44 protein-coding genes are annotated in these 52,973 nt (G+C 39.4%); 15 read left to right on the top strand and 29 right to left on the bottom strand.

Annotated elements, in window-relative coordinates; all coding sequences use genetic code 11:
- The 9 genes from PHO71_RS19250 to PHO71_RS19210 form a co-directional block, all read right to left on the bottom strand.
- Positions 1-997 (bottom strand): TonB-dependent receptor plug domain-containing protein (locus PHO71_RS19250; RefSeq protein ID WP_300206450.1); only part of this gene is annotated, 997 nt, incomplete at its 3' end.
- Positions 998-1,025: 28 nt separating this feature from the next.
- Complete coding sequence (locus tag PHO71_RS19245; protein WP_300206448.1) at positions 1,026-2,549, bottom strand: BACON domain-containing protein; 1,524 nt, start codon at positions 2,547-2,549, stop codon at positions 1,026-1,028.
- Between the two features lie 29 nt (positions 2,550-2,578).
- Positions 2,579-3,574, bottom strand: a complete 996-nt coding sequence (locus PHO71_RS19240; protein WP_300206446.1) for a BACON domain-containing protein — start codon at positions 3,572-3,574, stop codon at positions 2,579-2,581.
- A gap of 26 nt (positions 3,575-3,600) precedes the next feature.
- A complete protein-coding gene (locus PHO71_RS19235) occupies positions 3,601-5,862 on the bottom strand; it encodes a TIM-barrel domain-containing protein (protein WP_300206444.1) in 2,262 nt (753 codons plus the stop codon).
- A gap of 381 nt (positions 5,863-6,243) precedes the next feature.
- Positions 6,244-7,800 (bottom strand): DUF6377 domain-containing protein, encoded by a 1,557-nt coding sequence (locus PHO71_RS19230; RefSeq protein ID WP_300206442.1) that lies wholly within the window; start codon positions 7,798-7,800, stop codon positions 6,244-6,246.
- A gap of 296 nt (positions 7,801-8,096) precedes the next feature.
- On the bottom strand, positions 8,097-9,410 hold the full coding sequence (locus PHO71_RS19225; protein WP_300206440.1) for an MATE family efflux transporter: 1,314 nt from the start codon (positions 9,408-9,410) through the stop codon (positions 8,097-8,099).
- 82 nt (positions 9,411-9,492) lie between these two features.
- Positions 9,493-10,254 carry a glycerophosphodiester phosphodiesterase family protein gene (locus PHO71_RS19220; protein ID WP_300206438.1) on the bottom strand — a complete coding sequence of 254 codons (762 nt, stop codon included), beginning with the start codon at positions 10,252-10,254 and terminating at the stop codon, positions 9,493-9,495.
- 27 nt (positions 10,255-10,281) lie between these two features.
- Positions 10,282-11,568 carry an MFS transporter gene (locus PHO71_RS19215; RefSeq protein WP_300206436.1) on the bottom strand — a complete coding sequence of 429 codons (1,287 nt, stop codon included), beginning with the start codon at positions 11,566-11,568 and terminating at the stop codon, positions 10,282-10,284.
- Positions 11,569-11,934: 366 nt separating this feature from the next.
- A complete protein-coding gene (locus tag PHO71_RS19210) occupies positions 11,935-13,377 on the bottom strand; it encodes a sn-glycerol-1-phosphate dehydrogenase (protein WP_300206434.1) in 1,443 nt (480 codons plus the stop codon).
- A gap of 340 nt (positions 13,378-13,717) precedes the next feature.
- Here PHO71_RS19210 and glpA point away from each other — a divergent pair, with 340 nt between their 5' ends.
- The 5 genes from glpA to PHO71_RS19185 all read left to right on the top strand — a co-directional run bounded on the left by glpA (position 13,718) and on the right by PHO71_RS19185 (position 20,178).
- Positions 13,718-15,346: an anaerobic glycerol-3-phosphate dehydrogenase subunit A gene (glpA, locus tag PHO71_RS19205; RefSeq protein ID WP_300206432.1), complete on the top strand. Its 1,629-nt coding sequence runs from the start codon at positions 13,718-13,720 to the stop codon at positions 15,344-15,346.
- A gap of 9 nt (positions 15,347-15,355) precedes the next feature.
- The gene (glpB, locus tag PHO71_RS19200) at positions 15,356-16,600 is read left to right on the top strand and encodes a glycerol-3-phosphate dehydrogenase subunit GlpB (RefSeq protein ID WP_300206430.1); all 1,245 of its coding nucleotides are present in this window, start codon (positions 15,356-15,358) and stop codon (positions 16,598-16,600) included.
- A 7-nt stretch (positions 16,601-16,607) separates the two neighbouring features.
- The gene (glpC, locus tag PHO71_RS19195; protein WP_300206428.1) at positions 16,608-17,858 is read left to right on the top strand and encodes an anaerobic glycerol-3-phosphate dehydrogenase subunit GlpC; all 1,251 of its coding nucleotides are present in this window, start codon (positions 16,608-16,610) and stop codon (positions 17,856-17,858) included.
- A 40-nt stretch (positions 17,859-17,898) separates the two neighbouring features.
- Positions 17,899-19,242, top strand: coding sequence for a glycerol-3-phosphate transporter (gene glpT, locus PHO71_RS19190; RefSeq protein WP_300206426.1), 1,344 nt, complete (start codon positions 17,899-17,901; stop codon positions 19,240-19,242).
- Positions 19,243-19,494: 252 nt separating this feature from the next.
- On the top strand, positions 19,495-20,178 hold the full coding sequence (locus tag PHO71_RS19185; RefSeq protein WP_300206424.1) for a hypothetical protein: 684 nt from the start codon (positions 19,495-19,497) through the stop codon (positions 20,176-20,178).
- Positions 20,179-20,557: 379 nt separating this feature from the next.
- On the opposite strand, the gene PHO71_RS19180 is transcribed toward PHO71_RS19185, so the two are convergent.
- Genes PHO71_RS19180 through PHO71_RS19165 form a run of 4 tightly spaced genes read right to left on the bottom strand, consistent with a single transcriptional unit; the run spans position 20,558 to position 23,382 of the window.
- Complete coding sequence (locus PHO71_RS19180; RefSeq protein WP_300206423.1) at positions 20,558-21,841, bottom strand: zinc-dependent metalloproteinase lipoprotein; 1,284 nt, start codon at positions 21,839-21,841, stop codon at positions 20,558-20,560.
- Positions 21,842-21,901: 60 nt separating this feature from the next.
- Positions 21,902-22,663, bottom strand: coding sequence for a biotin--[acetyl-CoA-carboxylase] ligase (locus PHO71_RS19175; protein WP_300206455.1), 762 nt, complete (start codon positions 22,661-22,663; stop codon positions 21,902-21,904).
- Positions 22,647-23,003 carry an MmcQ/YjbR family DNA-binding protein gene (locus PHO71_RS19170; protein WP_300206421.1) on the bottom strand — a complete coding sequence of 119 codons (357 nt, stop codon included), beginning with the start codon at positions 23,001-23,003 and terminating at the stop codon, positions 22,647-22,649. The genes PHO71_RS19175 and PHO71_RS19170 overlap by 17 nt, the downstream gene beginning before the upstream one ends.
- 13 nt (positions 23,004-23,016) lie before the next feature.
- Positions 23,017-23,382, bottom strand: a complete 366-nt coding sequence (locus tag PHO71_RS19165; RefSeq protein WP_300206419.1) for a YraN family protein — start codon at positions 23,380-23,382, stop codon at positions 23,017-23,019.
- A 67-nt stretch (positions 23,383-23,449) separates the two neighbouring features.
- Between PHO71_RS19165 and PHO71_RS19160 the strand changes: the two genes are divergently transcribed.
- The gene (locus tag PHO71_RS19160) at positions 23,450-23,683 is read left to right on the top strand and encodes a hypothetical protein (RefSeq protein ID WP_300206417.1); all 234 of its coding nucleotides are present in this window, start codon (positions 23,450-23,452) and stop codon (positions 23,681-23,683) included.
- 4 nt (positions 23,684-23,687) lie between these two features.
- Entirely contained in the window at positions 23,688-24,125 is a 438-nt protein-coding gene (locus PHO71_RS19155; protein WP_300206415.1) for a nucleoside deaminase, read from the top strand.
- 45 nt (positions 24,126-24,170) lie between these two features.
- Here PHO71_RS19155 and PHO71_RS19150 read toward each other — a convergent pair whose 3' ends face one another.
- The 3 genes from PHO71_RS19150 to PHO71_RS19140 form a co-directional block, all read right to left on the bottom strand.
- A complete protein-coding gene (locus PHO71_RS19150) occupies positions 24,171-24,479 on the bottom strand; it encodes a DUF4834 family protein (RefSeq protein ID WP_300206413.1) in 309 nt (102 codons plus the stop codon).
- A 66-nt stretch (positions 24,480-24,545) separates the two neighbouring features.
- Positions 24,546-25,253: a CDP-diacylglycerol--serine O-phosphatidyltransferase gene (pssA, locus tag PHO71_RS19145; RefSeq protein ID WP_300206411.1), complete on the bottom strand. Its 708-nt coding sequence runs from the start codon at positions 25,251-25,253 to the stop codon at positions 24,546-24,548.
- Between the two features lie 10 nt (positions 25,254-25,263).
- Positions 25,264-25,950 carry a phosphatidylserine decarboxylase family protein gene (locus tag PHO71_RS19140; RefSeq protein WP_300206409.1) on the bottom strand — a complete coding sequence of 229 codons (687 nt, stop codon included), beginning with the start codon at positions 25,948-25,950 and terminating at the stop codon, positions 25,264-25,266.
- A 161-nt stretch (positions 25,951-26,111) separates the two neighbouring features.
- Between PHO71_RS19140 and dnaE the strand changes: the two genes are divergently transcribed.
- The 6 genes from dnaE (at position 26,112) to PHO71_RS19110 (ending at position 34,924) form a co-directional block, all read left to right on the top strand.
- Positions 26,112-29,918, top strand: a complete 3,807-nt coding sequence (dnaE, locus tag PHO71_RS19135) for a DNA polymerase III subunit alpha (RefSeq protein WP_300206407.1) — start codon at positions 26,112-26,114, stop codon at positions 29,916-29,918.
- 62 nt (positions 29,919-29,980) lie between these two features.
- Positions 29,981-30,295 carry a thioredoxin gene (gene trxA, locus PHO71_RS19130; RefSeq protein WP_300206405.1) on the top strand — a complete coding sequence of 105 codons (315 nt, stop codon included), beginning with the start codon at positions 29,981-29,983 and terminating at the stop codon, positions 30,293-30,295.
- A gap of 48 nt (positions 30,296-30,343) precedes the next feature.
- A complete protein-coding gene (locus PHO71_RS19125) occupies positions 30,344-30,679 on the top strand; it encodes a hypothetical protein (protein WP_300206403.1) in 336 nt (111 codons plus the stop codon).
- 739 nt (positions 30,680-31,418) lie between these two features.
- Entirely contained in the window at positions 31,419-32,027 is a 609-nt protein-coding gene (locus PHO71_RS19120; protein WP_300206401.1) for an HU family DNA-binding protein, read from the top strand.
- A gap of 127 nt (positions 32,028-32,154) precedes the next feature.
- Positions 32,155-34,233, top strand: coding sequence for a BT4734/BF3469 family protein (locus tag PHO71_RS19115; RefSeq protein ID WP_300206399.1), 2,079 nt, complete (start codon positions 32,155-32,157; stop codon positions 34,231-34,233).
- 361 nt (positions 34,234-34,594) lie between these two features.
- Positions 34,595-34,924 (top strand): hypothetical protein, encoded by a 330-nt coding sequence (locus PHO71_RS19110; RefSeq protein ID WP_300206397.1) that lies wholly within the window; start codon positions 34,595-34,597, stop codon positions 34,922-34,924.
- Positions 34,925-35,208: 284 nt separating this feature from the next.
- Here the strand turns inward: PHO71_RS19110 and PHO71_RS19105 are convergent, their stop codons facing one another.
- From PHO71_RS19105 to PHO71_RS19045, 13 genes are all read right to left on the bottom strand, one after another.
- Entirely contained in the window at positions 35,209-35,400 is a 192-nt protein-coding gene (locus PHO71_RS19105; RefSeq protein ID WP_300206453.1) for a transposase, read from the bottom strand.
- 89 nt (positions 35,401-35,489) lie between these two features.
- Positions 35,490-36,887 carry a glycoside hydrolase family 30 beta sandwich domain-containing protein gene (locus tag PHO71_RS19100; protein WP_300206452.1) on the bottom strand — a complete coding sequence of 466 codons (1,398 nt, stop codon included), beginning with the start codon at positions 36,885-36,887 and terminating at the stop codon, positions 35,490-35,492.
- A gap of 394 nt (positions 36,888-37,281) precedes the next feature.
- Positions 37,282-40,644 (bottom strand): reverse transcriptase domain-containing protein, encoded by a 3,363-nt coding sequence (locus PHO71_RS19095; protein ID WP_300206395.1) that lies wholly within the window; start codon positions 40,642-40,644, stop codon positions 37,282-37,284.
- A gap of 3 nt (positions 40,645-40,647) precedes the next feature.
- Positions 40,648-41,334: a hypothetical protein gene (locus PHO71_RS19090; RefSeq protein ID WP_300206393.1), complete on the bottom strand. Its 687-nt coding sequence runs from the start codon at positions 41,332-41,334 to the stop codon at positions 40,648-40,650.
- Complete coding sequence (locus PHO71_RS19085) at positions 41,321-42,367, bottom strand: CHC2 zinc finger domain-containing protein (protein WP_300206391.1); 1,047 nt, start codon at positions 42,365-42,367, stop codon at positions 41,321-41,323. Before PHO71_RS19085 ends, PHO71_RS19090 begins: the two co-directional genes overlap by 14 nt.
- 56 nt (positions 42,368-42,423) lie before the next feature.
- Positions 42,424-45,528 (bottom strand): type I restriction endonuclease subunit R, encoded by a 3,105-nt coding sequence (locus PHO71_RS19080; protein ID WP_300206390.1) that lies wholly within the window; start codon positions 45,526-45,528, stop codon positions 42,424-42,426.
- Between the two features lie 34 nt (positions 45,529-45,562).
- Positions 45,563-46,711, bottom strand: coding sequence for an AAA family ATPase (locus PHO71_RS19075; protein ID WP_300206388.1), 1,149 nt, complete (start codon positions 46,709-46,711; stop codon positions 45,563-45,565).
- A gap of 1 nt (position 46,712) precedes the next feature.
- Entirely contained in the window at positions 46,713-47,837 is a 1,125-nt protein-coding gene (locus PHO71_RS19070; RefSeq protein WP_300206386.1) for a restriction endonuclease subunit S, read from the bottom strand.
- A complete protein-coding gene (locus tag PHO71_RS19065; protein WP_300206384.1) occupies positions 47,834-49,381 on the bottom strand; it encodes a type I restriction-modification system subunit M in 1,548 nt (515 codons plus the stop codon). The genes PHO71_RS19070 and PHO71_RS19065 overlap by 4 nt, the downstream gene beginning before the upstream one ends.
- Positions 49,382-49,410: 29 nt before the next feature.
- Positions 49,411-49,611 (bottom strand): helix-turn-helix transcriptional regulator, encoded by a 201-nt coding sequence (locus PHO71_RS19060; RefSeq protein ID WP_300206382.1) that lies wholly within the window; start codon positions 49,609-49,611, stop codon positions 49,411-49,413.
- A 111-nt stretch (positions 49,612-49,722) separates the two neighbouring features.
- On the bottom strand, positions 49,723-50,964 hold the full coding sequence (mobB, locus tag PHO71_RS19055; protein ID WP_300206380.1) for a conjugal transfer protein MobB: 1,242 nt from the start codon (positions 50,962-50,964) through the stop codon (positions 49,723-49,725).
- An 8-nt stretch (positions 50,965-50,972) separates the two neighbouring features.
- Positions 50,973-51,425 carry a conjugal transfer protein MobA gene (gene mobA, locus PHO71_RS19050; protein ID WP_300206378.1) on the bottom strand — a complete coding sequence of 151 codons (453 nt, stop codon included), beginning with the start codon at positions 51,423-51,425 and terminating at the stop codon, positions 50,973-50,975.
- A 174-nt stretch (positions 51,426-51,599) separates the two neighbouring features.
- A complete protein-coding gene (locus PHO71_RS19045) occupies positions 51,600-51,986 on the bottom strand; it encodes a DUF3408 domain-containing protein (RefSeq protein WP_300206376.1) in 387 nt (128 codons plus the stop codon).
- 471 nt (positions 51,987-52,457) lie between these two features.
- On the opposite strand from PHO71_RS19045, the gene PHO71_RS19040 reads away from it, so the two are divergent.
- Positions 52,458-52,730 carry a helix-turn-helix domain-containing protein gene (locus PHO71_RS19040; protein WP_300206374.1) on the top strand — a complete coding sequence of 91 codons (273 nt, stop codon included), beginning with the start codon at positions 52,458-52,460 and terminating at the stop codon, positions 52,728-52,730.
- Between the two features lie 2 nt (positions 52,731-52,732).
- Positions 52,733-52,973, top strand: a 241-nt coding sequence (locus PHO71_RS19035) for a DNA-binding protein (RefSeq protein ID WP_300206372.1), incomplete at its 3' end; no start/stop codon positions are given.

Raw genomic sequence — 52,973 nt, 5'->3', positions numbered from 1 at the left:
GACCATCACCGATGACAATACCTTTTTGATCCTGCATACTGAGAGTTGCGTATAGCAAAACATCTTTGCTACCACCGGAGACGTTGAGGACGTGACGGTTGGAAACAGCATTGTCGTTTGTCAGTTCACTGTACCAGTCAGTATCTGCACCGAAATCTTCACCTAAACCATATTCGATATATTCACTGGAAGAAAGAACTTCCGGACGTTTGCGAACCTTTTCCATAGATACCTCACCTGTATAGGTTACTTTGATGCTACCTTGCTTCGCCTGTTTAGTCGTAATAAGAATAACACCACCGGCAGCGCGTGTACCATAAATTGCTCCTGCAGAAGCGTCTTTCAATACATCGATTGATTCGATATCTTCTTGATTCAGTGCACGGATATCGCCACCGGGTATACCGTCAATTACAATCAACGGACCTTTGCTGGCATTAACAGAAGCTACACCACGTAACTGGAACCCGTTCGAACTGTTCGGGCTGGAAGTGCCGTTGATAACCAATCCCGGAACTTTTCCCTGCAATGCAGTTGCAATAGTAGAACCACCTACACCAAGGTTCAATGCCTCTCCTTTAATAGATGACACGGAACTGGTAACGGCACGTTTCTCCATGCTACCATAGCCGACAACGACTACTTCTTTCAGCATTTCTGTGTTCTCATGTAATACTATTTTGAGATTTTTACGACCTTTGACTGGTTCTTCGGCATTAGCATAACCAATATAGGTAAATTTCAGTGTTGCGTTGGGAGCAGCTTTTACTGTGAAGTTTCCATCTATGTCAGTAATAGCAAAAACGTTTGCACCGACAACTGCGATATTTACACCCACTAGCGGTTCTCCTTGTTCATCTGTAACAGTACCGGTGATAGCACTTACCTGAGCAGAAAGATTGGCAGGTAATAATGCAGTCAGAAAGATGAGGGCACACAGAATCAGACATCTTTGAAACTGATTCCGGTTTGTTTTTATATAAATTTCTTTTTTCATCTTTAGCTTTTTAATGTTTTACTTTCGATTAATTGGTTGCTTTTACCATTTTTACGTTGTCCAGGAACCAACGGAAATAACCGGTTACTCCTTGTTGGGTAGAGCGAATGACTATTTGAGATTTATCAGTAAGTCCGTACAGTTTTACAGATTTACCCGCCCATGCTCCGTCAGTAGTCAGTCCTATTTCAATAGGCTCACTGATAGTTGAGTTTTCATTGTTTACACTACCCGGTCCTTGAGTAATTTCAACGGTAATGGTTACCGCGTCCGCACCACCGCCACCAATGTTGGGGGCAACATCAAATGTCAATTCGATGTCTGTTGATTTTCCACTAGTCAATTGAGGAACCTGAGGAATGACAATACCGGTTTGGTTGTTTCCTTTGCCCATTTTGAGATAGTGCTGTGCTAAATACATACATTTGCCGTTAGGATTCAAGTCTTGGATGCCTGATTGGTCAAATGCAGCTTTGGCATTGATCTCATTCTCTTTGCTTCCATAGATACCAATGGTGGTAGATTGACTCTTATCGGCTACCTGATCTTGTCCTCCGAAAGGACGGCACCAATCGAAATCTTCATTCATGTACACAAATCCGGCCGCTTTGCCATCATCTTCATAAGCACTTGTTTTGGCTGTCTGTACGATGGATACTTCAGCTTCCAGTCCATCGGTCGTATGGATGGTAACTTTACCTGTACGTTCAGAGTTGCCTGTATTCGCGTCAAAAGTCAGTGTAATCGTCTCTTTTCCGATTTCTCCGTTAGCTTTGTCTGCATGAATCCAGCTATCGCTGCTGAGTGTCCAATTACTGGTTGCCGTAACATCGAATGTAGCAACTGTGCCATCGATGGTTCCTGTTTTATTTACACGGATTTCTGAGATACTTGTTTTCAGACCTTCCAGATTCTGTGTTACTGTGATTATTTTATCCAAGCTGCCACTGACGATTTTAATTTCACCGGTACGTTCACCTGCCGTCTTGTTCTGTAAGACTGATAAAGTGATCGTTGCACTACCGGATTTACCTGTCATTTTATCTGCTGTGATCCATTCCGGTATTTCCGTAATGTTCCAGTTGGAGTTGGTGGTCAGGTCGATAGTAGCTCGTTCTCCGGTGGTAAGCAAACCTGATTTAGTCACTGTGATTTCAGTCGGAGAGACAGAAAATACATCGACTTTCAGTTTTTGGGAAACAGAGACTGTTTGAGTGATTCCGCTACCTTCGATGACGATACTTCCGTCACGGTCGCTGCCGGTCAGATTTTCTTCCACTGTCAGGAAGATGCTTGTTCTGCCTCGCTCTCCTTCTATATGGTTCAATGTGATCCATTGATCATGTGACGTGATTTTCCATGAACCATTGGAACCGATTTCAAAGTTGGCATTGTTACCGCTTTCTGTCAATCCGTTGTAGTCGAGGCTGATGCGTGAGGTAGACGCTTCTAGGAACGAGTCCATGTCATCGTCAGAGCAACTACTGATAGAGATTCCTGCTATCAGAGTCAGGCAATAGAAATATATCGCATTTAATTTTCTTAGATTCATACGAGTGTTCTTTTAGATTAGTTCTTTGATTAGTTTCCTCGTGGAGCTTTTACCATTTTTACATTGTCGAGATACCAACGGTGGTAATCCGTCATTCCTTGCTGTGTGGAGCGAATGACTATTTTGGTCTTGGCAGTTACACCGTAGAGAGTCACCGTCTGTGAAGCCCATTGGTTCCATGAAGTAACGCTGCTGAGTGACAAGATACCGCTAGCTGTAGAAGTTGCGTCATTGATACTACCGGGACCCTCGAGTTTTTCGACGGTGACAGATGTATCGTCAATACCTCTCAATGTGATGCCATCGCCTGTACCATCTACTGAAACAATAGGAGCCGCATCAAATGTCAGTGTGATATTGGTTGATTTACCGGGTTTGATATTTTGTAGTTGGATGGTCAGACCATTTTGCTGATTCTTCTTACCCATTTTCAGATAGTGTTTAGCCATGTACATACAACTGCCATCATAGTTGAATTCTTCGTATCCATGATCCTCGAAATACTTTACAGCTTCCTTATGGCTTCTTACCGCTTGTGTGCTACCTTGGTCCGGGTAAGTCATCTGGTCTTGTCCTCCGAATTGCTCGCAGAACGAGAAGTCTTCCTCCAGATATACATAGCCGATACTTTCGCCGTCGTCTGTATCAGGATCCATTGTTTGAGTAACTGTTACCGTTTCTGTCAGCCCGTGGCTTTTGACTGTAAGATGTCCTACGCGAGTGTCTCCTGTTTCATTCACCGCAATGGCTAATGTTACACTTACGGCTCCCTTTCCGGCCGGTTTGTTGGGAGTGATCCAGGCAACGTCGCTGGTAATTTCATAGCCGAGGTTGGCTACGATTTTAAAGCTGGCGCTGACACCTGTGCTCAATGTTCCGGTCTGGATTACATTGATGTTGATTTTGTCTACTTTCAGGCGTGGGGATGCATCTTCTGCATTGTTTTCTACGCAGGCAGAGAATCCCATTACCAATAACAAACCAAACAACACTTTAAGTGCATGTGTTTTCAGGGTTTTGTTCATAACTACTTTGTTTGAGATTAATAAATTTATTTCATTGTGAATTCAATTGTAATTTCTTTATTGATAGGCTGTTTCTGTATAGTGATACAGTTGAGGCCTGTTGTAGTGTCAGTGCCAATGGTAGCTTTTGCACCATTGGTTTTTACTTTTCCAGCAATGTGAGTTACGGGTAATTCTACGATGTAACTCCTTTGCAGTACCTGACCTGTGTACTGTCCTTTGGTTGGGGCAATGGTGATTTTTACACGTTTGCCTGACTGCTGATAGTTGAGGCCGGTAATGGCGTATTTCCCTTTTTCGTAATCCTGGCTGATACCATCGTCTTCATAAAGTTCATAGGTATTATTGCATTGGTCTTTACCCGGATAGCAACGCATGATGAGCGTTTCCAACGAAGTAGTGGCGGGACGTTGTGTGTAAGGTTGCAACGGAAGCAGATATCCCCCTTTTACAAAAAGTGGAAATGTATCAATATCTTTTTCAATGGTAGTTTCCGTACCTCCTTGGTATGCTTTGCCGTTAAAATAGTCATACCATGTATCAGTTCCGGGGAACCATACTTTCTGCCCGGCAATTTTCTTGTCTCCTTTTCCGGCAGTGGTAATAGGAGCTACCAGTAACAGATCACCATACATAAATTGCTGCGGATTATTATAGGCACGTTCGTCGTCATTATAATCTATATACATGGCACGGTTTAACGGAACCATTGTTTGGTGCGTCTGCCATACGCTTGAATAAATGTAAGGCATTAGTTGTGAACGGAAATGATAGGCTTTTTTCATAGATTGCAGTGCCATATCTCCCCAAAGCCAAGGACGTCTGTCTAATTTGGCACTTTTTACGGAGTGGATTCTCAATGCAGCAGATAGTGCACCGAATTGTGTCCAACGTGCATACATCTCAGGATCTTCACCACCATAAAAACCACCGATATCATGTGCCCAATAGTAACATCCTGCATTTCCGCTGGTTGCTGTCAGCTTTACTTCGAAAGCAAGCATATCCCAATTGGCAACGGCATCACCGGAGAACTGGATGGGATATCTCTGATCACCAAAACCTGCCCAACGACTATATCCGGCTCCTCGTTTGTCGTTACGTTTGGACTGATCGAAATATAACTTATTGATCCAGGTCAGGCTTTTTGTATGTGTTCCACGCACATAATTATAGAGATAATTCTGCTGCCAATCCAACCACCAGAAATCAACTCCCATTTTTTCAGTTTCTTCATGAGCAGCCTTGAAGAAGTTCTTCATATATACGGAATCTTTCAGGTTGAACAGGATATTCTTTCCGTTTGCAATTTCCTGAGGAGTAGCTCCCATACTTTCCATAAACTCTTTATACATACTTTCGTGTGGGCGGATTCCATCATGAGGATGGTCGTTCAATGAGACGGTAACGTGCTCATCGTGAATAGCTTTAATCAGTGCTGCCGGATCTTCAATCAGCTTTTTGTTCCATGTATATCCGGTCCAACCACGGTTGCTGGCGTGTCCTGTTCCGGTGGTTGCTTCTTTTTGAGTATGCCATCCCATATCGAATACTATATTATCAAGGGGAAAATCGTTTTTCTTGTATTCGTTCAGAAGGTCGATATAGTCTTGAGAAGTATAATCCCAATAACGGCAGTACCATACTCCATGGATGTATTTGCGAGTCATAGGGGTATTCCCACTGACTGCTCCTAAAGAAGATAAAGCAGCCCGATAATCATTACCATAAACAAAACAATACTGATCTTGTACATGGTTATCCGGACGTTGTGACAGCCATCCGTTGATGAGTAAATCATTTCCTTCGTCATCTATGATGTACCAACCGTCACGACTTAACAGACCTTCGTCCAATGGGATTTCTTTGTCTACACGGTCGAGGGTAGAGATAGCCCCACCCAGATTCTGTTTTTGTATATTGCGGTTAGTGAACTTTTTTTCTTTGCCATTCATCTTATAATAGACTTGAAAGTTGTGTAAGCCGAAAGGAAAGTCATCGTGATGATATACCATTCGTAGCTCGGAAGTGGTTATTTCATATTGATTGTTTCCTAAGTCTTTTACTTGAAAGTCTTGAAGTACGTGCTCGTTTCTATTATTGTAGGCGAACATTGTCGGCGCATCAATAAACTTAGCACCTTCAGCATATTCTAAACGGAATAGGGTAGGGGTAATCAGTGTTATTCTATTGTTTCCAAATACAATCGGATTTGAATAGTCTCCGGAAGCATAAGTCGAAATATGACTTCCTAAAAATAAAATAAATAAAAGAAGGTGTTTTAACATAAGTCTTTTAAATCTTGATTTGTAGATAAATATTTACTTTTGTGATTTTATACTATAACTCATACTATGTAAGTTATGCCGGTTAAATCACTATGGGGCAAAAATAGATAAAAGCAAATGATAATATCAGATTTATACCATGTATCCAATTGTAATATAGATATATGATGAGGTAATATATTGATAAATAGTTTGTTGTTGGAATTAAATATAGAAGTAGTATAGATTTGATGAGATTGATAATGCTAAAAGTATAGCCATTTAATTAGGTTTGTTACTCGTTTGTAACATGATAGTAATTCATTTGTAAGATACAAATGTGCAAATAGAAAAATTGTATGAAATAAATTGACTTTAATTAATAAAGAATAAACGGGTCTGTTAGCAGATACTTAGAATTTGCTCTTCGAATTTGTCGCGGTTGATTGCTTTGTTTTTTACTTTATTGCGATAAGTATAAATTGTATTGACAGAGTAATGTAGGAAACTGGCAATCTTCGAACTGTCATCAATTCCTAGACGTATTAATGCAAAAATACGCATTTCGTTATTTAATAATTCGTCTTGTTTTAAGTGGAAACGTTCTTCAGGTTGGAGTAATTTATTGAATTCTTCTACAAAGTTGGGGTAGAGATGCAGAAAAGCAAGGTCGAAATTACTATAGAACTCTTTTTGTTCGCTTTCGACCATATCAGGTGATTTGGTCATTTTTAGTAATTCATCTATCTGTCCGGCAGTGATTTTTCTATTGACAGTGCGCCGGAAGTTATGAAGTTTACCTATATATGCCGAACATAGATACAAAAAGTGACGGATGTACTCTTCCTTAATAAGATTAGCTCGATTTAATTTTTCTTTAGCTACAGAATATTTCTTCATTTGTTTGTAAGTCATGAATATAGCAATGATTAAAAACAGGGAGAGTATACTCGTGGCTAGCATAAAAGAGAAAATCAGTCTTTTATGCTGGACTTCCTGTAACTTATATGCGTCACTGATGACCGGAAGTATGTAAGAAATTCGGGTAGTACGTAGTTTGGCGTTACATAAAACTGCATCTTCCAATGAATACATGATGTATTTGTAGGCTCTTTTAATATCTTTTTCTTTATAAAGATATATGGCTAATGAATATAAAGCTGCATTTTCCTTTGTCACAGCTTGTATATCCGCCATTGCCGACAAGGCCATATATTCCTGGTATTTATCCATTTTATTTTGTTTGTAATATATGTCGGCAAGTCTGAACAACATGGGGGCACGTTGATTTGACATTTCAGGTAATTTTTCTAATAATGATTGGATAATCTTTTCTGCTTTCGCATATTTCTTGTTAATAATCAGTATTTTAGCATTGTTGTATTCAGCCTCTATGGACGATGGTGTATATACGGATTGTAGAGAGTCACCATAAAGGTATTCTAACCTAGTGTATTCTTGTGTATAAGGGGAGTTATAGGTGTAGAGCGCAAGGTTATGATTGAGTTGCTGCTGGCATTGATACCATAAAACCAATAAACTATCTGGGAGGGTATTTCTGTTTATTTTTTGTTGAACTTCTACAGCTTCTTTATACATACCCCTTATTACAAGAGCAGAGATTGTATGCATATTGGCTTCATCTTTCCAAGCTTGGTCTTGAAGCATTTCGGCTATTTCATGGCTTTTCATTGCATACAATAAAGACGAATCAGAGATATATGATTTGTACTCTTGGCAAATCTCTCTGTTTAAAATGTATTGTTGTTTTAAAGAGAGGTTTGAAAAATCTAATTGATTTTTTAGACTATCTATACGTGATTCTTTGATATTAATATAATAGTTTTGGTTCTCTAACATCTTATCAAGACGGGTGAGTGCAGAAATAACCTCTTTTTGGCCATAAGCTAAAAATGAGTTCCTTAATAATAGTAATAGAAATAATAAGACTATTTTCATACGAAAAGGCTGTTTCTATTTGCAAAGATATACAATTCAATATAAAAAGCAAATTATTTAAATCAAAAAGAAATAAAACGAAATAATAAATTTCTTTTTGATTACGAATCTATTTCAAAACTATTAAGTTTTGTTTGGGCGTATGAAATATAAAGTTCAATGCTTGTTGCTTGAATTAGAGACCTTCAGTCAAATACCCTGATCTTATAGTTGTACCAAGCTGGTGTCACAGCTGTGCAAAAGGCGAGGTGCAGCTATGTCAATACTACGGCGCAGTCATGCCAAAATGGTGGCAATTATATTGATATGACTTTTTTTCCTAAATAGGTTTGTATAATTCCACGCATGGAGAGATAAATAAGAAAAGCTAACCATAGTGCATGATTGCCAAGAATATGATGAAATATATAGTAAACTCCAAAGAAGCAAACGGATGCAATGAACATAGAAACAAGCATTTGGCGGGTAGCAGTAGCGCCAATAAAGATTCCATCCCATAAAAAAGCGGAAAAACCTGCGAGAGGAATAGCAAGAACCCAATAAAAATAGGAGTTTGCTTCGTTGATTACCGAAGATTCATTGGTTAATATACCCAGAAAAGCTTTTCCACCTACTAGGTAGAGTAGTGTAAATGCTAGCGAAAGACCGAAGCCCCAAAGGAATAACTTACGTACAATCCGGCGAAGGGCCATTTGGTTTCCTGCACCTATATATCGTCCGGCTAAAGCTTCTCCGGCATAGGCAAAACCATCCATGATGTAAGAGAATAAAGTAAATAATTGCATGAGTAGGGTGTTTACGGCCAATACAATTTCCCCTTGGGCTGCTCCGGCAGAAGTGAAATACATGGTTACAACTACCAGGCAGAGTGTACGGAAGAAAATGTCTCTATTAACTTCGAAGAAACGGTTCATTGCTTTCTTTTGCAGAATATCTTTCCAGCTAATGCGCTGTCTCTGGCGTTTATAGTAGCGTAAGTATAATAAGATTGCCATCAAAAATCCTGCATACTGCGCTATTAAAGTTCCGGTGGCTACACCTGCTACTTTCATATCCAACAAGTAAACCAGACTAAGACTTACAACGATATTCACAATGTTTTGAGTGATAGCAATGTACATCGGAAAACGGGAGTTCTGCATTCCGATGAACCAACCGGCAAAACCATATAAACCTAACATAGCAGGTGCTCCCCAGATGCAAATGTAAAAGTAGAGGGTAGCCAGCTCTTTAACTTCGTCGGTAGTATGTATGAGCATAAAGGCTATCTTACAAATAGGATATTGGAGTAAAAGTAAGCAGAAAGCTAAAAATAATCCGATCCCTACAGACCGGATTAATAATCGTGTTACTTCGGTTGAGTCATGCTTACCGAAAGCCTGCGAAGTCATTCCGCTAGTTCCCATACGCAAGAAACCGAAAATCCAATAAATGATATTGAAAAGCATACCTCCTACCGCAATAGCCCCAATGTAGGAAGGTGCTCCCAAATGACCGACAATCGTTACGTCGATAAGCCCCAATAACGGTACGGTAATATTGGAGATGATGGACGGAATAGCTATCTGGAGAATACGTTTATTTGCGGTATTTTGCTTTATTTTAATCATTCCCGGGCAATACTTTGATCTGGTTCTTTATGAACACAACAGCAAAAGTACTCTTTTGTTAGCTATTCCTAAAGCAAACTTTTTATTTAACCAATAATTTTTGTAATTGTTCCGGCTGGTTGGTGGTGATATAGTCTACACCTAAACCAATAAAGTATTTCATATCATCTTCTTTATCTACAGTCCATACATTTACTTCCAGACCGAGTTTATGAGACTCTTTTACCCATTCCGGATGTTGCTTTATCGCACCCATTGAATAATCAATACCCGCAAAACCTAATCTTTTAATCTTTTTCGGTTCCATATCTCCTTCTAAGTAATAAATCTTAGTATCGGGAAGTAACTTCTTAAAAGCCAGACAAGCATTGATAGAGAAAGCAATAATATCAGTACGGTCGAGTACCTTATATTTCTTTAAAGCTTTCACAATTTTAGCTGCGGCTTCATCTTCTCTTTTGATATCTGTTAATGATTTCATTTCCAGTACAAGACGGGTTTTGGTGTTAGCTGCTGCATATTTTAAGTATTCATCCAGTGTCGGCAACTGTTCTCCATTATCCAGATATACTTTGCGTATTTCCGCAAATGGAGTTGTTTCCATATTTACACCTTTAAATTTCTTGTCGTGATTGACTACCAGTTTGCCATCCGTAGTCATCCAGACATCGAATTCAGAACCAAATGCGCCGATAGTATCTGCTTTTGTAATGGAGGCCAATGAGTTTTGTGCAGAACCCGGAGTAGTCCAATAGCCTCGGTGTGCTACCACTTTGACTTGTGCACATACCATTGTGCACACTGCAAGCGTAAATACTGTAAAAAATGCAAATCTTTTCATCATATTATTTGATATTTAAATAAAACTATTCTATTTCTTTTCGTCTTCTTCGTAGCCATTAGCTTTCGCTTTCCAGGCGAACATAAAGACAATTGCTCCCATAGAACCGAAAATAATCAAAGCACCGATGGCATAGTTCCAACCCATAGTTTGAGCTAGTAGTCCCAGTCCCCAACCGGAGATCAATGTGCTAGCGTAACCAAACAGCCCGGTGAATCCTGCTGCACTTGCGGCAGCTTCTTGTGTTGCAATATTGGCCGCGGCAATTCCTACCAAGGCTTGCGGTCCGTAGATAAAGAAACCTGCGCAACCCAGAATCAAAGCCGCCATCCACATGGGTGGATGATTTAACCCCCAGAATAGAGTGATAAATACAGTAGACATAATCATGCAAATGACACAAACACGTGGTCCGCGTCCGCCAAAGAAACGGTCGGTTGCCCATCCTGCTACCAGCATTCCGACGATGCCGGAGATTTCAAATCCTGCAACCATCCAACTGGCGTGTTCAATCGAAATACCTTTCCATTCTCCCAATAAGGTCGGTCCCCAGTCGAGTACGGCATAACGGACGGTATATACAAAGAAGTTGGCAAAAGCCAATATCCATATATAAGGATTGCAAAATACTCTTTTGCGAATGATTTCTTTGAACTCTTTTGAGTTTTCATTCTTCTTTTCATCTTTGGTGATGTTCAGTTCGGGGAGTCCTACTGAACTCGGTGTGTCCCGCAGAGCAAACCATAAAAATACTGCACCTAGCAATGCAACCATGGAAGGAAAGAAAAAACACCAACGCCATCCCATATTGACTACATAACCACAGATGATAACGACCAAACCTGCCCCGATTGAGTGCGATGTGTTCCAGATAGACATTTTGGTGGCCAGTTGTTTGGGGGGAATCCAATGCGTCAGCAATCGTACGCAAGGAGGAAATCCCATACCTTGAAACCATCCGTTCAGCACCCACATGGTGCCTAACATCAATACGGTGGAAGAAAAGCCGAAGAGAATATTGCAAAAAGCACAGAGAATCAGACCTGTAACCATGAAGTAGCGAGAGTTTACCCGGTCGCCTAAGATACCGTTGGCAAAGCGTGATACGCCATAAAGTAAGCCATGCAAGGTTAAAAATAATCCTAGGTCTGCTTTAGTGATACCTAGTTCGAGTTGCATGGCCGGCATGGCGATGCTCAAGTTCTTACGAACAAAATAGAACATTGCATATCCTATCATTGTGGCCACAATCGTTCGGGTTTGCCAATATTGGAATCTTTTAGCAACATCTTGAGGCGCAGTTGTAAGTTGTCTCATTTTCCTGTTTTATTTTAAAGGTGTATTTTGATCATAGTAACAGGCGGCTTTTTAGTCTGCCAGATAAAACCGTTTTGAAGTATTCTTGTTTCGAATACTTTCGATTAAACGGATTGAATTATTTTATGTGTCGCAAATATATGGAAAAAGAAATGTTTGCCAATGGAAAAAGATAATTATTTTCTTGAAAAATGCATTTGTATGTGTACTTTAAATCCAAAAAGAAAGTTTATGCTTCGATTCTATTACTTTTCGGTTACAAAAACAAGTTGAGGGCTTTACAAATAAAATAGCCTGAGCTTACCTCTTATCGGTAAACTCAGGCTTGCGTTTTCAATATCTATACCTTATATAATATGTGTGAAATCAGATTTCCCAGATTTTTCCCTTACCGAATAAGCCATTCAGCCAGGTATTCATATATCCGGTGCGGAGTGCCAGGTCGAGTACAGTGAAACGACGGTTCATATATTGAGTGCATAAAAAGGTCTGGCGCAAATGTGTTCGTGAAATGCCAACTTCCTCAGGATTGGTCGGTAGACCTATTTGTTTCATTTTTGCTTTCATTTCTCTGTAAGGAATGAGTTGCTGTGACAAACGTTCACGAATCTCCGGCCAGTATTCTTTTAATTGTTGAAGCTGTATGCCTAACTGTTCGCGAGATATATATTTTGCTTTTGCTTCCTGAATGCAAACATTTAAGCCAATTTCGGAAATGGCTTCTTTGGCTTGGCGTTCATATTCTTCTGTATCCGGCCAGTTGGCACAACATTTCTGTATATCCAAATCTTCAAGCGGAGCATTTACTACCCATTCGTAAAATGCTGTAATAGCAAGAATACCAATGCTGAGAAGATCTCCATGACTGACTGCCTTTGTCTTTTTGATCCGGCGTTCCAACTCCCAAAAATTGCTAAGCAGATGTTCTGCGCCCGAAGCAGGACGGTTGGTCTTTACTAGTTGCATAGCAAAACCACCCAACATAAGTCCTTCCATTAATTTAGCTATCGTGGTGTGTTCATCTTGTACAGAAGCCTTTTCGGTCAGTAGTAAGGCTTCATGGAAACCGCTTTGAGTGATTTTCCATGCCTTTTCATCTATTGGTTCTACTCCCAGCCAATCGGCTATAATCCAATCGGCTCCGGCAGTCATTTTTGCGAGTAAGTCGGCATAGCCTGAGGTTGTCATCTTTGTCGGTGACTGCAAAATGATGTCTGTGTCTACCAGAACGGCTTGCGGGGCAACACATGGAAATAATTGTTTGATATCGTTTGCACGAATAGAAGCTCCGTAAGCTGTGTATCCGTCCATAGATGCAGCGGTAGCTACACACATATATCTTTTTCCTGCCAAATGAGAGGCAAGTTTTGTCAGGTCATTAATTGTGCCGGAACCAACTGCGATAGGAATTGCTTCACATTTCTTAAAGCATTCCACTAATTCGGTCACACAACTATATTCTGCATGTAAGGTTGATGATTCGAAAATGAATGGAGATTCCTGTTCGATGTCCGCTTTGCGAAGAGCTTCCTCTACTCGTTTACCGGCAGCGGCATATGTATTGGTATCGGCTACAATGATTGCTTTTCTTCGCGGGAATTGTTTGGTGAACAAGTCTGCGACTTCTTCCAGTATTCCATCTCCCAATCGGAGTGCTCTGGTATCACTGGTAGCTTCCAAGGCTTGTTCTATTCTTAACATACCTCGTCTGTATGGTTTCGGTTTGTAGTCCGGATCTTCTTTTATAATGGAATAAATCCGTTGGATGATTTCAGGGTTAAATTCAATTGAGATTTCAATATTCTCCATAATTCCTTTATATAAATCAGATTAAACATTTCATTTGACTAACTAAATTTCGTTTTATACTTTCATTCATTCGCTTATTAGTTCTTATGAAGGCTACAAATATACGTAGAAAGATAATTAGTTTAATGAAAATAGCTCTTCTTTTTTTCGTAAAAGAAAGTTTTTTTGTTCTTTCCTTTTAAATAAGGTTTTATTTGAAGAAAAAAAGAAGATGGTTATGGGTAAAAAGAAAATGTAAATGTTTCGTAATATCGGAAATAATATCTATTTTTGCATCGAAACGAAATTATAAATATATAAATCGAAATATATATAGGTTGTTTTATGCCTAAAAACATAAATGTCGATGGATAATAAAGAGAATAAAGAGCAATTTGATGTAATTGTTATTGGGGGAGGTGCAACGGGAGCCGGTACAGCTCGCGATTGTGCGATGCGTGGTTTGCGCGTGCTGCTGCTGGAACGCTTCGATTACACGAATGGCGCAACCAGTCGTAACCACGGACTACTCCATAGTGGGGCCCGGTATGCAGTGAACGACCATGAATCGGCTGCTGAATGTATTAAAGAGAATATGACACTGCGCCGTATAGCAAGTCACTGTGTGGAAGGAACTTCCGGCTTATTTATTTCTTTGCCGGAAGACGATATAAATTATCAGACCACATTCATAGATAGCTGTCGGAAAGCGGGGATTGAAGCCGAAGCAATTGATCCGAAAGAGGCACTTCTACTAGAACCTTCGGCAAATCCTGCTTTGATCGGGGCAGTAAGAGTTCCGGATGGTTCCGTTGATCCGTTCCGATTGACTATTGCCAATATTCTGGATGCACGTATGCATGGAGCAACTACTTTAACTTATCATGAAGTCATTGAATTTATCAAAGAGCAGGATCGTGTAGTCGGTGTTTGTGTGCTCGATCATAAAACGAAGGAAAAGAAGAAATTCTATGCCCCTGTCACGGTGAATGCCGGCGGTATTTGGGGACATCATATTGCAGAGTTGGCAGGAGTCAGGGTAAATATGTTCCCGGCTAAGGGAGCTTTGCTGATTTTCGGTCATCGTGTGAATAATGTTGTGTTGAATCGTTGCCGTAAACCTGCCGATGCGGATATTTTAGTGCCGGGGGATACCATTTGTGTAATTGGTACTACCTCCAGTCATATTCCATACGATGAGATTGATCATATGCATGTTACGCCGGATGAAGTCAGAATCCTTTTGGAAGAAGGAGAAAAACTTGCACCTTCTTTAGCTACTACCCGTATTCTTCGTGCGTATGCCGGAGTGCGTCCTTTGGTGGCTGCCGATGATGATCCTTCCGGAAGAAGCATTAGCCGGGGTATTGTGTTGCTGGATCACGAAAAACGTGATGGACTTGGTGGCTTTATAACCATTACAGGTGGAAAGTTGATGACTTACCGCTTGATGGCGGAATGGGCTGCCGATTTAGTTTGTAAAAAGCTAAGGGTGGATAAGGTTTGCCAGACAGCTGAAATTGAGCTACCCGGATCGAGAGGAGTGGTAGACGTAAAAGATAAGAAAGAATCTGTTACTATCTCAATGGTGAGAAAGGCGGAAGAAGGTCGGCACGGTGAACTTGCCAGCAGGATTGCCAATAATAATAAATTTGATGACAGTCTTGTGTGTGAGTGCGAAAGTGTAACAGTCGGCGAAGTGGATTATGCTTTCAATGAGTTGGATGCTGATACATTGGTTGCACTTCGTCGTCGTACTCGTTTAGGGATGGGAACCTGTCAGGGAGAACTTTGTGCTTGTCGGGCTGCCGGATTATTGGGGAAAGCACATCAGTGTTCCGGTCGTGCAAAAGCGGATTTGGTTACTTTCCTGAATGAGCGTTGGAAAGGTATGTATCCCATTGCCTGGGGCGAATGTCTGCGTGAAAGCCAGTTTTCGGCGTGGGTGTATGACAATGTATGTGATTTAGGCTCGACTGACAAAAAATGAGATAGACTTATGAAATTTGATACAATCATAATAGGAGGAGGGCTTGCCGGATTAGTTTGTGGCATCCGTTTGCAAGAGAAAGGACAAAACTGCGTTATTATATCTACCGGACAAAGTGCATTGCATTTTTCTTCGGGATCTTTGGATTTGTTGGGTAAGTTGCCCGATGGTTCCGAAGTCATTCATCCGTTGGAGGCTATTGGACAATTAGAAGAGGTTCATCCTTATCGAAGGATCGGAATAGAGAAAGTAAAGCAATATGCTGAAGATACCAATCTTTTCATGGAACGTTGCGGAGTCTTGGTGCAAGGTAATTCGGACAGAAATCATTATCGGCTGACGCCGATGGGAATGTTGAAGCAAACCTGGCTTACATTTGAAGACTTTACTACGTTTGAAAACCGTGAGAAATTTCCTTGGTCGCGTGTAGCCATTATTAATTTTGAAGGTTTTCTGGATTTCTACACACAGTTTATTGCAGACTCCTTTGAAGCACATGGAGCGACGTGTACAGTTTCTTCCATCAGTTTACCTCCCGTAGAGAAATTGCGGTGTAATCCTACGGAAATGCGTTCGGCCAATATTGCCCGCGTATTTGATTCGTACGAATCAATCAATCAGTTGGTTGAGGCACTTCAACCGATGTGTGGCGAAGTAGATATGGTAGTTCTTCCTGCTGTTTTCGGTTTGTCATCTCCCATACCCATGCAATATCTGAAACAACGGTTGGCCAGACCACTTTCTCTGGTGGCTACGATGCCCCCTTCCGTGCCGGGAATACGTACCCAACAACAATTAACCCGTCATTTCATTGGATTGGGGGGGACCTTTATGGTGGGGGATACTGTAGAACGTGGAGTCATTACGGACGGACAGATAAAAGGAATCGTTACGACGAATCACGGTGATATTGAATTGTCGGCAGATAATTATGTACTGGCTTCCGGAAGTTTCTTTAGCCGGGGGATTATTGCCCGTCCCGATTCAGTATATGAACCGGTGTTCAATGTAGATGTCTACTTTGATGAAGATCGTGCCAAATGGTATCAAACCAATGTTTTTGCTTCTCAACCCTATATGAACTTTGGCGTAAAAACCGATGCGGATTTCCACCCGATGATACAAGGTAAGAAAATTGATAATTTATATGCTATCGGCTCTATTCTGTCGGGATTCAACCCCATGCAAGAAGGGTGTGGCGCGGGTGTTTCCATCCTGTCTGCCATGAACGTAGCCGATAAAATAGTTAAATAAGAGTATTATGAACTCACAACAATATAATATAAGTAACAACAACTTTGAGCAATGCATCAAGTGTACCATCTGTACGGTGTATTGTCCGGTAGTACCTATCAATCATAACTTTCCCGGCCCTAAACAGGCAGGTCCGGACGGAGAGCGTTTCCGGTTGAAAACGCCCGACTTTTTTGATCCGACTCTTAAATATTGCCTGAATTGTAAACGTTGCGAAGTCTCTTGTCCTTCGGGGGTACGGATTGGTGATATTATTCAGGCGGCACGTATTAAGTACAGTCGTTCGAAACCGAAACTGCGCGATATGATGTTGGCTAACACTGACATAGTAGGAACGGTGTCTACCAAACTGGCTCCGGTGGTGAATGCAACGCTGAAGTTGAGTCCGGTAAAAAAGGTCATGGATACTGTACTTCAGATAGATCATCGGCGTACATTCCCCCAATATGCTTCGCAAACTTTTGAGAGTTGGTATCATCAGCAAGCGGAAGCAAAGCAGGATTCTTATCAGCGTCATGTGAGTTACTTTCATGGTTGCTACGTGAATTATAATTTTCCGCAGCTAGGAAAAGATCTGGTGAAGTTAATGAATGCAATCGGTTATGGAGTGCATTTATTGGAACACGAAAAATGTTGTGGAGTAGCGTTGATCTCTAATGGACTTATTTCGCAAGCTAAAAAGCAGGCATTGCACAATATAAAGGCGATTCGTCAGTCGGTGATTGAGAATAATCGTCCTGTGTTGGCGACTTCGTCTACCTGTGTGTTTACTCTCCGTGATGAGTATCCTCATTTGCTGGATATTGATAACGCCGATGTTCGTCAAAGTACGGAGCTTGCGACTCGTTTTATATTCCGTTTGGTAGAATCGGGAGAGGTAAAACTAGCTTTCAAGAAAGATTATCGCAACAGGATTGCTTATCATACTCCCTGCCATATGGAAAAGTTAGGATGGTCTATTTATTCCACTGCTTTGTTGCGAATGATTCCGGGGATGGACTTTGTGATGCTTAATTCCCAGTGCTGTGGTATTGCGGGAACCTATGGGTTTAAAAAAGAGAATTACGAAACTTCTCAAGGAATCGGGAATCCCCTGTTCCGCCAGATTCAGGAGTCGCATATCAGTTACGTTGCTACCGATTGCGAAACTTGCAAATGGCAAATTGAGATGTCTACTCCGACACGTGTCATGAATCCGATCTCCATCTTGGCTGATGCGCTGGATGTGGAAGCGACCGTTGCACTAAATCGGCATTAAAATATAAGAACGGAAAACACATTACGAAAAACGATATACTATGTCACACTTTCTAACTCCCCCTGCTTTTAAGGCTGAAATGCCGGCAGGAAAAATTGATAAACAGTATAAAAGACTTCGCTTACAAGTCTTTATAGGAATCTTTGTAGGCTATGCCGGATATTATCTGGTACGTAAGAATTTCACGATGGCTATGCCGGAATTGGAGCAGATGGGGTACGATCACGCCGCTCTTGGTTTTGCCATTTCTGCCAATGCCATAGCTTATGCTTTGTCTAAGTTTTTAATGGGTAGTGTCTCTGACCGCAGTAATGCCCGGAAGTTTTTACCTTTGGGTTTGTTGCTTGCAGCGGGAGTTACCTTTATTTTAGGTACTCAATGGGGAACATCATCTATTCCTATGATGTTCACTCTTCAATTTCTGATTGGTTGGTTTCAAGGCATGGGGTGGCCTCCTTGCGGTAGGGTGATGACCCATTGGTTTTCAATCAAAGAAAGAGGGACTAAGATGTCTATCTGGAATTGTGCACATAATGTAGGAGGAGCGTTGGTAGGACCAATGGCGGCTTATGGGCTGATTTGGTCGGGAAGTTGGCGTTTCGGAACTTTCTGCTTTCCGGCTTTTGTGGCTCTATTTATTGCTGTACTTGCTTATCTGCTGATTCGTGATACCCCTCAATCCTGCGGATTGCCTTCTATTGAGAAATATCGAAATGATTATCCGAAAAATTATAGTGCTAAGAATGAGGAGGTACTGACTACCAAAGAGATCTTTTTCAAATATGTTTTGAATAACCGTACTCTTTGGTTTATAGCCATTGCCAATGCTTTCATTTATATGGTGCGTTATGGTTGTCTGGATTGGGCTCCTACTTATTTGCAAAATGTGAAGGGATATAACTTAAAGGATATTGGCTGGGCTTATTTTGCTTATGAGTTTGCAGCCATTCCGGGAACAATCATTTGCGGTTGGTTGAGTGATAAGATATTTAAAGGACGCCGTGCCATTACGATCATGATTTATATGGTGCTGACTGCCGTATTTATTGCTATCTATTGGTTTAATCCTTCGGGACATGCCATGATTGATGTTATTTGCCTGATCATGATTGGTTTCTTAATCTATGGTCCTGTCATGCTGATCGGAGTTCAGGCTTTGGATCTAGCCCCTAAAAATGCAGCGGGAACTTCAGCCGGTCTGACCGGATTCTTCGGCTATTTCTTTGGTACTGCTTTGCTGGCTAATATAGGTGTCGGATTTGTAGTTGATCAATTTGGGTGGAATTGGTATTTCATCATGATGTTGATCGCTTGTGCGCTGGCATTTCTGTTTGTGACATTTACATATAAGGAAGAGCAATATTTGGTAAAGGGAAATAAATAATAATAAGCGTGTTTTCTACATATGTCCGGCATGGTGTGTATATGATTCTGTACATATCTTTGCCGGACTTACTTTTTTATCTCGTTTGTTTGAACGATTGTGTTTTATTAGACATTATATATCCCCGGTTATAAATTTACTATTGAAGTAAATTATAACAAATACTTAAATAAATCGCTTTTTCACTGAACAATGATCTGTTTTTTATTGTATCTTTGTGAAGTCGCAAACTAAATGGCAATATAACAGATTATGAGAGTCTTAACTATTCTTTTTTTCTCTTTATTGACAATGCCGTTAATGCTCAGTGCTCAAACGGTAGAAGAGATGTTGTCTAAAGTATCAGTTGCTATCGAAGCAAATCAGCAGGGGCAGGCTACTAGCTACTTCCGTCAGGCTATTGGGGTGGATATCAGTCGTTCGGAAATGTATTATTGGACAACTGTGGATAAGAACAGTGTTATCTGTTCTAAGTTGGCAAATGAATTAGCTGTCGGCTTCAAAAAGAAGCGCAATTACGATAAATCATATTTATTTTATAAGGAACTGATACAGAAAAATCCCGGTAATGTGGATTATATGGAGGCTTGTGCCGAAATGCAGGTTTGCCGGGGGCAGGAGAAAGATGCTTTACGGATTTATGAACAAATATTGAATCTGGATACTGATAACTTGGCTGCCAATATTTTTCTAGGTAATTATTACTATCTGAAAGGAGAGCAGGAAAAGCAAAAGTTAGAAAATGATTATAAGAAGATCATCTCTCCTACAAAGATGCAGTATGCACGTTATCGGGACGGATTATTCCAGTTGTTTTCCTCTGAATATGAGAAAGCGCGTGCATCTTTACAGAAAGTCGTTCAGAAATTTCCTTCTACCGAAGCTAAAAAGACCTTGGATAAGATATTATCCGTAGAAAAAGAGGTGAGCCGCTGAGAGAACTGATTATTTCTTATGTTTTAAAGGACTAAGAATACTTACCATCTACCACATAATAAGATTGAAGAATTTTCTCCTTTTCTCCACATTTTCAAAGTTAGAAAGAAGCATTTTAGTATATTCATAGCCATTAAAATGGGTATTTATTACTTTACCTTAAATGAAGAATATAAGAAAAGAAGAAGTAATAAAGAAAAATGTCTATTAAGTATTGATAATCAGATTTATAAAGTAAAAATGTGGATTTAGAAAGTGACAATAGATATTGTAATGGAGTCTATTGTCACTTTATTGTCACTTTTCCTTTCTGATTATTAGCTTGTTAGCTTCAAAAAAAGACAAGTGACAAAAATGGAAACTTTAAATTCTCTAAGTATTATTCTACAATCCGTATAGGTAAATCAATAGGACCATCGCCGGCCGAACGGGTTTTTGCTGATTGGACTATCTTAGGTCCCGGTATTAGTGGGCTATACATTAATACGTGCCGAACACGGGCGAATTGGTCAGAAGTAAATTGATTCAAATAACCATAGGAATAGTCCATGATATTGTAGGAGGTAAACTTGTCTTCTGTATTACAATCCACTCGTAATGCAAGTGTTGCGAAAGAAGAGGATCCATAATTCTCTGCTAGCCACTCTTGATATTTTACCTTATTATAGGGAGGCGTATCTTCGCAATAATCACTATCAATACAATTATCCACTATTTCTCCGGTTCTTTTATTTTCATTAAACACATGATGTAATCCTAAATAATGTCCGAGCTCGTGTGCTACAGTTGCATTTATGCCATCTGATGATTTGTCGTTAATATATAGACTGTTGATGGATACGCAATAAGGGCTCACTAAATTTTTCTTCTTTAAGAATGAATAGTTTGATGTATTAAGTCCATCAAGATAACCTTCTCCATTTGTGGTAAAAGGCAGATTTGATATTCCTAAAATAATACTATTTCCTTCTTGTTTAAAGTTGTAAACCATTACATTAATATATAAGTTAGGTTCCCATAGATAGTTTACATATCCTTGCTTTTCATCGTTCATAAAGGTCCTACAATTTATAGGATAACTGTCTGACCATTCTATATACTCCACCCCCGGAGTGGTTAGTTCGTTTCCTTCTGGGTCAATAGATGCAAGGCTGAAAGTTAGGTTCATGTCTATACTCTTACTTGCATCTTTATAAAGTTTATTGACTTCATTAAGTATTTCAGAAAACCGGTTTGAATTGACATACTGCAAAGCTTCTGCTTTATTCTTGTAAAAAACATGAAAAATGACCGGAAGGTTATAATGATAGTTTTTAGCACTAATGCCCAAAGCCTTTTGATTAATTTGAATCTTTTTGCTGGCTTTGCTGCTCATAATAGTTACAGTAGCATCTCTGGAACTGCCATCCAGATTGGCTAAAACAGACAAGACTAATTCTCCGTCGCTATTACCTTCTTCTTTATAGGGAAGGCACCATTGTTTATCACTACTTACTTTCCATGTAGAATTACTTTGTATCTTTATTTTTAAAGTTTCACCGTTTGCATCCACATTCTCAAAGGACGATTCGGAGACTGTCAGTGGACTCGAATCTGTATCAGAATCGGTACAATTAATAAATAACAGTAATAGTAGTAAGAAGAAAATTAATTTTGTTTTCATAAATCAGACCTTTCTAAATGTAACATTAATCTCAAAGATAATATTTTGTTTTATAACTGGTTATCTTTCTAAAATATATTCTACTTCTTTAAACATATAATTCCGTTTTCTTTGGTTTTCATCTTCCAATATTAATCTTCCTTCTGCTTCTACTTGTACAATACGTGCAAGAAATATTCCATTGACATCTTTATATAAATGTAAACCTTCTTTTCTGAAAAGAGCCTTTTCATAGTGGTTGGCAATCCATTCAACCTGATTTTGTTGAAGTAAAGTATAATAATCCTGAATACGATGCATAATGTTTTTTAATATCGTAAATAGATCATACTTTTTCTGCGTGATTTGTAGTAATGATATTGGATTGGGTGCTGGACTGAAAAAAGATTCCTGATTGATATTGATACCGATTCCCGCAATACTTTGGCTGAGCTGTTTTCCCATTAAATCATTTTCAATTAACATACCACATATCTTTTTCTGTTTCCAATAAATATCATTCGGCCATTTAATAGAGATATCCGGAGTGTAAGTATCTAATTCTTCTTTAATTGCTAAAGATATAATTTGAGAAATGAGAAATTGCCGACGCGCTTCCAGAAACTTTGGGAAGAGGACAAAACTGAAAAGAAGATTCTTCCCGATTTCAGATTCCCATGAATTGCCACGCTGACCCCTTCCGGCTGTTTGGAAGTCGGTAATGACCGTTGTAAACTCTTCTACCAATTGTGCATTGCAGAGTGACTGTAAATAGCTATTCGTAGAATTCGTTTCATCAACATGAACTAGACGGAAAGGAAATGGTTCAGGGGAGAGAGTCATATTCGGCACGTAACTTTTTAGTAAACTTCTTGATAACTTCTTCGTAGGAATGATCCACCAATTCTTTCATTAATTTATCATCCACATCACTGTTAAAACAGACACTATTCCAGTATTTCTTATTGAAATGATAGGCTCCTTCAATGCCTGAATAATGTTCACGCAACTCGATAGCCCGATCCGGATCACATTTTAAAGAAATTGTTTTTGCTTCTTCCAGATCAATGAGAGCAAACATTTTATTCATCACTTTCATGACAAGTGATACGTCATCAAAAGGGAAAGACTCAGTTACTCCTTTCTTGCTCAAACAATATTCCCTGATTGTTTCTACATTCATAGCATACACTTTATTAAAATAGAGGAGGATAAAACGCCTCCTTTATATGTTCTATTCTAAAATCTTTTTCGCTGCCTACTACTGTTATAATATCGAACCGTACAGAAGCATCAATTTGAAATAATTTGATATAAGTATCGGCAGCGCGCACTGTTCGTTTTATTTTTGGCAAATCAACAGCATCTTCCGGCATGGTAAATTGTGTGTTGCTACGAGTCTTGACTTCCACGATCACTAACTCGTTATCTTTTGCTGCAACAATATCCAGCTCGAAATGCCCTTTTCTCCAATTCCGGTGTCGGATGATGTAACCACTATTCTCAAGATAAGCAACAGCGGCTTTTTCACCAGCTTTTCCCAATTCATTGTGTTCAGCCATCTTTTTTCGCAAATTTACTGCTTTTATTCTTTGTTTTTAAAGAAGTAAAAGTAATTTTGCAGATAATATGAGAAAAAGGAGCAAAAAATGCTTGAAAATGCACGTCGAGAGTATTAAACGAGAACGACGTATGAGCATTTTATTAAGCGAAGAAGAGCAGCAGATTGTTGATCGTTATCTTGAAAAATACAAGATAACAAACAAATCCCGTTGGCTTCGCGAAACGATTCTCATGTTTATCCATAAAAATATGGAAGAAGATTATCCTACCCTTTTCGGAGAACACGATATGAGACGTTAATGTTATGCTGGACGATACTTATTTCATGAAACAAGCTTTGGTTGAGGCACGTAAAGCCGGTGACCGGGGAGAAGTACCTGTGGGCGCTGTAGTTGTCTGTAAAGAACGGATCATTGCCCGTGCACATAATCTTACGGAAACGTTGAATGATGTGACTGCCCATGCTGAAATGCAGGCTATTACAGCTGCTGCCAATGTGCTGGGAGGTAAATACTTGAATGAATGTACATTGTATGTTACCGTAGAACCTTGTGTAATGTGTGCCGGGGCTATTGCATGGGCACAGACCGGTAAACTTGTTTTTGGTGCTGAAGATGAAAAGCGTGGTTATCAAAAATATGCTGCTCAGGCATTACATCCCAAAACTATTGTTGTGAAAGGGGTATTAGCAGATGAATGTGCAGGATTAATGAAAGATTTCTTTTTATCTAAACGAAAATGAACGTTACTACATAATAAAGGCAGTAAAATAAAGGAGGATAAATTACTATTTATCCTCCTTTATTTCTTCAAAATCCACATATTCTCCGTCATCCTTTGAGAATATTTTCTTATGCTTGTGAGCTCTGCTATTCTCCGGGGCCACTTCTTCCGTCTTGTCAGATGAATTATTTGTAGTTGAATTATAGCCGGAACGCTGTTGTTGCTGATTGTTATTACTATATGCGGTTTGTTTTGGACGAGAGGAAGAACTCCGACCAAATCCGAAAATAGCTCTTAATATTGCTCCAATAATTGAGAGGCCAAATAAGATAATAACGCCTAGAAATATAAGGAAGAATAAAATGATATACATTGGGCTATGATTTTTATATTGTACTTTGATGAAACCTATAGTACAACAAACGTGCCAAGAGATTGTTTATTTACTTTTTCTTGTAAAAAGTGAAAGTAGAATATACCAGACGATGATTGCAGCAAACCCACTTATCCCTAAGAAAATGATGAATGGAATACATACAATCAGGAAAATGAAACTTATTTTATTACTGCTCCATGATAGATTTTTAAACTTCAAAGAGAACATCGGAATTTCTGACACAAGTAATCCGGAAAATAAACAAACCAGAATCAATAAGTAGACAGGATGGCAGTTATCTGAAATTAGCAAATCATGAGCTCCTGCTACTAAAGACGCCCAGAATAGAGCATTTGCCGGAACGGGCAGACCAACGAAAGAACTGGTCTGGCGTGTATCATTATTAAACTTAGCTAAACGCAATGCTGAGAAAACCGAAAGTAAAAAAGCAGCATAAGGTAAGTAAGGAGCTATAAAGCTAATACTTTCGGGATAATACATTTCTTTAAATAAGGAGAAGACGATCAATGAAGGTGCTACTCCGAAACTGACATCATCTGCCAATGAATCTAAGTCCTTCCCAATCACAGAATGTGCATTTAAAGCGCGTGCCAGTAAACCATCGAAGAAATCGAAAACAGCACTTAAAATAATAAAAAGCAATGCTAGTTCATATCGGGCTTCGAAAGCCATGACACAAGCAATACACCCGGAAAAAAGGTTTAGGCAGGTTACTGTGTTAGGTATATTGTTCTTAATAACATTTGTCATTGTGACCGGATTATTTAAGTTTAGCGATAACCGTTTGGTTACCCGTTGTTAATTGTCCCATGCTGACACAGATCTCTGTGCCGATAGGAAGATATACATCTACACGTGAACCAAATTTAATGAATCCCATGTGTTCGTCAATGTAACATTCTTCACCTACTTCTGCGTAGGTAACAATACGGCGTGCTACGGCTCCCGCAATTTGGCGTGCGAGTACTTCCACTCCTTCAGGTGTTTCGATGACTACTGTAGAACGCTCATTTTCTGTGCTCGCTTTCGGTAGCCAAGCTTTCATAAAGTTACCATTGTGGTGTGCAACCTTCTTAATGGTACCATCTACCGGATACCAGTTGGCATGCACATTAACGATACTCATGAAAATGGAGATCATCAATCGACGATCATGAAAATATTCATTTTCTTCTACCTCCTCGATAACAACAATTTTGCCGTCAGCCGGAGCAATAACTATTTTCTCCGTATCCTTTCCGAATAAACGGATGGGGCAACGGAAGAAATTAACCATCAGCAGATAAACTGTGATACTGGCTACTGCTATTATATAAAAAGGTATCTTGCAATCGATTCCCCAATAAAGAGTCGCATTGATTAGTAGCAATAGCAAGAAGCTAGCCCATAATATATGTGTTCCTTCGCGGTGAATACGTATCTTCTTTAATTTCTTTAGTCGGCCCATGAATGCTGTTTAATGATATTCTGTGCAAAAATATACTTAATTTAAAAAATCAGCAAGTAAATGAGCATAGAAATGCAGGTGTTGATAACTTTTTGAGGATTATTTTTGTTTATAACCGCGGACGTACTAATTTTAGGCCTTCAATTTAACTACTTATTATTATGCAGGATTTCGTTCATTTACATGTTCATACCCAGTATTCTCTTTTAGATGGTCAGGCTAGTGTAGCTCGTTTGGTTGATAAAGCCATACAGAATGGAATGAAAGGCATTGCCGTGACCGATCATGGAAATATGTTTGGTATCAAGGAATTTACGAACTATGTTAATAAGAAGAATGGTGGTCCGAAAGGAGAAATCAAGGATCTGAAGAAAAAGATTGCAGGGATTGAAGCAGGCACAGTGGAATGTGAAGACAAAGAGGCGGAGATTGCTGTATGCAAAGCTAAAATTGCAGAGGCGGAGAATAAGATATTCAAACCGATTATTGGTTGTGAAATGTATGTGGCACGCCGTACAATGGATCTAAAAGAGGGGAAGCCTGATCAAAGTGGTTATCACCTGATTGTATTAGCTAAAAATGAGAAGGGTTATCATAACCTTATTAAATTAGTATCACATGCGTGGACGCGCGGGTACTATATGCGGCCACGTACTGACCGGAGTGAGTTGGAAAAGTATCACGAAGGGCTGATTGTATGTTCGGCTTGTCTTGGTGGAGAGATACCAAAGCGGATTACGAATGAACAGTTTGCAGAAGCAGAAGAAGCGATCCAATGGTATAAAAATCTGTTCGGAGATGATTTTTATCTGGAGATGCAGCGTCATCAGGCAACAGTGCCTCGTGCGAATTATGAATGTTATCCATTGCAAGTAAAAGTAAATAAGTACTTGCTGGAGTATTCCAAAAAATTCAATGTCAAACTGATATGTACCAATGACGTCCATTTCGTTGATGAAGAAAATGCTGAAGCACATGATCGACTGATCTGTTTGAGTACTGGCAAGGATTTGGATGATCCCACGCGTATGTTGTATACCAAGCAAGAATGGATGAAAACTCGTGAAGAGATGAATAAACTCTTTGCGGACGTGCCTGAAGCGTTGAGCAACACATTGGAGATCTTGGATAAAGTAGAGATGTATTCTATTGACCATGCTCCCATCATGCCTACTTTTGCCATACCCGAAGATTTCGGAACGGAAGAAGAATACCGGAAGAAATTTACGCAAAAAGACCTGTTTGATGAGTTTACTCAGGATGAACATGGTAAAGTCGTTTTGAACGAAGAGGAAGCAATTGCCAAAATTAAGCGTCTGGGAGGATATGATAAATTATATCGTATTAAACTGGAAGGTGATTATTTGGCTAAACTAGCTTTTGATGGAGCTAAAAAAATATATGGTGAACCTCTGTCGGATGAAGTCAAAGAACGAATGAACTTTGAGTTGTACATCATGAAGACGATGGGTTTCCCTGGATACTTTCTGATTGTGCAAGATTTTATCAATGCTGCCCGTAAGGAACTGGGCGTATCGGTAGGACCGGGACGTGGTTCGGCTGCCGGTTCGGCTGTGGCATACTGTCTGGGAATTACAAAGATCGACCCTATCCAGTACGATTTGCTGTTTGAACGTTTCCTGAATCCGGATCGTATCTCATTGCCCGATATTGATGTTGATTTCGATGATGACGGTCGTGGCGAAGTACTTCGTTGGGTAACCAATAAGTATGGTCAAGAGAAAGTAGCCCATATCATTACCTATGGCACGATGGCAACGAAATTGGCAATCAAAGATGTTGCCCGCGTGCAGAAGTTGCCTCTTTCCGAATCAGATCGTTTGGCAAAGCTTGTCCCTGATAAAATTCCCGATAAGAAATTGAATTTGCGGAATGCTATTGAATATGTTCCCGAATTACAGGCTGCTGAGGCATCTTCCGATCCTTTGGTTCGTAATACGATTAAGTATGCAAAGATGCTTGAAGGGAATGTACGTGGTACGGGCGTTCATGCTTGTGGTACGATTATTTGTCGTGATGATATAACGGACTGGGTGCCTGTAAGTACGGCAGACGATAAGGAAACCGGTGAAAAGATGCTTGTGACTCAATACGAGGGTTCTGTAATTGAAGACACAGGATTGATCAAGATGGACTTCCTCGGTTTGAAGACCCTTTCTATTATAAAGGAGGCAGTCGAAAATATTCGTTTGAGCCGTAGCCTGGAGATTGATATAGACCAGATTGAAATTTCCGATCCTGCTACTTATAAGCTATATAGTGATGGACGTACCATTGGTACTTTCCAGTTTGAATCTGCCGGTATGCAGAAATATTTGCGTGAGTTGCAACCTTCTACTTTTGAAGATCTGATTGCCATGAATGCTCTCTATCGTCCGGGACCGATGGATTATATACCTGACTTTATCGACCGTAAACATGGTCGTAAGCCTATCCAATACGATATTCCGGTCATGGAAAAGTATTTGAAAGATACGTATGGTATTACGGTTTATCAAGAACAGGTGATGCTTTTGTCACGTCTATTGGCTGATTTTACCCGTGGTGAGTCGGATGCACTTCGTAAGGCGATGGGTAAGAAGCTGCGCGACAAACTGGATCATATGAAGCCTAAGTTTATTGAAGGTGGACGTAAGAATGGCCATGACCCTAAAGTGCTTGAGAAGATATGGGCCGACTGGGAGAAGTTTGCTTCTTATGCTTTCAATAAATCCCATGCTACTTGCTATTCGTGGGTGGCTTATCAGACAGCTTATCTGAAAGCGAACTTCCCGCCGGAATATATGGCGGCTGTGATGAGCCGAAGTTTGTCAAACATTACCGATATCACGAAGTTGATGGACGAATGTAAGGCAATGGGTATCCAGACGCTCGGACCGGATGTGAATGAGAGTAATCTGAAATTCACCGTAAACCATGATGGTAATATCCGTTTCGGATTAGGAGCAGTGAAAGGAGTGGGTGAAGCTGCTGTACAAAGTATTATGGAGGAACGTGAAAAGAATGGTCCTTTTATCGGTATCTTTGACTTTGTACAGCGTGTCAATCTGAATGCATGTAACAAGAAAAATATGGAATGCCTCGCGCTTGCCGGAGGTTTTGATAGTTTCCCTGAATTGAAGCGTGAGCAGTATTTTGCTGTTAATTCAAAAGGAGAGGTATTCCTGGAAACATTGATGCGTTACGGTAACCGTTATCAGGCGGACAAATCGGCCGCTGTCAATTCTCTCTTTGGCGGTGAAAATGTGGTTGATGTGGCTACTCCCGAAATACCTCAAGGTGTGGAACGTTGGAGTGATCTCGATCGTTTGAATCGTGAACGTGAACTGGTTGGTATCTATCTTTCTGCTCATCCGTTGGACGAATTCTCTATTGTTCTGGAACACGTTTGTAATACACACGTGGCTGAACTGGATGATAAAGCAGCTTTGGCAGGTCGTGAGATTACTATGGGAGGAATTGTGACAAGTGTACGAAGAGGAGTCAGCAAAAACGGCAATCCGTATGGCATTGCCAAGATTGAAGACTATTCCGGTTTCACTGAATTACCTTTCTGGGGAAATGATTGGGTCACTTATCAGGGATATCTTAATGAAGGGACTTTTTTATATATCAAGGCTCGTTGCCAACCCAAGCAATGGAGACAAGATGAGTTGGAGATAAAGATAACTTCTATGGAACTCTTGCCCGACGTAAAAGAAGAGCTGATACAGAAAATCACCATATTGATACCCCTGTCAGTGTTGAACTCCGAATTAGTAACAGAACTGGCTACATTAACAAAAGATCATCCTGGTAATACGGAACTTTATTTTAAAGTCACCGATGATTCGGATGTTCATCATATGTCGGTTGATTTAATTTCCCGTCCCATCAAGCTTTCGGTGGGTAGAGATTTAATAACGTATTTAAAAGATCGTCCTGAACTCGGATTCCATATAAATTGATTATATTTGTAGCGAAAATCATTTGGAAATCAATTATAATTAACACTTAATATTTAAACAAAATGGCTTTAGAAATTACAGACAGCAATTATAAAGAGCTTATTGCAGAAGGCAAGCCGGTTGTGATAGATTTTTGGGCTCCTTGGTGTGGTCCTTGTAAAATGGTGGGTCCTATTATTGAAGAACTGGCAGCAGAATTTGAAGGACAAGTACTAATCGGCAAATGTGATGTGGACGAAAATAGCGATGTGGCTGCTGAATATGGTATCCGTAATATCCCGACTGTTCTATTCTTTAAGAATGGTGAGATTGTTGATAAACAGGTAGGTGCTGTCGGCAAACCTGTATTTGTTGAAAAAGTAAAAAAGCTCCTTTAAGCGGAGTTTTATTATACTTATATACGTATCACTTAATACCTAAAAATCATGGGAGTGGAAGACGAATTTTTATTTGAAGATGTCGATGACGAAAAGACCATCGAATTCATCAGGAATTATCTGCCTCAAGAACTGAAAGACAAGTTCTCGGACGATGAACTTTACTATTTTCTCGATTTAATTGACGAATACTATTCAGAAAGTGGCATTCTTGATGTTCAGCCGGATGCAGACGGTTACGTTGAGATAGATTTGGATAATATCGTTGAGTATATCGTGAAAGAAGCCAAAAAGGACGAAATGGGCGAATTTGATCCTGAAGAAATCCTCTTTGTGGTTCAGGGGGAAATGGAGTATACTGACTCTTTGGAAGAAGGAAACTAAAAAAGTTTATTCTGTAGATAAAAATTGAATGGAAGGTGTGTCAGATTTGCTGGCACACCTTTTTTATAGTTTTACTAGTAACTTCACAAAGTAGAATCTCGCTTTCTTTCTCTGGGTCACAGAAGTATTCAGGAGATGCGTATCCATTAGTAATGCAAGGGTTTCTGGTAATTGCCATAGTGCAGCATATGCTTTATTCTATTATGCAAATAGAATTATTATAAAGTAATAATGCAAAGATAATAATGTCTTTTCTATATGTAATTAAAATTAGATGAATTGTTTTTTAGGAGAGTAGACTTATACCTTTTTTTGTTTGATCTCTCATTACTCTCATCTTTTGTTAGTAAATATCATTAAATCAATGATATATTTGAATGAGAGATCCTTATGAGAGATCCATTTCTGCTGGAGATCTCTCATACTTTCCGTACACCTGATACAGCGTTCGGATGAGCTGTATGCTGCAAACAAAATATTATATCTTTTCATGAAAAGTATTGTACAATCATTTGTTATTCAGTAATAATTATTGTATCTTTGAAGGTAGATAACATTCGTTTTACTCCAGTGCATAGAACTCAGCACTAGTGTGATGAAAATTGTGCACTAGAGTGCTGTGTTTCGTTTACTAGAGTAAAATGAATATAATATCAGTAAGAAAACGCTTGAATAAAGGCTATATAACGTGATAATATAAGTAACATCATCTATAAACTATCATTAAATTAAAACAAAGGTGGCAATACAATTTGAATTCTATAAGAATCCCAAGCAGGATGAAGAGGGAAGAATGGGCTATCATCCCAGAGTTGTCAATTTTCAGCACGTCACTACGCAAAGGTTAGCTGCCGAGATTCATTCGGCAACTACTTTTGGCAAAGCGGAAGTGGAAGCTATGCTGATGGAACTTAGCCGATGCATGGGGAATCACCTTTGTGAAGGTGAAAGAGTGCATCTGGATGGAATTGGTTATTTTCAAGTGACGTTGCAGGCTGCCGAACCGATACATTCCATCGCTACAAGAGCCGATAAAGTGAGAATCAAAACAGTCAGTTTCCAACCGGACAAAAAACTAAAAAGCACATTTATGCATGCTCATGCGCACCGCTCGAAACTGAAAGTACATTCGCAATCTCTTTCGGAAGAAGAAATAGACAGAAGGCTAACTGAATATTTCGTTACGCGCCCTGTGTTGAGACGCATTGATATGCAATCGCTTTGCGGCTTCACCGAAAGCATGGCTTCCCGACAAATACGGCGATTGAAAGAACTCAAAAAACTGGAGAATATAGGAAGACCTACTCAACCGATCTACATACCGGGAAAAGGATATTATGAGAGATGACATCTGCTGATGGATCTCTCATGGTGGATCTCTCATTGTATATAGACTTGTATTATAACATATTAGATGAAAATAATGAGAGTATGAGAGACTAAATGCGGAAATAACTTCTTTTAAAAGACGAAAAATGAAAATAACACAAATAAGAGACGATGGCAAAGCAAACACCTTGCGTACGTTGAAGATGGAACAGCTCGTAGAGCACATGAAAACGGAAACCAAGGCAAAACTCGTCTCAAACATGAGAGAAATTCTGCCGTTTATACTTCCCGGTGATAAAAACGAATACGTTCAGAAGGTTCCGAAGATACTTCCTGCCGCAGTTTTCACTCGTAAAGACGGAGTGATGATGATGACCGAATATACTGGAATTGTCATGCTTCAGGTAAATAACCTTTCCGGCAGGGTAGAGGCGGACGAGGTAAAAGAGCGGGTAATGGAATTGCCGCAGACGTATCTGGCCTTCATCGGTTCTTCCGGGAAATCGGTTAAGATATGGGTACGTTTTACATATCCGAATGACAAACTGCCCACTACTCGTGAACAAGCGGAACTGTTTCATGCATCTGCCTACCGATTGGCGGTGAAGTTCTATCAACCCCAATTACCTTTCAATATCCAACTGAAAGAACCTTCGCTCGAACAATACTGCCGTTTAACCTTCGATCCGGCACTGTATTTCAATCCGGAAGCAATGCCTATTTATCTCAAGCAGCCCATTGCCTTACCGGGAGAGACTACTTACCGTGAACGGGTACAGACGGAACCTTCGCCTTTGCAACGATTGGCACCGGGATATGATCATTACAAGGCACTTTCTTTACTTTTCGAGGCAGCTTTCGCTCGGGCGTTGGAGGAACAGGGAAAGTCCGGTCCGGATGACGATGTACAATCTTTACTCATTTGTCTTGCCGGACACTGTTTCCATGCCGGAATTCCCTTAGAAGATACAGTGAGGTGGGCACGTGCGCATTCTCGTTTGCCCAATGATGATACGCTGATACGAGAGACAGTAAAGAATATATATGATACAGGTAAAGGATTTGGCAGTAAGAGTAGTCTGTTGCCCGAACAGTTGTTTGTGATGCGGATGGATGAATTTATGAAACGTCGTTACGAGTTCCGTTTCAACCAGCTGACCAATGTGGTGGAGTATCGGGAAAGGAACAGTTTTAATTTCTATTTCCGTCCGATAGATAAAAGGGTGATGGCGAGCATTGCCATGAATGGGCTGTATGAAGGAATCAAACTTTGGGACAAAGATGTGGTTCGTTATCTGAGTTCGGATCATGTTCCGGTTTACCAGCCTGTGGAGGAATATCTTTACGATCTTCCGCATTGGGATGGCAAAGATCATATCCGGGATTTGGCGGAACGAGTTCCTTGTGACAATCCGTATTGGGCACAATTGTTCCGTCGTTGGTTTCTGGGTATGGTAGCCCATTGGCGTGGATTAAATAAAAGATATGCTAATAGTACTTCTCCTTTGCTGATCGGTCCGCAGGCTTACCGTAAATCTACTTTTTGTCGCCTGATACTTCCGCCATGCCTGCAAGCGTATTATACGGATAGCATCGATTTCAGTCGGAAGCGGGATGCCGAACTGTATCTCAATCGCTTTTTGCTGATTAATATGGATGAGTTCGACCAGATAGGAATGAATCAGCAGGCTTTCCTGAAACATATTTTGCAAAAGCCGGTGGTCAATACGCGTCGCCCCAATGCTTCGGCAGTAGAGTCACTGCGACGTTATGCCTCCTTTGTCGGTACGAGCAACCATAAAGATTTGCTGACGGATACCTCCGGTAGTCGCCGTTTCATCGGTGTGGAAGTGACCGGAGTGATTGATGTGGTGCGCCCTATCGATTATGAACAGCTTTATGCGCAAGCGATGGCTGCCCTTCGTAGTAATGAACGGTATTGGTTCGACGAGGAAGAGGAAGCTCTATTGAAGGAGGCTAACCGCGCATTTGAGCAGTCGCCCGCTATTGAACAGTTGTTTCTTGTTTACTTTCGTGCAGCACAAGGCGATGAGGAAGGAGAGTGGTTGCTTGCCGCAGATATTCTCCAACGAATTCAAAAAGAGAGCCGGATGAGGTTCTCGCCCGGAATGGTGGCGCATTTCGGACGTATCTTGCAACGGTTGGGGGTGGAGTCGTATCGGAAAACGCATGGGGTGTATTATCATGTGGTCGGTATTAAGTGAGAATAGAAATAAGATGAATATATTTATTATTTATACCTTATACTAATATAAAAGATTTATAGAACGAACATTTCACTTTATGTTTTGTTTTGTGAAAAAAAATCCGTTTTTGTATACGTTGTATGAAAATAATTTGCATCTTTGTAGTGCTTTACAATTCTGATGACGTGTAGTGATAACGCTGCCGTTTAAGGCCCTACGAGTGTGCGTTGTCGCACTCGTAGATGGGACCTTTAGATAAAAACGGTTCCTATCCCCGCGTGGAACGTTAATGCGTCCACTGATCACTACTCGTTAGGATTGTAAAGCGGCGGGTTAGTAGGGACCGTTCATTTTTTCCCGCTACACAACGTTGCGTTATATGGCTAAAGTTTATACAATTGAAAGTTTTTGCCTCCGTAAAATTTCCGGCAAACCACAATGCTATAAATTATACATTAGCTTGCAGCAAGGCAAACGAGTATTTCAATATCTTGTGCGGTTGAGGGATGAACTTTGTGCAGACGCACTTCGCTCATATATTTCAGTAGAACGAAACGAACAATTGGTTCTGATTGTGCGAGCCATTTTTATAGAACATCATTTAAGTTATCCCATCGTTAAAGTTTCACATAGCTGTGCCTATCTACATAGATTAAAGAAGCAAAGCTATGTGATGAAACGTTTCCTTGGTGCTTATATCGCTATATGAATGAAGATGAATATACATGGGAATCTCGATGATAAGCAGATTCTGCAAACCTAATTCACTGTCACGACAACAAACCGAATTATCTCCCCCCTCTTTCCTGACCGTTGCATTTCTCCTCCCCCAGAGTGCAGCGGTCTTTTTTGATTAAGTGGCTTTCCCAGACACATTAATAATTATCTCAAAGAAGAAAGGGTTCGATTGATCACTAAATAGAAAAGGCGAGACAAATGTCCCACCTTAAATGTTTTCACAACGGAATAATCCTTATTGTGACTTGCTTCAAATTAGTGATGCAAAGATATAAATCCATTGTTTTTCCATTTACAATTATAATAGTAAGCGGTGTTACGTGGGGTGAGATCTGAAGGAAGTATTTGCCATTGACAGACGGTCTTTACCCAATAAAAGATCGCATTAAAAATAGAACGGAGAGAATGTTTACGGTTACGTTCTTTACCATCTAAAAGATTTTCTATAACTTGTCACTGTTTATCCGATAAATCTATTTCAAAGTGGTTAGAAAGACATGATTTATTTTTTAGCTTAGAATACAGTTATAGTTTATTTATTTCGCCCAGCAATAAGAAATAACTGATTTTCCCGGAACATCGTGCGTAAACTGATGATGACCGTCGCTGACGGTGATTGCCTGTGCTTTTTCATTTCTGTTGAGCAATACCAAAGCATAGGTTCCATCCACATTCTCAAAAGCTGAATATATGATGTCTTTCTCGATTTGTCCCAATGCACCGATACGGTAGGCTCCAGGTTTTACTACTGTCGAAAGATGAGCGATGATATAATAATGAGAATTACGGATAATCGTCTTGTAGTCACTGTTATTGATATCTACTGCGCCATAACACGTTTGACATCCTCCTTCACGGTTAGGTCCGCGATCATTATCAAGCATCAAGTTCCATACGATGACACTTTTGCACCAGTTGTTTACAGTGCCCAATGCCACTTCTCTCATATCGTCCATCAAACGCATGGGTAGGTCGCGCCCACTGTTCCACGTACCGATAGAAGTTTCGGTAAACAGAAGTTCCTTATCAGGATGGGCATTATGCACATTCAATAACTCCTTTCGGTCACCACCATAGTTGTGAAAGGCCGATCCTGCAATGTATTGGGAAGCATTTGTATCCTCGTAAATTTTACAAGGATAATCCTTTTGAGATTCTATATTATCGTAATTATAATTATGGTCGAATGTATAAATCCGGGTTGTGAGTCCTGCAGCTTTCATTTGAGGACCTAGTGCCGTCTTAATGAAATCTCTCTGTTCTTCCCATCCCATATAGAGTGAGGCAGAATTTTTACGGTTTAGTGGTTCATTTTGTGGAGTGACGGCATAGATCTCAATCCCTTCAGCATTAAATGCTTGTATCCATTTTACGAAATAGGTGGCATAGTCTTTGTAATAGATCGGATTCAGTTGTCCATCCGTCCATGAATCCAGAGGTACAAGGGTATTCAGACTTTTTACTTTCATCCATTTGGGGCAGGTCCAGGGAGCTGCCATAATCTTGATTGATGGATTGATTGTCAGTATCTCTTTTAAAACAGGAATTATATAGTCGGTTTCTTCGCTCTGCAGAGCGAAATTTTCCATTCCTTTCTGGTCACAGCAGGTATATTCACTCAGTGAGAAGTCGGAACAACCGATAGAAACACGGATATAACTAAATCCGAATCCTTTTTTACTGGAGAATGTCTCTGTAAGGAAGGCGCGACGGTCTTCTGGTTTCATCATTAGCAGATTGTAGCAGGTAGACCCAGTAATGGCTGCTCCGAATCCGTCCATCTCCTGATAACGGACGGCAGGATTTAACACGATGGTTGCAGGAGTTTGATTGTTTTTCTTGTTGAAAGGGATGGATTCACGTGTCAGGTCATGGGTTAGGTTGGCAGTAGTTACATAGAGTGCTACATCCCTTTTTCCTTTTTTCGCATCAATATCATTTTCAAATGTTGCGGAATTCTCGTCATATACTCTTGATAATGAGTTCGGATTCTGATTGCATATAACAGGAAACGTTATATGTTTTTGTAATTCAGATATTTACAATATAGCTTAGGGTGAGGTGCTAACGGATTTGCAACGTGGTATATTCTACTTACTGCTTTTGGTTGCATCGCAGATTTGCTGCTTATAGCGTTCCTTGCTCGTGAGAACAAAGATAAGTAAAATGGATGAATTTACAAGAAATCCACCCATATATTTGATTTACTCGGTTTCTTTTTTATCCTCAATACTCTTGTGTATTGATTTAGCATTGAGCAAAGTGATTATTTCTCTCTAATAACTTGTTCCATTTCAAGGTGTACATTACAAGCTAAACCTTATAATTCTACTGCACTTCCAAATACTCCTGTATATAGTCAAACATATCAGGATCTAACCCCATGTCACCGTGATAGTGTATGTTGAAGTTAATTTTTGTCTTCATAAGCGAGTTGTTTACAGAGAATAGATAGTCGTTCAAAGCGATGAGCTCCGGAATGAGCCATTCATGTTTCTTCATCATCCATTTACAAAGAATTGCGCACGAATCTTGATTGCACTCCACTCTCGGCTTGCTGCCGTTTTTTATTTCTATGCTGATGCAGTCATCTCCCATATTGCATTGGCAACTTTTACAAACATTTTTCTTGGTTGCAGAAGTTAGTTGTTTAACATTCAAATACAGATCAAGATTTATATTTTCAGAAATGGGTTTCTCATCCAACCCCTTTCCCATATCTCTATCTACATTATAAATTGTATTCAACACAATCCTATCTGTTACGAGGTGTGAAATCCAATGAAACTTTGAAGTTAACGATAAGTGCTTCAGATTCTGCCGTAGAAGATGATAATTCACCCTGTCGTTTGCTACATCGAGAAGGTCTGACAAGCGGATAAGTATCATTAGATATTTCAAGCTGACAGTATCGTCTTTTGCCCTTGATTTCAAACCATATACATCATACACATCATAGCCATGACTTTCTGAAACCTTCGCTACGAATGATAGTAATGTCGGTTCAAGGTGACAGAGCAATGTATTAGACCTTTCGCGGATGAACTTTGCACTATCCATAGCATGATGGTCTCTTACCTCTCCCTCAAAGTAGCCATATATCTCATTGAAAATAGACACTAAGAACTTGCCTGCATTCTTCAATCGAGCATTCTTACGATCTTTGGGTTCTATTTTATTAAAAGTTTCCAACTCAGCCTGCATTCTCATCATAAGGTCAGATATGATAGCCATATTCTTACCTTCGGCGGAACTCATCTGACCAAGATCTGGATGAATCACCATACTAATATCATGTAAATAACAAGCTAAAAATAAGATATAGTAATCTATATCTTTTAATACGAAATAGTCTATTCTATTTGTTAACTCTAATGACTTATTAATGAGAGTTACTGCATGTTCCTCATTGTGGAGAGTATATGAATTCAAGAATTTAGAACCGTTATACCACAAACCTTTTGTCAGTCGATGAGTGAGAATCAAAGAATCTACCCATTCAGGCTTGCGAACATGATTGATGAATCTGTTTAACACATCGAGCAATCCCATATCAATTCCCATGCAGTTTGAAATATCTTTCTCTCTAATATGTTCAACGAACTCTCCGAACTGCTCTATATTAAAATCCTTATTTCTTAGGTATGCCAGTATTCGAACTTCAGTATAGCAGAATCTACGGGAATTAGTCTTTGTGAATATCAAAGCATCAGAAGGAGTAACTTCTATGATTTCCGAGAAATAAACATTCAAGATTCGTCTTTGGTATTCTGAAGATGATTTCATCACGAACTTTGTAAAGTCTTTCTCTTCATATCCCTCATTCTTCATCTTATGCATTGATGTATAAGATAATTGTTCTTTCATGAATGCGCGAAATTTCTCCATCTGCATTTCAGAATTAATGCTTTTAAGCCCACTAAAATTCTCTTTAGACCAACGAATGAGTGAGGAATAAGTATTTCGAGATAGTGATTTCATCATCACAGCACAGCTCGCATCTTTAGCAAAAAAAAGATTCTTATATCTTTTTTTATCTTCTTTTCCACCAAGCTTTAATGCAGTTTTCTCGAATTCTTCTATGAGTTTACTTAACTCTTTAGCTTTAGCTTTAGATTCTTTTTGTATAAGCAATCTATATTCAGATTGGAATATATCCTCATTGTTTTGCTTAAACCAATCTGTAAGATTATTTACATCATCCAAGAAACGTTTTCGAAAATCATGAAGTAAAGCTTCATTTGGTCCACCTTCATCTCTGATTTTTAATAACCGATTACGATAAAGGAAAAATTTCTTAAATCTGCGAAGAAGTTTCAATCTTGAAGTTTCCATGCACTTAGATTCAATACCAGCTTCTTCTTTTTCTATTTCGCGAGAAATTACTTCATCAAGAGCTTTTAACTTTCCGAGAGATATTTGATCGTCTATTTCATCCAAATTCCATGAGAGTTCGGAGGACATAGATGTCTCTCTGGTTAGATTCAAAATCGGACCAAATTGATTATCAGTAGTGTCAATAGGCGCAAATACGCTTTTCCCTTCCTCGTGAAACTTAATCTGATACTTCAGTCTTGTGTGAAAATTCAAATATTCCTGCGGAACGAAATCTCCTATATCGCTCTTATCCAATTCTGCCTTGTGACACCATTTAGAAAGGTCTGCATTAAGTACACCTATTCTTTCTTTGAATGATTTTCCATCCAACTCTGCTTGAACATAAATAACCGAATCATCAACATAGAAGTAAGCATCACCTTTGAAGCATTCATCTTTCATAAGTAAATTCTTGACTTCTATCATGCAGAGATTACCAAAGAAGTAAGACTGAGGCAATCCTTGCGGAATACCACAATTCATGTACAGATTGCCAGCTGCTGTTTCAAAATCTTTTGGATAGTAGCAGTCTTTCCACGGTTCAATGTTGTCTTCCTCTAATTTAAAGAACAGTAATTTTGAGACGGCTTTTTTTAAGGTATCTAAGTCATCCTTATAACTTAGGGAAAGCTTCTCTATGATATAGCTATATAGCAATTTTAATGGGATGGATGGAAAAAAGTTTTTGATATCCAAAGACACCTCTGTTAAATAATTATGATTGTTCTGATATGATCGGCAATGGTCAATCACATTTTCTGTGTATTCTTTATACTTTGTTTGCCACTTATGGAATAGGAACTGCACATCTGTGCTTGGTATGTTCCCATAAAAATTGTGAGGTACAAGCTTCGATAAGTCTGACAATTTTCTCTTGCCTTCTTCGTAGTTGTCCTCATACATCAAGATGTTCAGAATGCTAACCATACAGATTAGATCAGTTAGTCTAGCTGTATGTAGTGGACGAAATTTTAACTTCTCGTCGTCATAATTCTTTAGCTTGAAATATACTTTAGCCTCAAATAGGTTGTTGTTGTGCGAAAAAATCCATTGAAGTTTCTGTTGGCAAACTTTTATTACCTTTTCTATCAACTCAACATTATGTTTATCTGCGAGTGCGTAGTATAATTCCAAATCATTTTGGGCTATTACGTCAATTACTTCGCCAAATTCATTGCAGAGTTCAACCCGTTTTTCAGTATCTAGCAAACCCTTTTCAAAGACGTACGACTCCATACAGAATATTGAATTGAAAACATTCTGGCTATTAAGAATTTTCTTATACAATTTAGATTTAGTCATTTCTTGCATCATAATCTATGCTTTATCCTTTTGTTCGCCCCCTGCAGCTAAAATTTGCTTAACTCTATCATGGAACGGATTTAGTTTGTTGCTATATTTGCGGTGACATGTCAACAGAGTAGTTTCGTCGATTTTGACGGATAGATAGTATCCATTTTTGACTTTGTTGATTTGAGAGAAGTTCTCCCAGTGTACAATAGTTTTTATAAACGGCTTGTCATCGATAAATGTCACGTCAAACAACTCATTTAGCTCAATATGTAAATCCTTGTTTCCGCAGAGATCGGCTCTCATAGAATTTATGTCATCAAGAGCGTAACTCATGAATCTGTATGTCTCGAAGAAGAAATCTACATATTTGTCCATTTGCTTACGTAGGTAGCTCCATGAGTAATCGAAATTTTTATTTGATGACAAAAAGAACGTGTAACCAAACAGAAGCTCATTTCCGTCCACACAGAGTTCAATTGCTTCTTTTATTTCTTCCATATTATCTTTATCGAAGTTATATGGTGGAAGTTTCATGAAAAAAATAGACTGAAATACTTTCAATTTGTGATTAAAGTCACGACAAGCCCTCTCACCTTCTTGAGTATCTTCAACCGCTTTTTCCAAAGCAGTCTGTATGTCTTCAAATAATTCAGCTCGTGTGTACAACACTGGCTCGTGTGCTTTTTTTGTCTTAATATTATTGTTTTTCATACATCTTTATATAATATTCACTGTAATCCTTCACTCCATCGGGTAGAGGTTCAGCTTTGAGCATTGCATAGTGATTGACAAAAAATCTTTTGAGGTTAAAATACGCTTGTTTCCCCGCATTATCCCTATCAGGATACATGTGTAATTTGTAAGTTTTCAACTTGATCAAATCAAGCTGTGGAAGTATCGTTGCACTCGGTATTGCGACTGCTTTCTTTCCAGCCGAAAGCAATGCCAAGCAGTCGGTTATCCCTTCACTTATGTATAAATCATCGCCATATTTCATCGTATTCAAGATGGGCAAATTAAATAACCTTGTTCTCTGCGCTGATATAAACTGAAAACGAGGAGCATTCTCATCTTGACCTATATATCGTGATTGCATTCCAATCAAGGTATTGCTTTTATCGTAATAAGGAAATATCAAACAAGGTGTGAAAAAGCGGAAATATAACTTCCCATTAGTTACAGCTACAACACCACTATCCAACATAGTTCTATAATCAAAAGTTTTGCCCATCATCTCAATTAAAAGTTTGGAATCCTCAATTGACACAATACTAAGTTGTTGAATTATGTCAATATTGAGATGACGATTCCCAATAAGGAAACTCCAACCTTTCTCTGTTAGCGAATTATTGTCTAAAATCCATTGAGCCACATCTTTTGAAAACGGTTTGTCGTTCTCTTCTGATTGTTGTTTCTTTTTGATACGGACTCTCTTTGCACCTATATTTATTGGTAAATAATTGTCAGTAAGAATTCCGAACGCCTGACACAACCACTGACACGCTTCCACGAAGTTAAGCTCCGAGTATTCAGTCACAAGATCTATGGCGCTACCACCTTTATTGCAGACAAAGCAGTTCCATCTCTCCCTATTATTGCCGAAGTACGACAAACTTGGGTGATGGTCGTCGTGGATAAAACACAATGACTTATGTCTTTTCACCTCGATACCAAGTCGTTCTGCCACTCTCTCGCAAGAGAGCAAACATAAGTGAGATATAGTTTCTTCTGAAATTCTTGCCATATAAATAGATATATTCTTAAAACTTATTTATGCTTAGTCGTCAATTGCACCCATATCTAAATCTGCCCTCCTATACCTTTAAACTTCTCAACAAAAGAAGCTAATTTCTGGAATACACTTTGCTTTTTAGTTAAATATTGAGGGTTTAACGGACTCATCTTTGGCAGTATACTATTGAGCTCCGTTCCGTTTTCGCTTGCATACTCACGCTTTAAAGAGGTTGATATGTAACGTTTTGCCTCTTGCTCATTTAGGTTCTCATCTACAATCAACTGTGCAGCCTCTACTCTCAGCTTTTCTTGTGCATAGCTGTAGAACGAATCCAGAATACTTGGTTTATCACAGATAGCGTCAATATCTGTTTCGTTGATATAATCAACCACTAAGCTCTCTTTGGCTCGGTTTCCGATACTGGCACGAATAACACGACGGATTTCCTCTATCAAAGCAACTTTGTCGCTGGTCTTTTTATTATGCTCAAATATTAGTTCGAGAATGTAGTCGAGGTTTATCTCTTGAGATTTTAGCAGATCGACCTCAAAGACTACATCATCCCAATCGACTTTTGATTTCTCTTCTTCTTTGCCGCTTCTCTCCCGTCTTAACCAGTCACGAATATCATTATAAGTAGAGCGATAATCTTGAATCGTGCGGTCAGGCAATATTTCAATTTCTTGCATTGTGGCAATATCCTCGTCTGTTACGAAATAAGCCTCTTTGAATGCTTCAATGGCTTGAGGATCGTTTATATCTATTGCTTGAATTGCTTTAAGGTGTGTAAATTCATCGTAGTTTTGCAGAATGTTTTCCACACGCAAATACTCACCAAATAGTTTTGTGAACTCCTTTTTATCTTTCTCCGTGACTATTGCTTCTGGATTTGGGAACTTTTCGTTTAGCTCCTTTACAACTTCTATATAACCTCTACGTGCTTCACCTGTAACAATATCCGTAAAACCTTCCAGATATTCTTTGTAGCTTTTTTCAAGCACTACATTTCTTGTGCTACTATCCCCGAATGTTCTAATAGCCTCAATGGTGGCAGCCTCCAAATCTCTAAAAGTAACGATATTACCAAAAGTCTTAGTAGCATCATAAATTCGGTTGGTGCGAGAGAATGCTTGCATAAGCCCATGATAACGTAGGCTTTTGTCTACAAATAGCGTATTGAGTGTAGGAGCATCGAATCCCGTGAGGAACATACCTACAACAATAATAAGGTCAACCTCTTTGCTTTTTACTCTTTTGGCAAGGTCACGATAATAGTTCTGGAACTCTTTACTATCAACACCATAACTTGTTTTAAACATTGTGTTGTAGTCATCAATAGCCTTTGTTAGGAACTCTTTTGCACTCAGATCCATTGCTGATGGCTCAAAGGTCTCATCTGGTATTTCACCTACTGCATTTTGCTCTTCATTGGCAGCAAAAGAGAAGATTGTCGCAATCTTCAGTGGTTTCTCACTCTCCTTTTGCAGACGGTTCAACTCCTCGTAATAGCATTTTGCAGCATCGACACTACTTACGGCAAACATCGCATTAAAGCCTTTGCCTCCTCCTTGGTTTCGGTGGGTTTTGATTCTGAAATTCTGCAAAATATATTGCGATACCTCTTTTATACGAGCAGGGTGAAGCATCGCTTTCTTATATTCTGCCGAACTTAGCTTTTCTTCATTTTGCTCTGATTCTAAGTCTTTAAATTTAGGTCGGACATCGTTGTAATCAACCTTAAACTTTAACACCTTTTCATCTCTGATTGCATCGGTAATGACATACGAATGCAATTCACGTCCAAATACACTTGCGGTTGTCTCATCTCCCAAAGCATTTTCAGGAAATATCGGCGTTCCGGTGAAGCCGAATTGATAGTATCGTTTAAACTTCTTTCTTAAGAGCTTTTGAGCCTCCCCGAATTGAGAACGATGGCATTCGTCGAAGATGAAAACAACCTGTTTTTGATAGATTGATAGTTCACCTTCGCTTTTCATTAAGTTATTTAGCTTCTGAATGGTGGTGACAATGATTTTATTATCATCCTTGTCGAGATTTCTTTTTAGCCCTGCCGTGCTATCTGATCCGTTTACACTGTCGGGAGAGAATCTTTGATACTCCTTCATTGTTTGAAAGTCCAAGTCTTTGCGATCCACAACAAAGAAGACCTTATCAATAAAGTCAAGTTCTGTCGCCAGTCTTGCTGCCTTAAAGCTGGTGAGTGTTTTTCCTGAGCCTGTCGTGTGCCATATATATCCGCCACCTTCGGGCTTAGACCACTGTTTAGCTTGAAAGGAGCTTTTGATTTTCCACAAGATACGCTCTGTCGCTGCGATTTGGTATGGGCGCATGATGAGAAGCGTGTCGCTGGTGTCAAAAACCGAGTAGGTGAGTAACACATTTAGGAGTGTGTTCTTTTGGAAGAATGTAGCCGTAAAATCCTTTAAATCTTTGATTAGCGAGTTATCGGCTTTTGCCCAATTCATCGTAAAATCGAAACTATTTTTATTTCGCTCTACAGTATTTGCAAAATAACGGCTATCTGTTCCGTTCGAGATAACGAAGATTTGCAGGTACTTAAATAGAGAATTTTCTTTATTAAAACTCTCTTTTGTGTAGCGATGCACTTGATTAAAGGCTTCTCGGATAGCTACGCCACGCTTTTTTAACTCAATTTGCACCAATGGCAACCCGTTGACCAATATGGTAACATCATACCGATTGGCGTGCGTTCCCATTTGCTCAAATTGTGATATTACCTGTAATTTATTACGAGTAACATCCTTTTTGTCCACTAAGTAGATGTTTTGAATATGCCCATCGTCGAAAACAAAGTCGTGGATATAGTTATCGTGTATTTTTCTTGTCTTCTCAACGAGGTTGTCGCTTGGTTTATCCAAATACTCTTCCACATAACGAGCCCATTCGCTATCACTAAACATCATATTGTTAAGCTCCTGAAGCTGTGTTCTTGCGTTAGCAAGCATTGCTTCAGCACTCTTTAGCTTTGGATTTTCATAACCTTGATTGATTAGATCCTGTATAAACTCACGTTCAAGGGCAAACTCCGTTTGATAACCAACAGGAGCCTCGCTGACCATTGAGTACTTGGCATAATCATCAAGAACTATGAAGTTTTTCGATTCTGCTATGGTTCTATACTGTGCCATTATTTATTCTCGATTATGTTATTTGTAAATCTTTTTATTTAAAGCCGTAGACTCTTTTTATCTCTCGCACTAAGAAGCTTAACATTCTTTTATCATCATCTCTGACAATCGCAATCTCTTCTCCGCTGTGTTTGGAATGACTATAAAGATTTATTATCCTATTACAGTATGCTTCGCGTGATTCTTCTGGCAAAAGTTCTCGCCAACTTGCATAGCCGAGAAAGGTCGATGTTTTTTCTAATATATTGCGCAGAAAGTTAAAATGATACTTTTGCATATCGTTTGACTCTATCGCTTTTTCAAGTTCAGATAAAAGTAGCAGATGATATGAAAAGGGAGAATCTGTAGCTTCCTCCAATAGGTATGTGCCATCCTCCAGTTTGTCAAATCTGCTTTTTAATATACGCTTTACTCCATTGAATTCATTAAATAGCACATTGTAAAATAATGGATTATGCGTTGTTATAATAAATTTCAAATCTGACTTACTTGATTTTATTAAATCTGCAATATTTACAGCCAATTCGATTAAGTGATTATCATCTAATGAACTTACAGGATCATCAATAAAAACATATTGCAATTCATTAAATTTATCGGTATCTCGTTCTGCTGGTTCTGGAGTATTCAAACTTTCAATCACTTGTTCAAGAAGGCTATAAAATACACACCAAATTAGACAACTCTCTTCACCCTTTGAAATCTTTATATTCACAATCTTTTGCTCGTTACCACCCTCAATAGAGAAGGTAACTTCAGAATACGCTTTTACAATAATATCCTTACCATCCTTATCTTTTATGGTGTACTGTTCGTTAAAACGAGGAGTGAGCTTATCATTTGTGTAACGCTGAAAATGAGTTATTATGTTGTTTCCTTGTCCTTGAACACGAAGCACCCAGTCTGTAAATTTATTTGGTTGTATTCTTAGTTTCCTATCTGAATCTGCACCTAAATCGTTATCCCAATAGAACAAATCTTCAGTAAAAGCATTATAATAAATAATTTTACCTGCTGATTCTATTTCTTCCGGTTCTTCTTTGCTGGCATCTTTTGGTGCTATCAACTCTTTAAATTCACGAGACAAACGTGTCTTACCAGTACCATTAAAGGCGTAGATTAGCTGCACTTTTTTATTAGCTGCTTCAAGTTTTTTTGCTATTTCTGTTAATGTCTGTCCCATATTATGCCTCTATGTTATCGTTTGGAAATGTTAGTAACATATCTCGGTAGTATTCATACTGTTTTTGCCTTTGTTCAATCTCTTTTGGCAGACCTTCGGTTATTGAGGTTGTAAGAGTGTCGAATTTATCGAGAATAGAAACAATACGTTCTTGTTCTTCTAGTGAAGGAATAGGAATAGGCATTTTTTCAAATGCTGTTTTTGATAAACGAGGTACGCTTGAGCGTCGAACTTGACCTGCTATTTTCTGCTGTTGAGTTAATAGGAAATAGTATAAAAACTTACTTTTAAAATTTTCTGGGGTTGTGAAATAATAAACATCATCTGCCGCCCAAAAATTAATACTGCTATAGCCGATTTCGCCAGCAGAACCCGCACTTATAACAAATGTAGTATCAGCATTTACATTGCTTTCATGGTAATATCCAAGAGGAATCATACAATTTTGGAAAACTGCATACTTCCCAGTTTCCTCTAATTGACTTTTAATTAGTCTTCTACCACGGTTAATTCCAATAATTTCACACAATGGCTTCCACTCCACGTTACCAACTTCAAAACTTAGTAACTGGTCACGATAGTGGTTATACTGCTTTTTGCGAGCTGTAAGCTCCGCTGTAAGCTCCGCTGTAAGCTCCGTAAAAGTATCTAAGATACGAACAATTTCTTTTTGAATCGCAAGCGATTTTTCAGGATTTTCAGGACACGGAATAGGAATCTGGATTTCTAAAATTTCATTAGTACGTAATGCAGGGATACCAGCACCATGTTGTTTAGTCATCAACCTTTCTTGGTTTTGCTTTAAGAAATGATAAACGAATCTACTTTCAATTTTATTGATGTTTGGTAAGACTACATAACAATGTGCATTCGCATAAAACTTTGTGGTGACAAAATTGACAAAACCTGCGGAAGCACCCCCTTGACTGATTATAATAGTATTTTCATTGTAGTTATATAAATCAGTAAACCCCGAAAATGAAATGCCACCATTATAAGCGGGATAAAGTCCATTTTCGGAAAGTAATTCCTTGTTAAGTTGTTTCCCTTTCTCGAGGTTAATTACCTCCCCTAAGGCTTTCCACTCAACCTTAGCACCAGCTAATAATTTATCTATATAACTCATGCCTCAATCTCCTTTACAATAGCATCAATATCAGTTCGAAGAGTGTTTATCTTTGCTACGGTTTCTGAAATTTCTGCATTTAGTTTCTTAATATCCACTATTTCACGATTATCCTTCGCTTCCACATAAGAACTAACCGAAAGGTTATAATCGTTCTCGGCGATTATTTTGTTGTCTATGGATTTTGCTATATATTCTACATCCTCTTTGCGGTCGAAGATGCCCATAATTTTATCAATATGTTTATCTTCAAGCAGATTGTTATTAGTTACTTTCTTGAAGAACTCTTCGCCACTTGCATCTATAAACTGCGTTTTTGTATCTCGCTTGTTTTTGGCAAGAACTAAAATATTTACAGCGATTGAAGTACCATAGAACAAGTTCGGAGCAAGTGAGATAACGGTCTCTACAAAGTTATTATCTACCAAGTACTTTCTAATCTTCTGTTCTGCACCTCCACGATAGAAGATACCGGGAAAGCAGACAATAGCCGCCCTGCCTTTACCTGAAAGATAGCTCAAAGCGTGTAGCACAAAGGCAAAATCCGCTTTTGACTTAGGAGCAAGCACACCAGCAGGAGCAAAACGGTCATCGTTAATCAAGGTAGGGTCATCCGAGCCAATCCAATTTACCGAGTAAGGCGGATTGGAGACAATGGCATCAAAAGGCTTATCGTCACCAAATTGAGGGTCTCTAAGCGTATCGCCAAGTGCAATATTAAACTTGTCGTAGTTAATGTTATGCAAAAACATATTCATACGAGCAAGGTTATAGGTCGTGTGGTTTATCTCTTGACCAAAGAACCCCTCTTCAATAATATGATTATCAAAGTGTTTTTTTGCTTGCAAAAGCAATGAACCCGAACCTGCGGCAGGGTCATATATCTTATTAACACTTGTCTGCTTGTGCATAGCAAGCTGTGCGATAAGCTTTGAAACATGTTGCGGTGTAAAAAACTCACCTCCCGACTTTCCTGCATTGGCAGCATAATTAGAGATAAGAAATTCATAGGCATCGCCAAATAGGTCTATCTGATTATCTTCGAAATCCCCGAAATTCAGATCCTCAACGCCTTTCAAAACCGCTGCTAAACGGCTATTCTTATTTTCAACCGTATTACCAAGCCGTGTGCTGGTAGTGTCGAAATCAGCAAATAATCCTTTTATATCTTGTTCGGACGGATAACCATTTGCAGAACTCTCGATTGCGTCAAAAATCGCTTTGAGGTCTGTATTAAGATTGGAATTTGTATTGGCGTTTTTTGCAACGTTTACAAAAAGCTGACTGGGATAGATAAAATACCCTTTCGTTTTAATTGCATCATCTTTAATCTCCGGTGTTATTACGCTGTCAGGTAAATTAGCATAGTCAACGCTATCATCACCTCCCTCGATATAATTAGAGAAATTTTCGCTTATAAAACGATAGAAGAGTGCACCCAGCACAAACTGTTTGAAATCCCACCCATCAACAGCACCACGCACTTCGTTGGCTATTTTCCATATTTTAGCCTGCAATTCGGCTCTTTGTATTGTACTTGTCATTCTGTAATTTTTTAGTGTTCAATAAGTAGTTACTTGCTTTTATTCAGTAATTCTCTGCGGTCAACTGATAAAAGTTTTGCTATTTTCTCAAGTGTAGGGATTGATGGCTGAATAACATTTGTACACCATTTTGAGACTGTAGAAGGGTCTTTACCCAACTGTTCTGCCAACCATTTACCTGTTTTCCCTTGTTCCACAAGCACTACTTTTATGCGATTTATATTTTCCATTATATCACCTTTAATAGATATGTAATACAAAGATATTGAAAAATTCAGTCGCTTGTATCAACTTTCTAAACAATTATTTAACTACTGGCTTTGAGTGCGGAAATCAAGGCATTACATTCGCCTTCCTTTCTTCTTTTTGCGTTGCATTCGTCGGCGGAACATTTCTTCTTCTGGGTCATCTCCATTGGGCAATATTGGTATATCGAAGAGAGAACCTATAGAATTACCAATTCCACTGCTTTCAGGGTGCTGTTCCGTGCGGAGAATTGGTTGTGTCTCTTGCGTTGGATGGGGTTGTTGCTGTGGTGTAAATTGAGTTGAGTTTTGAGGTTGTGTAGTGGTGGTTAGATGCTCATGTTGGCGAGGGTTTTCAATCCTATCAACGATTGCGTTTGCTGCGTACTCTTTGCCTAAGCGTGAGCCGTTGAGGACTACACCTGTGTTGTGGTCAATGAAGGTTACACCGTAGAGACGACCTGCTGCGTTTTCTCGGTAGACTACACCGATGCCGTCTTGGAATAGGTTGTATTGGAGTTGCTCTTTAGTGGTGGCTCCTGAGAATGCTTTGTTGATGGCTCTCTTCAATGGGGCGGCTGGGCGGCTCTTTTCTATGTGCTCTTTTGAGGCGAGGTATTTTTTCTCCAACGCTTCGCTTCCTGCAAATTTGCCAAGCGTTGCTGCTGAGAATGGATTGCCCACTTTGTTGTCGTCATTGTCGGTTGCCGAGTAAACGATGCCACTATAAGAGGTCCCATAGTGCGAACCTTTCACCTCCTCGGCTGCAATATTGAACTTCGTGAGCACCGCTTTATACTCCGTAAAGGTAAGGAAATGGTATTTACCCATCACCTCACGAACAACATTTTCAACCTGTTCTTTGATATTACCCTGATTAACATCAACCATTTTAAGATCTGCTTTTTTCTCTTTTGGCACCTTTTCTGCTGTGTGGAGTCCATATTTCTGCTCCAAAGAACGAGTTATATCCTTGCTTCTACGTCTCTCAAATTTGTCGTTTATCTTCTTTCCTTCCTCATTCACACGCACCGAAACGATGTGGAGATGATGGCGACTTATGTCCTGATGCTTGAAAACTACATAGGGTTGAGAGCCATATCCCATACGCTTCATATACTCCTCAGCGATTGCTGAAAGTTCTATATCTGATAGTTTATCATCGGGATGTGGGTTGAGCGATACGTGAAAAACAGGGTTTTCGGTGCGGTATCTTTGGGGCATAAAGAGCTCAAAATCCTTCATCATATCATTCGCCTTGAACACTTCGTCCTGCTGTGGACAGAGCATTTTATTGGTTAGAATTATCTTGGCTGTGTCGGCTTTGAGCTTGTTCATATTGTAATTTATCGCTCCTGAGAGTGATCCGCTGACGCTGATTTTTGCAACCATAGTTCTTTAAATTTTAGTGATAATGCTGAGATTTGTCGGCTGATTTGAACTAACTCCACCGTCTGCTGTTCCAATTTATAGAGCATGGTAAGGGCTTTTCGTTCCTCAAATTTACTTTTGAGAGTAGCAACGGTTTGGTTATAATTTACCCCAATTGCTCTGTATTGGTTGTAAAAAGAGGATAGTTGTTGCGTGTAATCAAGCAACGAGCCATCAACTTTTACCACCCGAAAGGTCTCGTTAAAGATCCGTGCCTTGATGAACGATGCCATACTGTGAACCCCTGACTTCTCATAGAGCGTAAGGAAATCCGCATACTCAATATCGCTCAAATTGACGCTAATGCGATTATTGGCAGGGTCAGTTTTTGGTGGTCTGCCACCCATTTTATTCTTTATTCTATTCATTTTACATACGACTTTGGAGTGTGTAATTAATTCGGTGTCGAGCGTTCTCGACCGAGGCTTTTGCGTTGCGCAAAAGGTTTTCCGCAGCGGAAAACACACCTCGCCTATATCTTTAATCAAGATATAGAGTTCGCCCCGAAAGGCGAACCTATGAATCTTCGATAATTTAGTGTGCTACATTCGTTTCCATCCGTCGAGTTCACTGGCATATTCACTTAGATGCGCACGGACAAGGTTTTCTACAAAACCCGATACGCTCAGTTTTCTGTCTCCTAACCGTCTGACAACTACATCGACTTCGTCTCGTAGTGTTCGGCTGATAAATACAGTCTGCCTGTCAACTATCTTTGGAGTAGTGAGATAGGTTTGTTGATACTCCTCCATAGATGCTCTGCGTTGCTTGGACGAGCTACGTTTAATCTGTTCGCCTTGCGTGGTGGGTGTAGTAGGTAAAGTTGGTACACCCTGCTGGGTTCGCTCATTTGCGAAAGAAGGATTCTTTTCTTCTGGCACATCTAAAATTTGTCCGGGCTTGATGAATTTTTCTAAATTGTCTGACATCGTTTTTACTTGTTAAATTAATACTATTTTGCTGTGCCGAGTTTACTCTCTCGACACGATTTTCAGAGCAAAGTAATAGCGTTAATTTCCAATATACAAGCAACTTAGATGAATTGGATAACTCTTCACGATATGGCTGCAAATTGCATTTGGTTGCCTCCATCGAGTCGGTTTTATTTGCGTTATATTGCGGAGTGACCAAGTTGGTGGATTAAATTTGTTGAGTCGGCAGTGCAATCACTGAAAGTGCAGATAGTTGAGTTGGTTAAGATAGCAAAGTGGGGCAATTTAGTGAATAAGAACCCATTGGCGTGCCGGATTTGTTATTATCAAAAAAGATTTGCTACATTTGCCCTCGAAGCCCTGAAGCGCGCCCTTGGATAAGGCGAAAAAAGCGAAGGGCATCATTTTGTTATGGATTTTAGTGGTGGTTTAACTCGATAAATTATTAACGATTAAATCACTAAAACAATGAGAATTTTAAATATTGAAGAGAGTGCCTTTGAATTGATGATGGCACGTTTTGAGGCTCTTGCCCAAAAGCTGGAGCAGCTATGCAGCAATGCTGGCGACAAGAGAGCAGAGAAGTGGTTAGATGCTACTGACGTATGTTTTTTGCTTAATATCAAGAAACGACAGTTGCAGAATTATCGTGATAGCGGTAAAATCGGCTTCTCTAAAATCGGTAACGTGATCATGTATCGCCCCGATGATGTTATGAAACTACTAAAAAAAGCGGAGTAACGATGTCGGAGATTATCACACAGCAGAGTGAGAGAGTAACAAGGTTTCTCTCTACTATTGACCGCATAATGGGGGTTTTAGATAATTTATCTAAGAGCCATGCTCCACGATTTGGTGGCGAACATTATGTTACGGATGCTGAGCTGACCGAGATGCTCAAAATCAGCGACAGAACCACACAGGATTGGCGAAGTAGCGGCAAGATTGATTACATCCAATTTGAGAAAAAGGGCAAAATCCTAT

Source organism: Bacteroides sp., assembly GCF_028690125.1.
GTDB lineage: Bacteria > Bacteroidota > Bacteroidia > Bacteroidales > Bacteroidaceae > Bacteroides.
The sequence above is the reverse complement of the archived record's forward strand: the minus strand, read 5'-3'. Positions and strand labels throughout refer to the sequence as shown.

Excerpts from the sequence above, each read along its gene's own strand:
- PHO71_RS19245 (WP_300206448.1), bottom strand. The coding sequence starts at position 2,549 with ATGAATCTAAGAAAATTAAATGCGATATATTTCTATTGCCTGACTCTG.
- PHO71_RS19240 (WP_300206446.1), bottom strand. The coding sequence starts at position 3,574 with ATGAACAAAACCCTGAAAACACATGCACTTAAAGTGTTGTTTGGTTTG.
- PHO71_RS19235 (WP_300206444.1), bottom strand. The coding sequence starts at position 5,862 with ATGTTAAAACACCTTCTTTTATTTATTTTATTTTTAGGAAGTCATATT.
- PHO71_RS19230 (WP_300206442.1), bottom strand. The coding sequence starts at position 7,800 with ATGAAAATAGTCTTATTATTTCTATTACTATTATTAAGGAACTCATTT.
- PHO71_RS19225 (WP_300206440.1), bottom strand. The coding sequence starts at position 9,410 with ATGATTAAAATAAAGCAAAATACCGCAAATAAACGTATTCTCCAGATA.
- PHO71_RS19220 (WP_300206438.1), bottom strand. The coding sequence starts at position 10,254 with ATGATGAAAAGATTTGCATTTTTTACAGTATTTACGCTTGCAGTGTGC.
- PHO71_RS19215 (WP_300206436.1), bottom strand. The coding sequence starts at position 11,568 with ATGAGACAACTTACAACTGCGCCTCAAGATGTTGCTAAAAGATTCCAA.
- PHO71_RS19210 (WP_300206434.1), bottom strand. The coding sequence starts at position 13,377 with ATGGAGAATATTGAAATCTCAATTGAATTTAACCCTGAAATCATCCAA.
- glpA (WP_300206432.1), top strand. The coding sequence starts at position 13,718 with ATGTCGATGGATAATAAAGAGAATAAAGAGCAATTTGATGTAATTGTT.
- glpB (WP_300206430.1), top strand. The coding sequence starts at position 15,356 with ATGAAATTTGATACAATCATAATAGGAGGAGGGCTTGCCGGATTAGTT.
- glpC (WP_300206428.1), top strand. The coding sequence starts at position 16,608 with ATGAACTCACAACAATATAATATAAGTAACAACAACTTTGAGCAATGC.
- glpT (WP_300206426.1), top strand. The coding sequence starts at position 17,899 with ATGTCACACTTTCTAACTCCCCCTGCTTTTAAGGCTGAAATGCCGGCA.
- PHO71_RS19185 (WP_300206424.1), top strand. The coding sequence starts at position 19,495 with ATGAGAGTCTTAACTATTCTTTTTTTCTCTTTATTGACAATGCCGTTA.
- PHO71_RS19180 (WP_300206423.1), bottom strand. The coding sequence starts at position 21,841 with ATGAAAACAAAATTAATTTTCTTCTTACTACTATTACTGTTATTTATT.
- PHO71_RS19175 (WP_300206455.1), bottom strand. The coding sequence starts at position 22,663 with ATGACTCTCTCCCCTGAACCATTTCCTTTCCGTCTAGTTCATGTTGAT.
- PHO71_RS19170 (WP_300206421.1), bottom strand. The coding sequence starts at position 23,003 with ATGAATGTAGAAACAATCAGGGAATATTGTTTGAGCAAGAAAGGAGTA.
- PHO71_RS19165 (WP_300206419.1), bottom strand. The coding sequence starts at position 23,382 with ATGGCTGAACACAATGAATTGGGAAAAGCTGGTGAAAAAGCCGCTGTT.
- PHO71_RS19160 (WP_300206417.1), top strand. The coding sequence starts at position 23,450 with ATGAGAAAAAGGAGCAAAAAATGCTTGAAAATGCACGTCGAGAGTATT.
- PHO71_RS19155 (WP_300206415.1), top strand. The coding sequence starts at position 23,688 with ATGCTGGACGATACTTATTTCATGAAACAAGCTTTGGTTGAGGCACGT.
- PHO71_RS19150 (WP_300206413.1), bottom strand. The coding sequence starts at position 24,479 with ATGTATATCATTTTATTCTTCCTTATATTTCTAGGCGTTATTATCTTA.
- pssA (WP_300206411.1), bottom strand. The coding sequence starts at position 25,253 with ATGACAAATGTTATTAAGAACAATATACCTAACACAGTAACCTGCCTA.
- PHO71_RS19140 (WP_300206409.1), bottom strand. The coding sequence starts at position 25,950 with ATGGGCCGACTAAAGAAATTAAAGAAGATACGTATTCACCGCGAAGGA.
- dnaE (WP_300206407.1), top strand. The coding sequence starts at position 26,112 with ATGCAGGATTTCGTTCATTTACATGTTCATACCCAGTATTCTCTTTTA.
- trxA (WP_300206405.1), top strand. The coding sequence starts at position 29,981 with ATGGCTTTAGAAATTACAGACAGCAATTATAAAGAGCTTATTGCAGAA.
- PHO71_RS19125 (WP_300206403.1), top strand. The coding sequence starts at position 30,344 with ATGGGAGTGGAAGACGAATTTTTATTTGAAGATGTCGATGACGAAAAG.
- PHO71_RS19115 (WP_300206399.1), top strand. The coding sequence starts at position 32,155 with ATGAAAATAACACAAATAAGAGACGATGGCAAAGCAAACACCTTGCGT.
- PHO71_RS19110 (WP_300206397.1), top strand. The coding sequence starts at position 34,595 with ATGGCTAAAGTTTATACAATTGAAAGTTTTTGCCTCCGTAAAATTTCC.
- PHO71_RS19095 (WP_300206395.1), bottom strand. The coding sequence starts at position 40,644 with ATGATGCAAGAAATGACTAAATCTAAATTGTATAAGAAAATTCTTAAT.
- PHO71_RS19090 (WP_300206393.1), bottom strand. The coding sequence starts at position 41,334 with ATGAAAAACAATAATATTAAGACAAAAAAAGCACACGAGCCAGTGTTG.
- PHO71_RS19085 (WP_300206391.1), bottom strand. The coding sequence starts at position 42,367 with ATGGCAAGAATTTCAGAAGAAACTATATCTCACTTATGTTTGCTCTCT.
- PHO71_RS19080 (WP_300206390.1), bottom strand. The coding sequence starts at position 45,528 with ATGGCACAGTATAGAACCATAGCAGAATCGAAAAACTTCATAGTTCTT.
- PHO71_RS19075 (WP_300206388.1), bottom strand. The coding sequence starts at position 46,711 with ATGGGACAGACATTAACAGAAATAGCAAAAAAACTTGAAGCAGCTAAT.
- PHO71_RS19070 (WP_300206386.1), bottom strand. The coding sequence starts at position 47,837 with ATGAGTTATATAGATAAATTATTAGCTGGTGCTAAGGTTGAGTGGAAA.
- PHO71_RS19065 (WP_300206384.1), bottom strand. The coding sequence starts at position 49,381 with ATGACAAGTACAATACAAAGAGCCGAATTGCAGGCTAAAATATGGAAA.
- PHO71_RS19060 (WP_300206382.1), bottom strand. The coding sequence starts at position 49,611 with ATGGAAAATATAAATCGCATAAAAGTAGTGCTTGTGGAACAAGGGAAA.
- mobB (WP_300206380.1), bottom strand. The coding sequence starts at position 50,964 with ATGAACAAGCTCAAAGCCGACACAGCCAAGATAATTCTAACCAATAAA.
- mobA (WP_300206378.1), bottom strand. The coding sequence starts at position 51,425 with ATGAATAGAATAAAGAATAAAATGGGTGGCAGACCACCAAAAACTGAC.
- PHO71_RS19045 (WP_300206376.1), bottom strand. The coding sequence starts at position 51,986 with ATGTCAGACAATTTAGAAAAATTCATCAAGCCCGGACAAATTTTAGAT.
- PHO71_RS19040 (WP_300206374.1), top strand. The coding sequence starts at position 52,458 with ATGAGAATTTTAAATATTGAAGAGAGTGCCTTTGAATTGATGATGGCA.